Source organism: Kitasatospora sp. NPDC049285, from assembly GCF_040678815.1.
In the GTDB taxonomy this organism is placed as follows: Bacteria; Actinomycetota; Actinomycetes; order Streptomycetales; family Streptomycetaceae; genus Kitasatospora.
The window spans coordinates 57,672-111,203 of sequence record NZ_JBFAQR010000022.1 but is presented as its reverse complement, the minus strand read 5'-3'; the positions used below and the strand labels follow the sequence as shown (position 1 = coordinate 111,203).

The window sequence follows — 53,532 nt, the reverse complement described above, 5'->3', positions numbered from 1 at the left end:
CGAACACCTCGATGGTGGCCTCGCCCTTGGCGGTCAGCGGGTCGTACTCGCCGGATTCCAGGTAGAGCCGCAGGTGGTCGGCGGGAGGTTGTCGACCACGTAGTCGATGGCGCCGGTGAGCTTCTCGACGTCCGCCGGGTCGACGGCCGGGAACATCGCGATGCGCAGCTGGTTGCGGCCGAGCTTGCGGTACGGCTCGGTGTCGACGATGCCGTTGGCACGCAGTGCCTTGGCGACCGCAGCGGCGTCGACCGAGTCGTCGAAGTCGATGGTGCCGACGACCTGCGAGCGCTCCTCCGGCTTGGCGACGAAGGGCTGCGCGTAGGAGGACTTCTCGGCCCAGGAGTACAGGATCGAGGAGGACTCCGCGGTGCGGGCGACCGCCCAGTCCAGTCCGCCCTGGCCGTTCAGCCACTCCAGCTGGTCGGCCAGCAGGAAGAGGGTGGAGATGGCCGGGGTGTTGTACGTCTGGTCCTTCGACGAGTTGTCGATCGCGGTCGGCAGGTCGAAGAACGGCGGGATGTACCGGCCGGAGCCGGCGATCTCCGCGGCGCGCTCCAGCGCGGCCGGGGAGAAGGTGGCCAGCCACAGGCCGCCCTCGGAGGCGAAGGACTTCTGCGGGGCGAAGTAGTAGACGTCCGTCTCGCGGATGTCGACCGGCAGGCCGCCCGCGCCGGAGGTGGCGTCCACCAGGACCAGCGAGCCGGCGTCCGCGCCCTCGGGGCGGCGGATCGGCATCGCGACACCGGTGGAGGTCTCGTTGTGGGTGAGCGCGTAGACGTCCACGCCCGCCTCGGCGACCGGGAGCGGGTGGGTGCCCGGCTCGGTCTTGATCACGGTCGGCTCGGCCAGCCACGGCGCGGCCTTCACGGAGGACGCGAACTTGGAGGAGAACTCACCGAAGTTCAGGTGCTGCGACTTCTCGCGCACCAGGCCGAACGCGGCGATGTCCCAGAACGCGGTGGAGCCGCCGTTTCCGAGGACCACCTCGTAGCCCTCCGGCAGCGAGAACAGCTCGGCGACGCCTTGGCGGACGCGCTTCACGATGTTCTTGACCGGGGCCTGGCGGTGGGAGGTACCCAGCAGGGAGGTTCCGGTGGCGGCGAGGGCACTCAGGGCCTCGGGGCGCACCTTGGAGGGGCCGCAGCCGAAGCGGCCATCGTTGGGCAGATTGTCGGCGGGGATCTGAATCTGAGCCACGGCCGCAGCCTATCGCCCTGGATTGCGGAGATGTTACGGCCGTCCGGCCGCTGAGACGTGATCTTTGCGGCACCGGACAGCCTTCACCGGGGTGCGCGGCGGCCCTGGTCAGGGGCCGGACGCGCACCCGGTGGCGGCGTTGACGAGGTGACGGCCCGTCAGGCTTTCACCTGAACGGGGGTCAGCGGGCGATCTGGTCCCAGCCCTCGATCTCCTGCGGGCCGCGGGCGGCCGGGCCGATGTAGCGGGCGGCCGGACGGACCAGGCGGCCGGTGCGCTTCTGCTCCAGGATGTGCGCGGACCAGCCGGCGGTGCGGGCGCAGGTGAACATCGAGGTGAACATGTGCGCCGGGACCTCGGCGAAGTCCAGCATGATCGCGGCCCAGAACTCGACGTTGGTGGCGAGCACCCGGTCCGGGCGGCGGTTGTGCAGCTCCTCCAGGGCGGCCTTCTCCAGCGCCTCCGCGATCTCGAAGCGCGGCGCGCCGAGCTCCTTGGCGGTGCGGCGCAGCACCCGGGCGCGCGGGTCCTCGGCGCGGTACACGCGGTGGCCGAAGCCCATCAGGCGCTCGCCCTTGTCGAGGGCCTTCCTGACGTAGCCGGCCGCGTCGCCGGTGCGCTCGATCTCCTCGATCATGCCGAGCACCCGGGACGGGGCGCCGCCGTGCAGCGGGCCGGACATCGCGCCCACCGCGCCGGAGAGCGCGGCGGCGACGTCGGCGCCGGTGGAGGCGATGACCCGGGCGGTGAAGGTGGAGGCGTTCATGCCGTGCTCGGCGGCGGACGTCCAGTACGCGTCGACGGCCTTGACGTGCTTCGGGTCCGGCTCGCCGCGCCAGCGGATCATGAACCGCTCGACGATGGTCTCGGCTTTGTCGATCTCGCGCTGCGGGACCATCGGCAGGCCCTGGCCGCGGGCCGACTGGGCCACGTACGACAGCGCCATCACGGCGGCCCGGGCGAGGTCGTCGCGGGCCTCCTCGGCGGTGATGTCCAGCAGCGGCTTGAGGCCCCAGACCGGGGCGAGCATCGCCAGCGCGGACTGCACGTCGACCCGGATGTCGCCCGAGTGCACCGGGATCGGGAACGGCTCGGCGGCGGGCAGGCCCGGGGCGAACTTGCCGTCCACCAGCAGGCCCCAGACGTGCCCGAAGGAGACCTGGCCGACCAGGTCCTCGATGTCCACCCCGCGGTAGCGGAGCGCGCCGCCCTCGCGGTCCGGCTCGGCGATCTCGCTCTCGAAGGCGACTACTCCCTCAAGGCCGGGTACGAAATCCGACATCAGAACGGCTCCTTCAGTGATCCGACGCGACATGCCGCCGTGGTGGGGCGGCATGCCGGTGGCCGATGGTGGTTGGCACTCGGTGTCAGAGTGGCAGGCACGGAGTGCATTGCGCCATACACCACGACGGTGATGTTTCCCCCACGGGCCGCGCGATCGCCGTTGAGGGCGCGGTGGCGAGACACCATATCGCCAGGTGTTTGCGTGGACGTAGCAGTGTCCGGCGCTTGTCGTACGGGATGATGTTGGCGTGCCTACCGCGGAACGTCACCCGAGCGCCCTCTCCACGCCCACCGAGGACCGGCCAGGGCCGGACCTCACCGTGATGCGCAAGCATTACCAGCACGAGGGCCTGCTGGAGGCGCAGCTCGCCGACGATCCCTTCAGCCAGTTCACCCGCTGGTTCCACGAGGTCGACGAGGCCGGCGTGGTCGAGCCCAACGCGATGGTGCTCTCCACCGCCGACGCCGACGGGATCCCCAGCTCGCGCACCGTCCTGCTGAAGGGCTTCGACCGGCGCGGCTTCGTCTTCTACACCAACTACGGCTCGCGCAAGGGCGCCGACCTGGCCGCCAACCCGAACGCCTCGCTGCTCTTCCCCTGGATCGCGCTGGCCCGCCAGGTGGTGGTCTCCGGCCGGGTGGAGAAGGTCGGCCGCGACGAGACCGCCGCGTACTTCCGCACCCGGCCGCACGGCTCCCAGCTCGGCGCCTGGGCCTCCGAGCAGTCCAGCCCGGTCGCCGACCGCGAGGTCCTGGAACGCCGCTACGCCGACCTCGCCGCCCGCTACCCCGAAGGCGAAGGCGTCCCCGTCCCCCCGTTCTGGGGCGGCTACCGCGTCATCCCCCACACCGTCGAGTTCTGGCAGGGCCGCGAGAACCGCCTCCACGACCGCCTCCGCTTCCTCGCCGAAGCCGACGGCTGGCGCGTGGAGCGGCTCTGCCCCTGACCGGAAGTCGCGCGGCGGGTGCAGGCGTTCGACCGTTGGCACGAGGAGACGAACCGTCGGTACCGATGTACGGGTGAAGTCCGGGCTGGCGTAGACCGCTAGCGCTACGCTGCGGGTGTGCTGCTCCAGGGTGGGGTGCGGGCGCGATGGCCAGGTGGCCGGACCGCCACCGTGCGGGGTCTACCCGCTGGAGCAGAGGAAGGAGTCCCACCATGGGCGTTCGGAAAGGCGAGCGCGGTCGTGCGGACTCGCTCGTCCGGGCCACGTGGGCGCTCACGGCAGGCACCTGGTGCCTGGCGGTCGTCACGGCGGTGGAGCTGCTGCTGAAGTAGCCCGGACATGCGAAAGGCCCGGTGGCAGCCGGGCCCTCGCGGGAAGTGGTGCACACACGGAGACGGGTCGCGACTGCCGAGGTGGTGGGCGCGGCCCCTCTTCGTTCTCCCGCGCCGGGCGCGGGTGCGGTCACTGTACGAGGTGGGCAGGTGGCACGGCCAGTGTGGCGGCGTGTCGGGGGCCGGGTGTTCGGGGGGGTAGCACGAGCGGTCGAATCGCTGGTACCGCTGAACGGGTGGTCTTTTGAGCTGCGTAAACATCTGGTGGGGCGTCAACTCCCTTTGGTGTCAACGGAGACGCGAAGAGATCGGGGTCGATCGGCCTTCGACTGCGGAGTCGGGAGTCCCATATGCTTCTCCGAGGTGTGCCGCAGTGTGACGCTGTGGCTTCAGGCTGCGGCGCCGAGTTTCGCTTCCCCATTCGCACGCCTCACCTGAAGAGGGCAACGCCATGACGACTGCACTCGCCGCGAACCCGGCCGAAGACCTGACCGGGGCTCAGGTCGCTTTCGATCGGCCTTCGCTGGCCGATCTCGCCGCACTGGACTCCGACGAGCTGGCCGCCCAGATCGAGCGGGTGCTGCCGGATGCCGCCGCCAGGCAGGTGGCGGTGGCCGCGTTCCAGTCCTCGATCTGACCCCCCGGGCCCCGCTGAATCGGTTCGCCCCATGACGCACGACCCCGTCCCCTTCAGCCAGTTCGTGGTGAAGGTGCACAGCCGCTGCGACCTCGCATGCGACCACTGCTACGTGTACGAGCACGCCGACACCACCTGGAAACGCCTGCCCAAGGCCGCCGGGGACGACGTGCTGGTACGGACGGCCGAGCGGATCGGGGACCATGCCCGGGCCCACCGGCTCCCCGCCGTGCACGTCGTGCTGCACGGCGGGGAGCCGCTGCTCGCCGGGAAGCCGCGGCTGCGGCGGGCCGCCGAGCTGCTGCGGGCCGCGCTGCCGGAGGGCTGCGCGCTCGACCTGCGGATCCACACCAACGCGGTGCTGCTCGACGAGGAGTTCTGCGAGCTCTTCGCCGAGCACGGCGTCAAGGTCGGCGTCTCGCTGGACGGCGACCGGCTCGCCAACGACCGGCACCGCCGCTTCGCCGACGGCCGCAGCAGCCACGGCAAGGTGCTGGCCGCACTGGAGCTGCTGCGCCGCCCCGCGTACCGGCACCTGTACGCCGGACTGCTGTGCACCATCGACGTCGAGAACGACCCGGTCGCGGTCTACGAGGCGCTGCTCGCCGAGCAGCCGCCCCGGATCGACTTCCTGCTGCCGCACGCCACCTGGGACCAGCCGCCGAAGCGGCCGGACGGCGCGGGTCCGACCCCGTACGCCGACTGGCTGCTGGCGGTCTACCGGCGCTGGGAGGAGCAGGGGCGGCCGGTGCCGGTGCGGATCTTCGACTCGGTCCACCGGACGCTGCGCGGACGCTCCAGCCTGACCGAGTCGCTCGGCCTGGACCCCGCCGACCTGGTGGTGGTGGAGACCGACGGCAGCCTCGAGCAGGCCGACAGCCTGAAGACCGCCTACGACGGCGCGCCCGCGACCGGGTTCGACGTGTTCGCGCACTCGCTGGACGAGGTCGCCCGGCACCCGGGGATGCTCCAGCGGCAGTCCGGGCTGGCGGGGCTGGCCGAGGAGTGCCGCGGCTGCCCGGTGGTCCGCTCCTGCGGCGGCGGCCTCTACGCCCACCGTTACCGATCCGGCCGGGGATTCGACAACCCGTCGGTGTTCTGCGGGGACCTCATGAAGCTCATCACCACCATCCGCGACCGGGTCGGCGCGAGCGCCGCGGTGCCCGCCCAGGGGCGGCAGCCGCTCACCGACGCGCACCTGGACGAACTGGCCCGCGGGCTCGGCGGCGCGGACGCCGTCGGCGCTCTCGCCAAGGCCCAACTGGAGCTCTCCCGGCGGCTGGTGGCCGCCGTCGGGGCGGGCGGCTCGCCCGCCTGGCAGCTGCTCACCGAGGCCGACCGGAAGGCCCCCGGCGCGCTCGACGCGGTGCTCGCCCACCCGTACACCCGGGCCTGGGCGGTGCGCTGCCTCGGCGGCGAGCCGGACGGCGACCTGGGCGGACTGGCCGAGCTGGCGGCCGCCGCGGCGGCCCGCGCCCGGCTGGACTTCGAACTGCCGCTGCCGGTCCGCGCCGGCTGGCTGCACCTGCCGACGCTCGGCCGGCTGCGGCTGGACGGCCGCACCGAGGCGGTGCTCGCCGGCGGCCCGGACGGGCTGCGCTGCGGCGAGCACACGATCGGCTGGGACCGGGCCGGCGACCACCTGTGGCAGCCCGTACGCCGCCTCGCGCTGCCCGGTTGGACGCTCGCCCTGGAGGACACCGACCCGCAGCGCGACAGCCACCAGTGGCCCGCCGCCGAGCGGCTCGGCGACGGCGAACTGCTGGACTGGACCGGCGCGCTGCGCGAGGCCTGGGAACTGCTCGGCCGCGACCTGCCCGACTACGCCGCGGGGATCGCCGCGGGCCTGGGCACCGTCACCCCGCTCGCGCCGGGACCGGACGGACGGGACGTCAGCGCCGCCGCCCGGCAGGCGTTCGGCGCGGTCGGCATCGCCCGCCCGGCCACCGCACCGGTCCTGGCGCTGCTGCTCGCCCACGAGTTCCAGCACGTCAAGCTGGGCGCGGTGCTCGACCTGCACGACCTGTACGACCGGGCGGACGACCGGCGGTACTACGCGCCGTGGCGGCCCGACCCGCGGCCGCTGGAGGGCCTGCTGCAGGGCACCTACGCGCACCTGGCGGTCAGCGACTTCTGGGCCGCCCGGGTGCGGTCCTTCGACGGCATCGGCGGGGCCGCCGCCGACGCCGCGCGGCTGCACCTGGCCACCTGGCGGGCGCACACCGCGGAGGCGGTCGAGACGCTGGCCGACTCCGGGTCGCTCACCCCGCTGGGACAGCGCTTCGCCGCGGGGATGCGGGCCGCGCTCGCCCCGGCGCTCGCGGTGCCGGTCGGCGCGCCGGCCGAAGACGCCGCCCGCCGGGCCGCCGCCGACAACCTCGCCGCCTGGCGGGCCACCGCCGCCCGAGCCTGACCGGAGGACAGAGGTGTACTCGCAGTCCGAGCTGGCCGGCGACCTGCGCGCGCTGGGGATCACGGAGGGCGAGACGCTGCTGGTGCAGTCCTCGCTGCGCGCGCTCGGACCGGTCGCACAGGGCGCACCCGGGGTGGTGGGGGCGCTCAGGGAGGCGCTCGGGGCGGACGGCACGCTGGTCGTGTACACCGCTACACCCGAGAACTCCCGGACCTCGCCGTACTACCGCCGGGCCACCGCCGCGATGACCCCCGACCAGCTGCGGGAATACCACGCGGCGATGCCCGCGTGGGACGCCGCGGCCACCCCCGCCTCGCCGACCATGGGCCGGCTCGCCGAAGAGGTGCGGCTGCTGCCGGGGGCGCTGCGCAGCGGCCATCCGCAGACCTCGTTCAGCGCGGTCGGCCCGGCCGCCGCGCACCTGACGCAGGGTCACCCGCTGCCCAGCCACCTGGGCGAGGGCTCGCCGGTGGAGCGGCTGTACCTGTCCGGCGCCCGGGCGCTGATGATCGGGGTGCCGGTGTGGTGCTGCACCCCGCTGCACCTGCTGGAGTACTGGCAGCCGGACCGCCGGCCGCAGCAGTACAGCTGCGTGGTGCGGGAACCCGACGGCGGGCGCCGCTGGGAGTCCTTCACCGGGGTGCGGCTGGAGGACGAGCACTTCCCGGACATGGGCGAGGCGCTCTCCGCGGGGCTGGAATCGCTGGTCGCCGGGCGGGTCGGGGACGCCGACTGCTTCCTGATGCCGATCCGTGACGCGGTCGACCTCGCCGACAAGTGGTTCAGAAACCGCCGGATTTGAGCACACGTCAGATCAAGGCCCTATTCCATTCGGGCTCCGAACCTTCCTACACTTGAGACCCTTTCGGGGGAACAGGTGACAGGCGGGCTCGGGGGAGGCGCGTGTGAACAGCCCAGCGGGCCGGGCGAAGGACGCACCGAGGCCGTACTTCTTCCTCAGCTACGCGCACACCCCGAAGGTCAACTCGCGCGGCGCCGCGGACCCCAACCTCTGGGTGGCCAAGCTCTACCAGGACCTGTGCGAGGCGATCTTCCAGATCACCGACGCCCCGGCCGGGCACCCGATCGGGTTCATGGACCGCTCGATGCACCAGGGCCAGAAGTGGGCCGAGCGGCTCTCCCGGGAGCTGGCCACCTGCCGGGTGTTCGTGCCGCTGTACTCGCCGAGGTACTTCAAGTCCGAGGCGTGCGGCCGGGAGTGGCACCTGTTCACCCGGCGCTCGGTCTACCAGCGCCGGCCCAGCGCGGACCGGATGACCGGCATCGTCCCGGCGCTGTGGGTGCCGATGGACCACTACACGCTGCCCCGGGTGGCCGGCGAGCTCCAGTTCAACCACGACAGCTTCGGCGCCGACTACGCCGCCGAGGGCCTGTACGCGCTGATGAAGATCGCGTCCTACAGCTCGCAGTACCACACCGCCGTGTGGCGCCTCGCCCAGCGGATCGTCGACGTCGCCGACCAGACCGTCATCCCGGTCGGCCAGACCCACGACTTCGAGACCCAGCCGTCCGCGTTCGACCCGCCGGAGGTCGCCGACCGGGTGCGGATCTCGGTCTACTCCTACCGGCAGCCCGAACTGCCGCCCAACCGCAGCGCCACCTGGTACGGGGAGCGCCGCACCGACTGGCAGCCGTTCCGCCCCGACTCCACCCGGCCGCTCGCCCAGGACGCCGCCGACGTCGCCCGCAACATGGGCTTCCAGCCCACCGTGCGGGAGTTCGAGGAGGAGTCCGACCACCTGCTGACCAGCGAGCGACCGGCCGCCCCGTGCGTGCTGCTGGTCGACCGCTGGGCCTTCCTGGACGGCCAACGGGCCGAGGCGATCCGGCGGTTGGACCGGCGCAACCTCGGATCGGTGGCGATCCTGGAGCCCTGGAACCGGGACGACCAGCAGAGCCGCGACAACGAACGCATGCTCAACGAGATCGGCGACAGCGTGCTGACCGTCAGCCGCGGCGCCCGGCCCAAGCCCACCCTGCGGGACGACGGGGCCAGCGGCGCCCCGGGCAGCCTGGAGGAGTTCCGCGGCGAGATGGAACGCGCGGTGATGCGCGCCTGCACCGCCCACGACCAGCACAACCGCGACCGCACGGACCGTGACGACGACGGACCGCGGTACCGGAAACCCAGTATCGGCCCATGAGTTGAGACAACGTCGGACGGTCGGGATCCCGTCCGGCGGCACGGCGTGCGGGACTACGGGCACCAGCGGCCCCAGGGAGGGAACGTCATGACCGAGAGGCCGGCCAAGGGCCCGCAGATCCAGGCACGCCGCCGCGACGCGACCGGCGAGGACCGGCACGGCCGGATCGTCACCTTCTACTCCTACAAGGGCGGCACCGGGCGCACCATGGCGCTGGCCAACACCGCCTGGATCCTGGCCGCCAACGGCTACCGGGTGCTCACCGTCGACTGGGACCTGGAGGCCCCGGGCCTCGGCCAGTTCTTCCGGCCCTTCCTCAACCCCGAGGTGGTCGCCGCCACCACCGGGATCATGGACCTGTTCGCGGACTACCTGGAGGAGGCCCGCCGCCCGGTCGACCGCGACCCGGAGTGGATCGAGGACTTCGCCCGGATCCACCCGCACGCCCTCTCGCTGGCCTGGCCGCACTTCCCCGGCGGCGGCCGGATCGACCTGGTCCCGGCGGGGCAGCAGAACCGCGACTACTCGGTGGCCCGGCTCGACTGGGACCTGCTGTACGAGCGCTACGACGGCCAGCGCTTCATCCAGTCGCTGCGCGTCGACATGAAGCGCCGCTACGACTACGTGCTGATCGACAGCCGTACCGGCCTCACCGACACCGCCGACATCTGCACCGTCGAGATGCCGGACGACCTGGTGGTCTGCTTCACCCTCAGCGACCAGTCGATCGACGGCGCCTCGCGGATCGCCCGGGTCATCGAGGACCGCTACGGCGACCGCGAGATCCGCATCCTGCCGGTGCCGATGCGCATCGACGAGGGCGAGAAGGAGAAGGCCGACGCGGGCCGGGCGCTGGCCCGGATCAAGTTCGCCGGCCTGCCGGCCGCCCTCGGCGACCAGGAGCTGAACCGCTACTGGGCCGGCGTGGAGATCCCCTACCGGCCGTTCTACGCCTACGAGGAGATCCTCGCCCCGTTCGGCGACCAGCCCGGCCTGCCCGGCTCGATGCTCGCCGCCAACGAGCGCCTCACCCGGGAGATCACCCAGGGCCGGGTCGCCGGACTCCCGCCGATGGCCGAGGACCTGAGGCTGCGTCACCTCGACGGCTTCGCCCGCCGCCGCCCCACCGCCCCCGCCGACCTGTACCTCAGCTACGTCCCCGAGGACCGGGCCTGGGCCGACTGGATCTCCGCCCTGCTCGCCGACGCCGGCTACCGCGTCGTCCCGCGCGACCTCGGCGCCGGCGCCAACCCGCGCGAGGCCACCGGCCGCGGCATCGACTCCGCGTACCGCACCGTCGCGCTGCTCTCCGCCGCCTACCTGCAGTCGCCGCAGGCCCAGGCGCTGTGGGACCGCACCGTGCTCGCCGACCCGGCCGGAGCCCGCCGCCAGCTGATCCCGGTCCGGGTCTCCGACGTCCGCCTCAACGCGCCGTACAACAGCCGCAACCCGGTCGACCTGATCGGCCGCGACGAGCAGGCCGCCGCGCTGGCCCTGCTGCGCGCCCTCGGCCGCAGCGAGACCGAACTGCCCGACCGAACCCCCGGCGCGCCGCGCTTCCCCGGTACCAAGCCCACCTTCTGGCAGGTTCCGCAGCGCAACCACTCCTTCACCGGCCGGGTCAAGGTCCTCGACGACCTGCGCGCCCAGCTGGCCGGCGGCACCACCGCCGTCCTCCCGCCGCCGCAGACCCTGTACGGCCTCGGCGGCGTCGGCAAGACCCAGGTCGCGCTGGAGTACGCCCACCGCTACATGTCGCACTACGACCTGGTGTGGTGGATCGACGCCGAGCAGAGCGAGAACGTCGTCGTCGACCTCGCCGAACTGGCCGGCCGGCTCGGCCTGCGGGTCGGCGACAACGTCAACGAGGCCGCCCAGGCCGCCCGCGACGCGCTCCGCCAGGGCCTCCCCACCGCCAACTGGCTGCTGATCTTCGACAACGCCGACGAGCCCGCCGACATCCGCCGGTTCTTCCCCGACGGGCCCGGCCACATCCTCGTCACCTCCCGCAACCAGGGCTGGTCCGGGCAGGCCGGGGTGCTCAACGTCGACGTCTTCGACCGCACCGAGTCGGTCGACCACCTCACCCGCCGGGTCCGCGGCCTGACCCGCGAGGACGCCGGCCGGGTCGCCGAGGCCGTCGGCGACCTCCCGCTGGCCGTCGAGGTCGCCGCCGCCTGGCTGGAGACCACCCGCACCCCCGTCGACAGCTACGTCAACCAGCTCAAGGCCGAGGCCACCAAGGTGCTCGCCGCCGGCGAGACCCCGGTCGACTACCCGACCCCGGTCGGCCTCACCTGGAACGTCTCCATCGCCCGGCTGCGCGAGCAGTCCCCGGCCGCGGTGCGGCTGCTGGAACTGTGCGCCTTCTTCGCGCCCGAGCCGATCTCGCTCAACCAGTTCTTCTTCTCCGAGCAGATGCGCCTCGCCCTCTACCCGTACGACGAGGAGCTCACCGACACCTTCCTGCTCGGCAAGGTGCTCCGCTCGGTCAGCCGCTACGCGCTCGCCAAGACCGACGCCGGCTCCGACTCCTTCCAGGTCCACCGGCTCGTCCAGGCCGTCGTGCGCAGCGGCATGACCGAGGCCGAGCGCAACACCGCCATGCACCAGGTCCACCGCATCCTGGTGAACGCCCGGCCGCCCCGCGGCGACACCGACGACCCCGCCAACTGGCCCACCCTGGAGAAGATCTGGCCGCACCTCACGCCCTCCAGGGCGCAGGACTGCGACGAGCGCGAGGTCCGCGAACTGCTGATCGACCGGGTCCGCTACCTGTGGAAGCGCGTCGACCTCGAACAGGCCCTGCAACTCGGCCGCCAGCTCGACACCACCTGGACCGAGCGCTCCGACGTCGAACCCGACCTCGCCGAGCAGAAGGTCTGGCGCCGGCAGATCCTCAGCCTGCGGCTGCAGATCGCCAACGTGCTGCGCTCCCAGGGCTCCTACACCGAGGCGCTGGCGCTCAACCAGGCCACTCTGGTCGGCCAGCGCGAACTCCTCGGGGAGCACCACCCGTACACCCTGATGACCGCCAACTCGATGGCCGCCGACCTGCGGTACCTCAACCGGTTCCAGGAAGCGCTCGCCCTCGACCAGGACACCTTCAACCAGTTCACCGAACTGTTCGGCGAGGACGACCCGCGCACCCTCACCGTCGCCAACAACCTCGCCATCGACCACCGCCTGGTCGGCAACAGCGAGGCCGCCCGCGACCTCGACCAGGACACCCTCGAACGCAACGCGGCGGTCCGCGGCCCGCGCCACCCGTACACCCTCGGCACCAAGTCCAACCTCGCCCGCGACCTGCGCGAACTCGGCCACTACAAGGCGTCGGTGGAACTCCTGCGGGAGGTCACCGAGGCCTTCGCCGACCTCCCGCAGTCCGACCTGCCCGAGGAGCTGCGCAACGCCAAGTCGCTGGCCGTCTCGCTGCGCCGGGCCGGCCAGTTCTCCGAGGCGCGCGAACTCACCGAGCGCACCTACGAGCGGTACGTCGACCTGTTCGGCCCCGACTTCGCCGACGCCCTCGCCTGCCGGCTCAACCTGGCCGCCGACCTCAGCGCGGCCGGCGACAAGGAGACCGCCCGCGACATCGCCGCCGACGCCTACGAGGGCCACCGCCGGCTGTTCGGCGAGGACCACCCGTTCTCCTTCGCCTGCGAGAACAACCTCGGCATCTACCTGCGCGGCTCCGGTGACCTGGCCGGCGCCATCCGGCACGGCCAGGCCGCCGCGGAGGGCCTCACCCGGGTCCTCGGCGAGGACCACCCGTTCACCCTCAACGCGGTGATCAACCTCTCCAACTCGCTCGCCGAGAACCGCCAGCTCGCCGAGGCCGAGGAGCTCGGCCGGACCGCGTACGACGGCCTCGCCGCGCGGTACGGCGCCACCCACCCCGACGCCCTGGTCTGCCAGGCCAACCTCGCGGTGACCCTCCGCGCGGCCGGCCGTCGCAGCGAGGCCGAGGCCCTGCGACTGCACGCCGTCGCGGCCCTGGTCGAACTCTTCGGCGAGGAGCACCCCACGGTGATCGCCGCCCGCAGCTGGCAGCGCTCCAACCGAGACCTGGAGCCGCAACCGCTCTGACGCTCCGCGAGGCTGCGCCCCGCAAGGGGCGCGGGGAACTGCGCGAAGCGGAAGGCACCCACCAGCAAGATCGCGACGCGGGCAGTGACTTGCACCGTGGCGCGATCTTGCGGCGGGGGATCGGTTGCTCGCGCAGTTCCCCGCGCCCGTCTCGGGGCGCAGCCTGGCGGGGCGCAGCCGTTAGTCGGCGAAGCCTCTGGCGGCCCAGCGGATGGCGTCGGTCATCTCCTTCAGCGAGCCGAAGTGGGCCGCGCCGGGTTCCAGGTAGAGCTGGGCGCCGGGGATGTGGTCGGCGAGCCAGGCGGAGTGGCCGACCGGGGAGAACTTGTCGTCCGCGCCGTGCCAGAGGCGGACCGGGGCGCGGATCGCGTCGACGGAGAAGCCCCAGTCGGCGATGAAGGCGAGGACGTCGTCGATCCAGCCGTCCGCGCCGACCCGGAACGCCTGGCGGTAGGTGGAGTGGAGCATCCGGCGGATGCCGAGATCGGCGACCACGGTGCGGTCCGGCGGCGGGAGTTCGGGGACCAGGTCGCGGATCAGCCGGGCCGGGTCGCGGCGGATCACCCGCGACCGGACCTGGAACGGCCCGGCGATCCGCGGCTGCCCCAACTCGGCCTGGCGGTAGGCGCGTTCGTTGGAGGCGGTCATCCCGGCGAACCAGTCCAGGCCCTCCGCGTCGCGCGGGGCGAGCGAGACCTGGGTGGCGGCCCGCACCACCCGGTCGGGCAGCAGCGCCGCGCAGGCGAGCGCGTGCGGGCCGCCGCCCGAGCGGCCCAGCACGGCGAACCGGCCGAGCCCGAGGGCGTCCGCGATGGTCCGCACGTCCTCGGCCGCGGCGGCGACCTGCCGTCCGGGCAACCGGGTGGAGTCGCCGTAGCCGGGGCGGTCGAAGGAGATCAGCCGGACCCGCATCCGGGACAGCACGGCCGAGCGCGGGGCGGGTCCGACCCGGCTGCCGGGGGTGCCGTGGAGCAGGAACACCGGTCTGCCGGACGGGTCCCCGGATGTTTCGACCGCGAGGACGCGTCCGCCCTCCGCCTCGATCCTCCGTGTCACCACTCGGCGCCTCCTGCTCAGTTGGGTATGTCCAGGCTGCGCACCTCGCGGCGCGCCTGCCAGGTGGTGTGCTCCCGGGAGATGGCGTCCTCGGCGTCCCGGGCGAGCCGGGCCCAGATCTCCTCGGCGTCCTCGGACGTCACGTTCAGCGACGCCAACTGGGCTTCCACCTTGGAGAGTTCGGCCGCGGCGAGGGTGTAGGCGGCGGCCTGCGGGCGGTACTGGCGCAGCTGGGCCCAGGCCGCGATCGAGGCGGCCACCGCGGAGATCGCGCCGAGCGCGTCGAAGCTGAACTGGCCGAGCGCGCGCAGCACCGCGAGCAGCAGGCCCGCCGCGGGCAGCACGATGGCCAGCCGGCCCACCCGGCGGGTGGCGTTGCGGCACTGGATCGCCTTGGCCTGGTACCAGTCGCGCTGGCTGCGCACCCGCTCGCGCAGGTAGGTCTCGCGGCGCACCGAGAGCGGCTGGTCGCGCAGCTTCTCCATGGTCTCGGTGATCTGCGGGTGCCGGGCCGGGGCGCGCCACACCCGCAGCTCCTCGGACACCCCGGGGGTGACCCGGTCGCTGTCGAACTCGCTGAGGATTCCGGCGAGTTGGATGTCGTACAGGCGCTCGGCGTCGGGTAGCTTGCGGGGCGGCGGCTGGTAGGAGTCGGCCCGCACGGCGTACTTCCACACCAGGGTCTTCACCGACTCGGCGACCGCCCGGCCGTCGTACCAGAGCCGCTGCGGGTTCTGCCAGGCCACCATGACGGCCATGAACAGCGCGCCGAGGTAGGCCAGGGCGGCGGCCCAGGCCCACAGCGCGCCGTCGGCCGAGCCCGCGAAGGCGGCGACCACCAGCATCAGCAGCTCCCAGCGGGCGAGCGCCACCGCCCGGGCCTGGCCCTGCAGGGACGCCCCGTCGGCGGCCCAGAACAGCCCGGGCAGCAGGTCCTGCTCCCGCACGAAGCCGATCGAACGCCCCGCCCCAGCCTGCATCCCCGACCCCCGCCGCCCGTCTCACCGGTCTCGGGAGTCCTTCCCTGTTGCGGATGAACTTACGCGGCGATCAAAGGAGTTGGCCGATTAACGGTCCCCCGGCCACGGCCGCCCGCAGTCGGTTCACCAGGCGTAGTAGATCCGGTCGGCGTTGTCGGCGATCACCTTGTTGTTCCACGCGGTGCCGCCGTCCACGTTGCCGGAGCGGAACAGCGGAGGGGTGATGCCCCGGTCGGCGAGCTTGCCGATCGCGGAGGACATCACCGACTGCATGAGCGCGCTGGTGACGATGGTCGAGACCGAGCCGAACGGGGCGCCCGCGGCGGGGTGGGAGAGCTCGCCGTCCCCGAGGGCGATCTTGCTGTCCAGCACCACGTCGCAGTTGTCCTTGAGGTAGGTGCCGGAGGGGTGGTTGGAGGAGACCGCGCCGGGATAGGCGAGCGAGGTCACGCCGATCACCTTCATCCCGCGGTCGCGGGCGTGCCGGGCCAGCTCGACCGGCATCACCTGGCGGCCGGAGAGCGAGATCAGGAACAGCAGGTCGCCGCTGCGCGCCGGGGTGAGGTCCAGGGTGGTGGTGGCCAGCCCGGAGACCCGCTCGAGGGCGCTGCCCAGGTGCGCGGGCATCACGTTGACCCCGGTCATCCCGGGCACGTTCAGCAGGTTCATCACCACCAGGCCGCCGGCCCGGTAGACCACGTCCTGCGCGGCCAGCGAGGAGTGCCCGGCGCCGAAGGTGAAGATCCGCCGGCCGTGCTCGACCGCCTCGGCCAGCAACTCGGCGGCGGCGTCGATGTTGGCGCCCTCCTCGGCCCGGATCCGCTCCAGGTGGGCCACCGCGGCGTCCAGGTACCGGCCGACCAGCTCGGTCATCACAACTCCGTCCAGCTCGTGGGCGGTCAGGTGGTCCAGACCGCGGCATGGAGAAAGATACGGCGTGCACGGTGCTGCCTGGGGTGGCGCGCTGTCAACAGGAACGAAAAGGCCCGGGCATAGGCTCCGGGCGCATCCGGTTGTCATCGCGGTACGTCAGAATTGGCGGTGAGGACACCGAAGAACGGAGCCAGGGGCGATGTCAGGGCTGATCGACACCACTGAGATGTACCTCCGCACCATCCTGGAGCTGGAGGAGGAGGGCATCACCCCGATGCGCGCCCGGATCGCCGAGCGGCTGGAGCAGTCCGGTCCGACGGTGAGCCAGACGGTGGGCCGGATGGAGCGCGACGGCCTGCTCCAGGTCGCCGAGGACCGGCACCTCGAACTCACCGAGGAGGGCCGCCGGTTGGCGGTCCGGGTGATGCGCAAGCACCGGATCGCCGAGTGCCTGCTGGTCGACGTGATCGGCCTGGAGTGGGAGCAGGTCCACGAGGAGGCCTGTCGCTGGGAGCACGTGATGAGCGAGACCGTCGAGCGCAAGGTCCTCGCCATGCTCGGCCACCCCACCCAGTCCCCGTACGGCAACCCGATCCCCGGGCTGGACGAGCTCGGCGACACCAAGGCCGAGGGCGAGGGCTACGACGCGGGGCTGGTCACCCTGGAGCACATCGTGGTCGCCGCGGACGGCGCCGACGTCGTGGTGCGCCGGATCGGCGAGCCGATCCAGACCGACGGTGAGCTGATGCGCACGCTGCGTCGCGCCGGGGTCCGCCCGGGCGCCACGGTGCGGGTCTCGCCCGCCTCCGGCGGGGTGCTGGTGGGCAGCGGCGAGAGCGCGGCCGAGCTCGGCAAGGAGATCGCCGCGCACGTCTTCGTCGCCCAGCCGTAGCCGGTCGCCGGTAGCCCACAGCCCGTAGTTCCCGCCCGTCGTCGCGGCGCCAGCGCGCTGCGTTCCGCGGTCGTCCCGCGTGCGGCACGCCTCGGGGCCCGGTGTGTCCCCGCACCGGGCCCCGCGCGTTCCCTCCCGTCCCTCCCGCTCCTCCCCGTTCCCCCGCCGGTTCCCCTCCGGTGTCCCCCGCCGATCCCCTCCCGCTGTGGCCGGGAGGCGGCTCCCCGCGCCGCCGCCCCGGCCTCCCTCCCGCTGCCGCATTCGGCTTCCCCGTCCGAACGCCCTCCCGGCAGCCCCTCGGGCACTGCGTCCCTCACTCCCTCGGGCCTCACTCCCTTCGCTCCGTCCGCCCCGTGCTGACGCTGGAGATGATCCCCTCGGCAGCTGCGGCCAATCCTTGAGCGCTGTCACCCGATCGGTGGGCTTGCCCCGTTGACCTGCGGGTACACCGTTCCTTTCCGGAGGATCGGCGTCCGGACGTGCGAACGACGGGCCCCGCCTCCGGTTGGGAGGCCGGGCCCGTCGCTGCCGCGCAGGGTGTCGCGCGGTGCGCCCTCACCGGATCGGCGGAGGGCAAACTCGGGGCGTCAGCGCACGGCGGCGGCCGCGCGCTCCACGGGGCGTGCGGACGACGGCTCCCGCCCGCAGGCGTACGCGAGCGGGCTGACCAGCTCGGCCGCGTCCGGCAGCCAGCGGTTCAGCGCGGACGGCGGACGGGCCCACTGCGCGGAGGCGTAGCCGCCGACCCGGGACGGCGGGGCGACCACCCAGTCGCCCTCACCGCGGGCCACCAGGTCCAGCCGGTCCGGGGACCAGCCGATCGCCCGCAGCATGTCGGGCAGCTTGTCCACCACCCCCGGCAGCACCAGGAAGTGCAGCCGCCGCCCAGTGCGCCCCGGCGCGGCCGGCACCGCGACCACCGGGCCGAGCTGCAACCCCATCCGCTCCATCCGGGCCAGCGCCAGGCAGCCGGCCACCTCCGGCGCGTCCAGCACGTCGAACGCCCGGCCGGTGGGCAGCAGGATCGAGGCGTCGGGGTTCTCCGTCCACCACTTGCGGACCACGCCGGGGCCGGCGCTGGCCCGGCGCCGCCAGTCCTGGCCGGTCGGGTGCGCCCCGGGGAGCGCGCACTGCGGCTCGCCGCACGAGCAGCGGGTCGGCCCGTCGCCGTCGATCAGCCAGGTGCCGGGGGCCACCTCCCAGTGGCGGTCCTCGGCGTAGCGGACGGCTTCGAGCAGCAGCGGGGGCAGGTTCTGTTCGGGGGCTCCTGGGGTGTTGTCCACGTGCTGCACAACTACCGTCCGTGAGTGCGGGTTACGGCCCCCGGCCGAGCGGTTCGAACGGGATCCGCGTTGTCACCCGGGACGGTGATCCTGGTCGAGGGGCCCCGGGCGAACAGGGGCGGTAACGGGCGCAGTGGGGGCGCACAGAGGCATTCACCCGGGCGCGTGGGGAGTGGGTACGTCACCGTGGGTATTCCGCATGGTGTTGCACAGTCGTCGCCCTCCGGTCGGGTCCGGACGGCGTTGGGGAGGCGAGAAAATCCCATGGCCGCGAGACCACTCGTCGCACGAGAGCCGAACGAGCGTCTACAGCAGCTGATCCAGGAAGCGGGCTGCTCCAACGCGGGCCTCGCCCGCCGGGTCAACCTCTGCGGCGCCGAACACGGCCTTGACCTGCGATACGACAAGACCTCGGTCGCCCGGTGGCTGCGCGGGCAGCAGCCCCGCGGGCAGGCCCCCGCGGTGATCGCCGAGGCGCTCGGCCGCAAACTCGGCCGCGGCGTGACCGTGGACGAGATCGGCATGGCCGACGGGAAGAGCCTGAGCTCCGCCGTCGGCCTGCAGTTCGCGCCGAGCCTGACCACCGCGCTCGAACAGATCTGCGAACTCTGGCGCAGTGACGTCGGCAAGCGCGACTTCCTGGCCGGAACCACGGTCGCCGCCTCCGCGCTGGTCGAACCCAGCCGGGACTGGCTGATCACCCCGCCCGACCCGGTGGTCGCGCGGGCCGGCGGCACCCGGGTCGGCCTGGCCGACGTGGCCGCGATCCGCGCCACCACGCAGATGCTGGTCGACCTCGACCACCGCTTCGGCAGCGGCCACGTGCGCCCCGTGGTGGTGCACTACCTCAACAGCGTGGTCTCCGGCTTCCTCGGCGGCTCCTACCGCGAGGAGACGGGCCGTCAACTCTTCGGCGCGGTCGCCCGGCTGACCGAGCTGGCCGGCTACATGGCGGTCGACACCGGCCAACCCGGCCTGGCCCAGCGCTACTACATCCAGGCGCTGCGCCTCGCCCAGGCCGCCGACGACCGCGGCTACGGCGGCTACGTGCTCGCCGCCTCGATGAGCCACCTCGCCGCGACCCTCGGCAACCCCCGGGAGATCGCCCAACTCGCCCGCGCCGCCCAGGAAGGCGCCCGCACGGTCGCCACCCCCACCGCGATGGCGATGTTCTACGCCGCCGAGGCCCGGGGCCACGCCCTGCTCGGCGACGCCCACGCCTGCGAGCACGTTGCGGCCAAGGCGCTCGCCGCGATGGAGCGGCGCAACCCGGCCGACGACCCCGACTGGATCGTCCACTTCGACGAGGCCTACCTGGCCGACGAGTTGGCGCACTGTCACCGCGACCTGCAGCAGGGCGAGCGGGCGGAGCAGTACGCCCGCACCGCACTGGAGTTGCACCCGGCGCACCGGGTCCGCCGCCGCGCCGTCGACCTGGTGCTGCTCGCCACCGCCCAACTCCAGCAGCGCGACCTGGAACGCGCCTGCGAGACCGGCACCGAGGCGGTCCGGCTGCTCAGCGGACTGCGCTCCAACCGCGGCGTCGAGTACCTGGACGACTTCCGCATCCGGCTGGAGCCGTACCGCGGACACCGCGCGGTACGGGAGTTCCACGCCCGGATGGACGGGGAGGCCGCCTGACGGACGGCCGGAACGCCGGCTCCGCCGGGGTGTGACGTGAAGCCCTAGCACAGAACACCCCGGCCCACGTAGTCACCTGTGCCGGTGAACCGGTAGCGTGGGCACGCAGTTGTGGCCTGTCGTCAGCAAATCGGCGGGCGACCGAAAGGCCCGGGATCCCGGTGCCGTGCACAGGTGAGGAATCGCGTTGAGCCAGCGCCGCTCGTATCCCAATTCCGGCGAGTTCAATCTGGACGACCTGTTCCGACCGGAACCCGCCGGAGACGGCCAGGGCAACCCGGCGGGCGCCGCCGCCCAGCAGCAGCCCGCGGTCCCGCAGCAGCAGAGCGCGCCGCCGCTCGGGCAGAGCGGCGCCCCCGAGTACTGGGGCGCGCCGCAGCAGCCCGCCGCGGCCCCCGCCGCCGACCCGGCGCCGGCCACCCAGTACCTGCCGCCGTACCCGAACGCCGACCCCGCGGTCGGCGGAGCCCCGCAGGCCTACCCGGCCGCCGGGCAGGCCCCCACCCCGCCGCAGGGCTACGGCGGCACCTTCGGCGGCCAGCAGCAGCCCCAGCAGTACCAGGCCGCCCCGCAGCAGCCCCAGCAGTACCCGTCGTACGGTGGCCAGCAGCCCGGCTACCCGCCGCAGCCCGAGGCCCCGGCCGCACCGTCCTGGGCGTCCGCGGAGGAGCGCCGCAAGGTCGACCCGAAGATCCTGATCGGGGCGGGCGTCGCCGGTGTGGCGCTGATCGCGGTCCTGATCGGCGTGCTCTCCAGCGGCGGCGACTCCGGCAAGGACAAGGGCACCACGGTCGCGCAGAAGTCCTCGGCCCCCTCGACCGGCGCCAGCTCCGGCGCCGTCACCCCCGAGATGAAGGCCCAGGCGCAGGCGATGTCCGACCTGCTCGGCACCGCCAGCTCCAGCCGCTCCTCGGTGGTCAACGCGGTCACCGCCGTCGGCAAGTGCCAGGGCCTGCCCGACGCCCAGGCCGCGCTGACCGCCGCCGCCTCCCAGCGGCAGGACCTGCTGAAGAAGCTCGGCGACCTGAAGGTCGATCAACTCCCCGACGGCGCGAAGCTGGTGGAGCAGCTGCAGAAGGCCTGGCAGGCCTCCTCCGGCGCGGACTCCGAGTACGCCCTGTGGGCCGGTGACCTGGTCGCCGGCTGCGACGCGGGCAAGGCGAAGGACAACGACCACTACCGCAACGGCAACACCGCGAGTGGCTCCGCCACGACGGCGAAGGAGCAGGCGGCGGGGCTGTGGGGGGCGATCGCCACGAAGACGGGGCTGCCGAACAAGGGTGCGAGCGAGCTGTAACGCACGAGATCCGCCCGGGGAGGGAGTTCCCTCGCCGGGCGGATCTTGCCGTCTATGCCTTCCGCTTCGCGCAGTTCCTCGCGCCCCTGGTGGTAGCCCCTGCGCTGCGAGTTGCTTACGCCGGGGGCTTGCCGTTGGTGAGGACCCAGCGGACGTCGGTGAAGCCCTGGCGCTGCTCGACCAGGCGGCCGCCCTGGACCTGCTGGAAGGTCACCGAGGTGTTGACCAGGCGGGGGGAGTCGGCGCTGGGGAGCATGTTGGTCATGCCCCAGCCGAGCGGCGGGGTCGCGCCGGCGGTGTCGATCGGCTCGCCGCTGTCCAGCACGGCGCGCAGGGCCTTGGCGGTGAGCGGCTTGCTCTTGTCGATCCGGCCGACCGCCTGCCGGAGCACCTCGTAGGCGACCCAGGTGGTCTGCACGCCGGGGTCGGCGACGTCGATGGTGGCGCCGCCGCCGAAGGTGTGGGCGGTGTTGCGCAGCGCGTCCCAGACCCTGGAGCTCTCGGCCGGGAACCAGCCGGTGGCGTACGCGCCGCGCAGCGGGCCGTTGTCGCCGCCGGTGGAGTCGACCACGGACTGCTGGAAGGAGCCGATCACCGAGGCGAGCTGGGTGTTCTTCGGGTTGGCGCGGCGGTACGGGTCGAGCAGGTTGGAGGTGGGCTCGGAACCGAGCGCGCTGAGCACGCAGTTGCCGGACTTGTCGTCGCCGATCGCCTTGCGGGCGTAGGAGGAGTAGTCGTTGGACTTCTCCGGCGCCTTGACGTCGGTGAGCTTGATGTTGGTCTGCTTGACCGCGCCGGTGAGGTAGCCGACCAGCGCGTCGCCGGCCCGGGTGTCGGGGCGGATCAGCGAGATCTGCTTGCAGCCGGCGTCGACCAGCTGGCGTCCGCTGCCGGCGATCAGGGCGGGCATGCCGCCGGCCACCGGGTAGGACAGCGGGCTGGTGAACTCCGGGCTGGAGAGGCCGTATCCGCCGAGGTAGGGGATGCCGGCGTCATCGAGGACGGGCATGAAGTTGGTGCCGAACTGGCTGGCGGAGCCGACCACGGCGACCACCTTCGCGTCCACGGCCTGGCGGGTGCAGGCGGTGGCGCCGTCGGCGCTGTCGTGCTCGTTGCAGGTGAGGACGCGGACCTTGCGTCCGTCGAGGCCGCCGTGCGAGTTGAGCTCGCGGCCGATGGCGTCGGCGAGCGCGGTCATGCCGGGACGGTCGGAGGCTCCGGTGCCGGACGGGGCCCAGGTCATCACGGTGACCTCCTGGCCGGTCGCGTCGGCGACGGCCGGGCCGCCGCAGGCGGCGGTGGACAGGAGTGCGGGGAGGAGCGCGGCGCTGGCCGCGAGGGCTGCCACGGTGCGGCGGCGGCCGGTGGTGACGGCGGGTAGCGGGTGGGGGGATCCGGTCCGCGTCATGCTGCTCTGTTCCTCCCTGGACGTGCTGGGTGTCCCGTGCTCCATTGCGCAGGTTCGGCTGACCAAGACTGGTCGGGGCCGGGCAAGCCGAGAGGGACGCAATGTGAACTGATCGCCAACGGGGGAGGAACACGGGGAGGTGACGATCGGTGACGCGTGTAGAAGTCGTACGGATCGGGAACGTACGATCGTTTCCCGTGTCAGACAGCATGGATTCTCGGTATCGGTCTGCCCGAACCTCTTCTCGAACCGGCGGCCGCTCAAGCACGATGGGCGGCATGCCCCTGACTGACCTGCCCTGGTGGCGCTGGCGCGCGCGGATCCGCTCGGCGCTGCACATGCTCTCCGACCCCGGCTTCCAGCAGGCGGCCTGGCTGCACGGCCAGGTCGCCGGGTACGGCGACCTCGCCGACGCGGTGTACCGCCTGGTCGAGGACAGCTGGCTGGACCGCTGGTCGGCGGAGAAGTACGTCGGCTCGATCTTCCGGGACTCCGCGGAGGCGGTCGCGGTGGACGCGGCGGTGCTGCGGGTGCTGCGGATCGTCCACCAGGTCGGCCCGGACTCCCCGGCGGCGCTCTTCCTCGGCCACCAGGACTGGCCGGAGGCGGTGCAGGCGGCCCGCGAGGCGCACTTCCGGCTGGCGGTCAACGACGGCGACGACCCGGACCTGCCGCCGGTGGGCCTGGACGCCTTGCGGGAGCTGACCGCGACCCTCTGAACCCCGGCGGTCTCGGGTGGCGGGCAGCCGAACACGGCCGGGCCGATCTGTGCCAGGCTGGTCCCCCGCTGTCAAGACCCGAGCCGAGAAACGGGGCCCCCGCACGATGGAAGAGACCGCCAGCTCCCAGTACGTCCTCACGCTGTCCTGCCCAGACAAGCAGGGCATCGTGCACGCGGTCTCCAGCTACCTGTTCATGACGGGTTGCAACATCATCGACAGCCAGCAGTTCGGCGACTCCGGGACCGGGCTGTTCTTCATGCGGGTGCACTTCTCCGCCGAGGAGCCGGTGACGGCGGAGAAGCTGCGGGCCAGCTTCGCGGCGATCGGCGCCTCGTTCCGGATGGACTGGCAGATCCACGAGTCCGCGGAGCGGATGCGGGTGCTGCTGATGGTCTCCAAGTTCGGGCACTGCCTGAACGACCTGCTGTTCCGCACCCGGATCGGCGCGCTGCAGGTGGAGATCGTCGGAGTGGTCTCCAACCACACCGACTTCCGCGAGCTGACCGAGTCGTACGGCATCCCGTTCCACCACATCGCGGTCACCCGGGACACCAAGCCGGAGGCGGAGCAGGCGCTGCTCGACCTGGTCGCCGAGGAACGGGTGGACCTGGTGGTGCTGGCCCGCTACATGCAGGTGCTCTCGGACGACCTGTGCAAGGCGCTGTCCGGCCGCGTGATCAACATCCACCACTCCTTCCTGCCGAGCTTCAAGGGCGCCAAGCCGTACCACCAGGCGCACGCCCGTGGCGTCAAGCTGATCGGCGCCACCGCGCACTACGTCACCGCCGACCTGGACGAGGGCCCGATCATCGAGCAGGAGGTCGCCCGGGTCACCCACGACGTCACCCCCGACCAGCTGGTGGCGATCGGCCGCGACGTCGAGTGCCAGGCGCTGGCCCGCGCGGTGAAGTGGCACAGCGAGCGCCGGGTGCTGCTGAACGGTTCGCGGACGGTGGTCTTCGCCTGACGGCGGCTCAGGTCTGACGAGCGGTCACGACGCGCGCGCCGGGTGGCGCGCGCGTCCGGCGTTCGAGGCGCGCTGGACATATGTAGGAGGGGTTGTTCGCTCGTGGCGCGCCAGGGGCGAACGCCCTTTGGCGGTACGGTCTTAGCACCCGCGGGGTAGCGGCACCGACCGGTCGTGCGAAGCCCGGCAAGGTGAGCGGGACAGTATGCACCGCGCCGTCCCCCGAACGCTGGAATATGCCCGAAGCTCTTGCTCCGCCCCCGCGACGGAATCATCCTGAGGCGTATTCGTGTCGATGCCATGGCGGGCCGAATACCGAGTGCGGGTGGTGGAACGGTGCAGGTACTTCAGGTACAGCTGGCGGTCCAGGCGGACCCGGCGGAGGTCGGACGCGCGAGGCGCTGGGTGCGCGCCAGACTGCAGGGCAACGGGATCTCCCCGGACGCGCCGGTGGCCGAGACCCTGGTGCTGGTGGTCTCCGAACTGGTCACCAACGCCGTGGTGCACACCGGCTGTCCGGCCGTGCTGCGGCTGATCCTGCCGGTCGGGGCGGACGCCCCGTCGGCGGCGCTGCGGGTGGAGGTGGCCGACGCGAGCCACGACGCGCCCGCCCCCCGGCACGCCGGCCCGGACGCCGACGCCACCAACGGCCGGGGCCTGGAACTGGTGGAGCTGCTGTGCGAGCGCTGGGGCTGGTACCCGGACGGCTCCGGCAAGCGGGTCTGGTGCGAGATCGACCGCTCCGGCCCGGCGCTCTGCGCGGACGCGTTGGAGCCGGTGGCCGCGGCCGAGCCGATGGCCTCGGCGCGCTGATCCGCTCGGCCGCGCCGGTCGCGCGCCGCCCGCGCCTCCGTTGATCCTTCCGAATTTCCGACAACCCATTGACGTGACGTATCCGACTGATCACTCTTGGGTGCGGCGCTCCGTTGCGAGGGGACGCCGAGGGAGACCGGGCGGTGCCGACACAGGGGGTCGTTGGCTGCCGCCGCCCGGAACCTCGGCGAACACGGGGCGCGGCGTCGCTGCTTCAGGGCACGGACGCCACCCTGGACGGCGGTCCGCCGTGCCGTGCTCGGGGTGCGCACGGCGGGCTGCCGTCCGGGCTCCGCGGGGAAGCCGCATCGTGACCCAAAATCACTGGAAAACGGTGGTGGTCTACACCAAAACTGAGGCCGTGACCGCACCCGAACTGCACCCCGCCGTCTCCGCCCCACCGCTCGGCACCCCCGTCGGCCCGGCCATCTGGTCCGGCAACTTCCGGCTCTACTTCACCGCCCGCTCGGCCGGCCTGCTGAGCGACGCGATGCTCCCGGTGGCCGTCACCACCGGCCTGCTGACCTCCGGCCACTCCGCCTCCACGGTCGGCTACGCGATGGCCTTCCTGCTCGCCCCGTTCGCCGGTCTGGTGCTGGTCGGCGGGGTGCTCGCCGACCGGTTCACCGCCCGGCGGCTGATGATCTTCGCCGACCTGCTCAACCTGACCACCCGGGTGCTGCTCGCGGTGCTGTTCTTCCGCGGCGTCGACCAGCTCTGGCAGCTCTACCTGCTGCTCGCTCTGGCCGGCACCGCCGCCGCCATGTTCCAGCCCGGCGCGGCCTCCACCGTCCCGCTGGTCGCCCGCGACGTGCAGGGCGCCAACGGCGTGCTGCGGATCTCCGAGGCGCTCACCACCCTGGCCGGCCCCCCGCTGGCCGGCGTGCTGGCCGCCGCCTCCAGCGGCTGGGTGATGGTGATCGCCGCCGTGATGTACGCGGTCAGCGCCGCCTGCCTGCTCGCGCTGCGGCTCGGCCCGGTCCCCGCCCCGCCGCCCGGCGACAGCCTGTGGCGCAACCTGGTGGTCGGCTGGCACGAGTTCCGCGCCCGCAGCTGGATGTGGGGCGTGATCGTGATCTGGATGGCCTTCACCGTGCTGTCCTGGGGCCCGCTCAACCCGATCGTGGCCGGCCTGGTGATCCCGCAGCACGGCGCCACCGTCTACGGCGTCCTCTACGGCATGTTCGGCGCCGGCACCGTGGTCGGCGGCCTGATCGCGATCCGGATCAAGCCGGCCCGCCCGCTCGCGGCCGGCGCGGTCGCCGTCCTCGCCTTCCCCGTCCAGCAGTTCGCCTTCGCCCTCGACCTGCCCTGGCCGGTGCTCGGCGCCGCCCAGCTGGTCTCCGGAATCGGCATCAGCTTCTGGGGCGTCATGTGGGCCACCAGCGTGCAGACCCAGGTGCCCGGCGAGGTGCTCAACCGCATCCACGCCTACGAGGTGGCCGGCTCGGTCTGCATGTTCCCGCTCGGCTCCGCGCTCGCCGGACCCGCCATGAACGCCTTCGGTGCCCACCAGGTGCTGGCCCTCGGCGGCCTGGTCACCGTGGGCACCGCCGCGGCGCTGCTGCTCAGCCCGCCGATCCGCAACCTGCGCCGGGTCCCCGACGGCCTCCCGGTGGCCGGCGGACACTGAACCGCCGGCCCGGCGTCAGGATCTGTGCGTTCTTTGGCAGCAAACCCCGTCGCGCGGGCGGGGCCCCGGCCGGGAGACTCGGGCAGGTGACAGAACTGACCACCACCGCCGAGCAGGCCGACCGCCCCGCCCCGCCCCGCCGCACCCCCCGGCTGCACTACGGCTGGGTGGTCGCCGCCGTCTCGCTGGTCGTCCTGGTCGGCTCGGCCGGATTCCGCTCCGCGCCGGGCCTGATGATGGACGCCCTGCACAACGAGTTCGGCTGGTCGCACGCCACCATCTCCAGCGCCGTCTCGGTCAACCTCACCCTCTACGGCCTCACCGCCCCGTTCGCCGCCGCCCTGATGGACCGCTTCGGGGTGCGCCTGGTGGTGGTCTGCGCGCTGCTGACCATAGCCACCGGCTCCGGCCTCACCATCCTGATGACGCAGCCCTGGCAGCTGATCCTGTGCTGGGGAGTGCTGGTCGGACTCGGCAGCGGCTCGATGGCCGGCGCGTTCGCCACCACCATCTCCGGCCGCTGGTTCCAGGCCCGGCAGGGACTGGTCACCGGCGTGCTGACCGCCGCCGGCGCGGCCGGCAACCTGGTCTTCATGCCGGTGCTCGCCGCGCTGGTCGAGCACCAGGGCTGGCGCACCGCCGTCGTGGTGATCTCGCTCGCCGCCACCGCCGTCGCCGTCCCCGTCCTGGTGCTGATGCGCGAACGCCCCGCCGACCTCGGACTGCTGCCCTACGGCGCCACCGAGGAACCGCCGCCCCCGCGGACCGACGGCTCCGCGCTGGTCCGCTCGCTGCGGGTGCTGCGCGAGGCCTCCCGCACCACCCCGTTCTGGCTGCTGGCCGGCTCGTTCGCGATCTGCGGTGCCACCACCGCCGGACTGGTCGGCACCCACTTCATCCCCGCCGCGCACGACCACGGCATGCCCGTCACCACCGGCGCCTCGCTGCTCGCCCTGGTCGGCGTCTTCGACGTGGTCGGCACCATCGCCAGCGGCTGGTTCACCGACCGCTTCGACTCCACCCGCCTGCTCATCACGTACTACGCGCTGCGCGGCCTCTCGCTGCTCTTCCTGCCGCAGCTGTTCGGCGACGCGCTGCGCCCGCCGCTGCTCGCCTTCGTGATCTTCTACGGCCTGGACTGGGTCGCCACCGTCCCGCCCACCGTCGCGCTCTGCCGCCGCTACTTCGGGCAGGACGCCCCGATCGTCTTCGGCTGGGTGCTCGCCGCCCACCAGATCGGCGCCGCCGCGGTGGCGGGCCTGGCCGGCCTGGCCCGCGACCGGTTCGGCGACTACGACGCCACCTGGTACGCGGCCGGCGCCCTGTGCGTGATCGCGGTCGGGTGCTGCGTGGCCCTGCGCCGGGTGAAGCAGACCGCGGTAATGACCGCGTAGCCTGGACGACCATGACGCTGCGCTTCGTTCTCGACCCCGAGCCCACCCCCGACCTGCAGGCCTCGGTGGTCGCGCTGTGGACCGACGTGTCCAACGCCGGCGGCGCCGTCGGCTTCGTCCCGCCGGTGACCGTCGAGGACGTCGGCCCGACCGCGAAGAAGCAGTTCGACGGCCTCGGCCCGGACCGACTGCTGGTCGGCTACGCGCCGGACGGGCGGCTGGCCGCGGTGGTCTTCTTCGAGTCCATGCGCTTCGACCTGATGGACCACTGGCGGCTGCTGAAGCGCGTCATGGTGCACCCCGACTTCCAGGGCCTCGGCTACGGCGCCGAACTGCTCGCCGAGGCCGAGCGGGTGGCCCGCGGCTGGGGCCTGTCCGGGCTGCGGCTGACCCTGCGCGGCGGCCACGGGCTGGAGACCTTCTACGGCCGCAGCGGCTACGTCGAGGTCGGCCGGGTGCCGGGCGGGATCCGGGTCGCGCCCGGCGACGAGCGCGACGACGTGACGATGTGGCTCGACCTGCGCGACCGACGGGTGTGAGGTCGTGCTTCACTGGGAGGGCCATTACCCCCGCGCGCACCGTCGCGCCACCCGGCAGTGAAGGACGAAGCCCCGTGAGCAGCAAGAACCACGCGACGCTCCGCTACACCTCCCTGCGGGTGAGCATCTTCCTGGGCTGCCTGCTGGTCGCGCTGCTGCTCGGCCACTTCGGCGTCATCCCGGTGGTCGGCTCGCTCGGCGTGCTGATCCTCTTCGCGCTGGCCGCCGTGGCCTCCTCGGCGATCAGCTACGTGGTCCTCAGCAAGCAGCGTGACGAGATGTCCGCGCAGATCGCGGAGCGCGTCGAGTCCCGCAAGGCCCGCGCCGCCGACCGGGACGCCGCCGAGGACGCGGCGGACGACGCCGCCCGCGCCGCCGCCCAGCAGGCGCAGGCCGGCTGACGACGTGTCGGACCACCCGTCCGGCGACGCGGCGCGCCGCCGCCCGACCGGCCGGGACGTGGCCCGGCTGGCCGGCGTCTCCCAGGCCACCGTCTCCCTGGTGTTCTCCGGCACCACCGGCCACCGGGTCTCCGACGCCACCCGCGAGCGCATCCACCGGGCCGCCCGCGAACTCGGCTACCGCCCGCAGGCGGCCGGCCGCCAACTGCGGCTCGGCCGCAGCGGCATGGTGCTGCTCGCCGTCCCCAACCTGCTCGGCCCGTTCTTCGGCCGGGTGCTGACCGGCGTCCACCAGGAGGCCGCCCGGCACGGCCTCGCCGTCGTCGTCAGCAGCGGCTGGGACGCCGCCACCCTCGCCGAGGCCGCCGGCGCCGGCCGCTTCGACGGCCTGCTGATCTGCTCCCCGGACGACCGCCAGCTCGGCGAGCTGCCCGCCGACACCGCCGCCGTCTACCTGGACGCCGACCCCGCCGCCAACCCCGGCCGCCCCACCGTCGAACTCGACCTCGCCACCGGCATGCGGGCCGCCGTCGACCACCTCGCCGCGCTCGGCCACCGCCGCATCGGCCGCCTGCGCTCGGTGCACTCCGCGTACACCTTCCGGGTGCGGCAGGCCGCGTTCGAGGCGGCCGGCGCGGACCTCGACGTCCTGGAGGTCGGCGTCAGCCTGAACGAGGGCAGCAAGGCCGCCGAGCAGGCCGCCCGCGAGCTGCTGGCCGGCCCCGACCGCCCCCGCGCGGTGGTCTGCGACGACGACGTGGTCGCCTCCGGCGTCTACCGGGCCGCCGCCGACCTCGGGCTGCGGATCCCCGCCGACCTCTCGGTGGTCGGCATGGACAACATCCCGGTCGCCGAACTGCTCAGCCCGCCGCTCACCACCGTCGACCTGCCCGGCGAAGAGCTCGGCCGCACCGGACTCGCCACCCTGGTCGCGCTGCTGGACGGCGCCCCGCCGACGGCGACCGCGCCGCTCGCCACCACGCTGCTGGTGCGCCGCTCCACGTCCGCCTGACGGTGCGTCACTGCGCGCCGATGATCATCCACTTCTCCGGCGCCGCCATCGGCTCGAACCCGACCTTCGCGTACACCTCGTGCGCGTCCCGGGTCGCCAGCATCAGCCGCCGCAGCCCCATCCCCGCCAGGTGGTCCCGCACCGCGGCGGCGAGCGCCGTGCCCAGCCCCCGCCCCCGCGCCTCCTCCGCCACGAACACGTCGCACAGCCACCCGAAGGTCGCCCCGTCCGTCACCACCCGCGCGTACCCCACCTGCGCCCCGCTCCCCACCTCGTACACCCCGAAGTTGAGCGAGTTCCCGATCGCGGTCTCCTGCGTCTCCCGAGCCCGCCCCGCCGCCCAGTACGACTCCTCGGCCAACCACCGATGCACCGCCCCCCGGTCAAGCCGCGCCGCATCGGTGGACACCTCGTAGCCCGCAGGCAGTTCGATCCTCGTCGTCATGCGGCGCATCCAAGCAGGTGGCAGCGGCGACACGCGAGTCGATTCGCAGGAGTCGGGACCGGGCGGTGCGCTCCGCCGACCTGGACCGTCAGACGATCGGTGTATCCCCGATCCGTAGACCCGCCGTCAGGCGGTGGCGGTGGCCGGGGTGAGGCGGAGGCGGGTGCGGGTGGTGAGGAGGAGGATGCCGCCGAGGGTGATGCCGGCGGTGGCGCAGAGGGCGACGGCGTGGAGGGAGGTGGTGACCAGGCTGCCGGAGACGGCGTAGCCCGCGGCGTTGCCGGTGGCGAAGAGGGTGACCAGCCAGGCGAAGGCTTCGGTGACGGTGCCGGTGGGGGCGAGTTCGGCGACCAGGACGAAGGCGGCGGCGAGCAGCGGGGCCAGGCCGAGGCCGGACAGGAAGGCGAGGGCGGCCATCGGCAGCGGTCCGGGCAGCAGCAACAGCGGCAGGTAGCCGACGGCCATGCCGAGCGCCAGCACCCAGGTACGGGTGGCGGTGTCGGCCTTCCAGGTCGCGGTGCCGTAGGCGAGCGCGCCGAGCAGCCCGGCGAGGGCGGCGAGGGCGAGCAGGGTGCCGGCCCCGCCCGGCAGGCCGCCGGGGTGCTGTTCGGCGTAGGCGATGAAGAGCACGTTCTGCGCGCCGACCGTCCAGCCGGCCCCGGCCAGGCCGAGCAGCAGCAGGACCAGTCCGGGGGAGCGGAGCGGTCCGAGCAGCCCGGCGGAGGCGGCCCGCTTCGGTGCCCGCCAGGCCCTGGCGGGGGCGGAGGTGGCGACCACCAGCGCGCCGAGCAGGCCGAGCGCGGCGGCCGTCCACAGGGCTGTGGACGGGCCGAACGCGGCGGCGATCCCGGCGACGGCGAGCGGCCCGGCGACGTACAGCACCTGCTGCGAGGCGGAGTCGAAGGCGTACGCGGTGTCCAGCTGCTCCTCGTCGACCACGTCCGGCCACAGCGAGCGCAGGCAGGGTTCGAGCGGGGGCATGCAGAGGCCGGCGATCGCCGCGCCGAGCGGGGCGGCGACGGGGGAGCCGGGGGCGAGGGCGAGCAGCGCGTAGCCGCCGCCGGCCGCGACGGCGGAGGCGAGCAGGACGCGGGGCTGCCCGGTCAGGTCGACGATCCGGCCGAGCACCGGCCCGCCGATCGCGGCGGCGATCGCGTACGCGGCGGTGGCCAGGCCGATCCGGCTGTACGGGGTGCCGGCCTCGCGCAGGGCGAGGGCGATCACCAGGGCGGTCATCCCGGCGGGCAGCCGGCCGACCAGGGTGCCCACCAGGAGCCGGGTGACGTGCGGGGCGCGGAGCAGCGCGGCGTAGCCCATGGGGCGTCCTTCTCGGCAGGCGGTGTGTGCCCTCAAGTTATACGTATAACTGATGAGCGTCAAAGCTCGTCCTCAAACAAGTACTTTGAACATCTCAAAGGTTTGTTGCTAATCTTCCGGCCATGACCGCCGCAGACGCCGCTGACCAGCCCGGGATGAGCACCTCGCTCATGCCGCGCTGCCCGCGTCTGTCCGGCGCCGTGGACGGCCCGTGTCGCTGTCGCTCCGGCGGCTGTATGCGGGCGGCACGCCTCTCCTGACGCCCCGACACCTCCCCTGTCGGAACTCCGGGCCCGTGAGCCCGGCTTCCGCGTCCGCCGTGCCGCCGCCCCGCCTCCTCCCCCCCGTCACCGCCCTTCCCCCCGGAGTCGCACACCCATGTCCACCGCGCCCGCGCCCACCCTGCTGGGACGCCTCCGACGCACCCCGTTCTGGGCCCAGATCGTCGGCGGCCTGGTCCTCGGCCTGCTGCTCGGCTGGATCGCCCGGTCCGGCGACGTGTCCTGGCTGAAGACCACCCTGGACACCATCGGCAAGACCTTCGTCCAACTGCTCAAGCTGGCCGTGCCGCCGCTCGTCTTCACCGCGATCATCGTCTCGGTCGCCAACCTGCGGAACGTCACCAACGCCGCCCGGCTGGCCGCCCGCACCCTGTTCTGGTTCCTCGCCACCTCGCTGATCGCGGTCGCCGTCGGCCTCGGCCTCGGCCTGCTCACCGACCCCGGCAAGGGCGCCCACCTCTCCACCCAGGGCGTCAAGGGCGTCGACAAGGCCGGCAGCTGGGTCGACTTCCTGACCGGCATCATCCCGACCAACATCGCCGACGCCTTCCTGAAGGTGAACGTCCTCCAGATCGTCTTCCTCGGCGTGGTGGTCGGCGCGGCCCTCCTCAAGCTCGGCGAGAAGGCCGCCCCCGTGGCCAAGCTCTCCGAGGCCGTCCTGGAGCTCACCCAGACCGCCCTGTGGTGGGTCATCCGGCTCGCCCCGCTCGGCACCCTCGGCCTGATCGGCAAGTCCGTCGCCGTCTACGGCTGGGACCTGCTCAAGCCGTTCACCACCCTCACCGTCGACGTCTACGTCGGCTGCGCGATCGTCCTGTTCGGCGTCTACTCGCTGCTGCTGCGCTTCGTCGGCGGCCTCAACCCGCTGAACTTCTTCAAGGGCGCCTGGCCCGCGATCCAGCTGGCCTTCGTCTCCCGCTCCTCGGTCGGCACCCTGCCGGTTACCCGCCGCGTCACCGAGCGCCTGGGCGTTCCGTCCGAATACGCGAGCTTTGCCGTCCCGTTCGGGGCGACCACCAAGATGGACGGCTGCGCCGCGATCTACCCGTCGCTCGCCGCGATCTTCGTGGCCCAGGTGTACGGCATCGACCTCGGCATCGGCGACTACCTGCTGATCGCGTTCGTCTCGGTGATCGGCTCCGCCGCGACGGCCGGCCTCACCGGCGCGATCGTCATGCTCACCCTGACCCTCTCCACCCTGGGCCTGCCCCTGGAGGGCGTCGGCCTGCTGCTCGCCATCGACCCGATCCTCGACATGATCCGCACCGCCACCAACGTGGCCGGGCAGGTCGTGGTGCCGATCCTGGTCTCCGCCCGCGAGAAGACCCTCGACCTCGCCGCCTACAACGCCCCCACCGGCGACCTCCTCACCGAGGACCGCCCCACCACCCCCATCCCGGCCCAGACCGCGAGCGACCCCGTCGCCGCCTGACCGCCCCACCCGCCGCGACGGCCCGCACCCTCCCACGGTGCGGGCCGTCGCTCGTTGGGGTGAGGATCCTGGGAGTTGAGGATTCGGGTCGATAGCGTGGAGGCGGCGAAGGAGGGGCCGATGACCGCACTGCCGAGCGAGCGGCACTACGACCGCGTCGATCCGGAGCTGGCGCTGAAGTACGCGATCCAGCACCACGCGGGCGACCGCGTCCAGATCATCGAGGGAGTCATCACGCCCATGACGCCGGGATGGGACCACGAGGCGGTCGCCGACGACGTTCGGGACCAACTCCGACTGAAGGTGCGGGAACTCGAGTGCATCATGGGCTCCGGCGACCTCGATCTGCCAGGGTCGAGCAACTGGTTCATCCCCGACGTCGCCGTGGTTCCGCGCACCTTGGCCAAGGACGGCGGCGCGCTGCTGCCGGACCAGACGCTGCTGGTGGTCGAGGTGACCTCGAACTCGAACGGTGACACCGACCGGCTCGTGAAGCCGCGGCGGTACGCCGAGTACGGAGCGCCGCTGTACTTGCTGATCGACCGGCGGGACCGGGCCTGGACGCTCTTCTCGGAGCCGGGCGAACTCGGATACACGCGGGCGATCGGCCCGCTTCCGTTCGGTGAACCGATCGCGTTGCCGGAGCCGTTCGGGCTGCGGGTGGATACGGCGGGGTTCTGACCTCGGGCGGGCGGTCAGTGCTTGGCGTGGCGGATCTTGAGGCGGCCGAAGCCGATGACTCCGGTGAGGCGGATGACCGGGGCGTCGGGGGTGGGGCGGTGGCGTGGGGGCCGGTAGCGCAGGTCCTTCCAGGTGGTGCGGACGCCCTCGAAGTCGACCACGGCGTTGCGGGGGAGGGTGATCCTCGCGCGGCCGGTGCCGATGTTGATCTCGATGTCGGTGACGGGGTGGTCGATCACCGCCCGCGAGAGGTCGAGGCGGACCCGGCCGAACGCGGAGTCGACCTTGAGGGTGCGGGGGACGCGCCACGCGCCGCGGCGGGTGATCCGGCCGGTGGCGGCGGTGATGGTGGAGACCGGGGCGGGTTCCTCGGCCGGGAGGGCGGCGGTGGCCGCGGCGAGGTCGGCGGGGGTGGTGGCGGTGAGCGCCCGGTGGAGGCGCTCGTCCATCTCCTGGTGGGTGAGCTGCCCTTCGACGTAGGCGTTCTGAAGGCGGGTCACGGCGGCTTCGCGCTCGAGGTCGCGGACGGGGCGCTGCGGACTGTCCGGCAGAGAAGTCACGCGGACACCTTAGCGGGAGGGATTCTGGACAGTCGTCCATGTATGCTGGACGCCTGTCCATGATGAGGAGGCGGTTGTAGTGGGGATCACGGCTGCGGTGCTGGTGGGCCTGGTGGCCGCGTTGCACGCGTACATCCTGGTGCTGGAGATGTTCCTGTGGGAGCGCCGGCCGGGGCGTGAACTGTCGGGGTTCGATGCGGAGTTGGCCCGGAAGACGGCGCCGCTGGCGGCCAACCAGGGGCTGTACAACGGCTTCCTGGCGGCGGGCCTGGTGTGGGGCCTGGTCGCGGACGACCCGACCGGCTTCGCGGTGCGGGTGTTCTTCCTGGTGTGCGTGGTGGTCGCGGGTGTGTACGGCGCGGTGACCGCGAACCGGCGGATCCTGTTCGCGCAGGCAGTGCCGGGGGCGCTGGCGCTCACCGCGGTGCTCATCGCCGGATGAGCGATGATGACCGGATGAGTACGGACGGACGGCCGGAGGGGCGCACCGCGGCGGGGGACCCGCGGGCCGAGCGGACCAGGGCGAAACTGCGGGCGGCGCTGCTCGCGGAGTGCGCGGACCGTCCGCTGGCGGAGGTGAGCGTGGCGTCGGTGGTCCGCCGGGCCGGCGTCGGCCGGGCCACGTACTACCTGCACTACGCGGACCTGTCGGGGCTGGCCGTGGACGCCTGCGCGGACGTGGTCCGCGCGGCGGTGGACGCGCTGCACGCCTGGCGCGGGGTGCCGGACCCGGCCGTCCCGCCGCCCGCGCTGGGGGAGTTCTTCACTGAGGTGGCCCCGCACGCCGGGCTCTACCGGGAGTTGATGACCCCGGGCGGCGGCGGCCCGCTGGGGCAGGTGCTCCACCGCGACCTGCGCGAACACAGCCGCCGCGAGCGCGAGTTGGCGGGCGCACCGGAACCCGGGCTGGTGGCGTCCGCGGTCGCCGCGGCATTCGCCGGCGTCTTCGCCGACTGGCTGCACGGCCTGGTCGAGGCCACCCCGGACGAACTGGCCGGCCGCGTCTGGCGCCTGCTGATCAGCCTGCACCGCACCCCGCTGGGCTGAGCGCGTGGCTTACCGCGCCTGCCGGGCCCAGCGTTGGGCGAGGACGGTGCAGACCATCAGTTGGAGCTGGTGGAAGAGCATCAGCGGGAGGACGGTCAGGCCGACCGTGGTGGCGGGGAAGAGGATGGTGGCCAGCGGGAGGCCGTTGGCCAGGCTCTTCTTGGAGCCGCAGAACTGGATGGTGATCCGGTCGGGGCGGGCGAAGCCGAGGCGGTGCGAGGCGAGGTGGGTGAAGGCGAGGACGGCGGCCAGCAGGGCCAGGGAGATGACGGCCAGCCAGGCCAGCTGGGCGACGGTGACCCGGCTCCAGATGCCCTCGCGGACGCCCTCGCTGAAGGCGACGTAGACGATCAGCAGGATCGAACCGCGGTCCACCACCAGGGTGACCAGCCGGTGGCGGGCGATCCACGGGCCGACCCAGCGGCGCAGCAGCTGGCCGAGGGCGAACGGGACCAGCAGCTGGAGCACGATGTCCAGCACCTGGCCGCCGTCGACCGCGACCCCGGTGGCGCCGGAGAGCAGCCAGGCGGCGAGCAGCGGGGTGAGCACGATGCCCAGCAGGCTGGAGAAGGTGGCGGCGCAGATCGCGGCGGCGACGTTGCCGCCCGCCATCGAGGTGAAGGCGATCGAGGACTGCACGGTCGACGGCAGCAGGGTGAGGAACAGCACGCCGGTGAACAGCTGCGGGGGCAGCACCGCGTCGGGCAGCAGCCGGGTGGCCTCGGCGAGCAGCGGGAACAGCACGAAGGTGCAGCCGAGGATCAGCAGGTGCAGCTTCCAGTGCCGGGCGCCGGCCAGCGCCTCCTGCGGGGAGAGCCGGGCGCCGTACAGGAAGAAGAGCAGGGCGACGGCGAGCTTGACCGCGTCACCGGCGGCGGTGGCGGCTGCGCCGCGGGCGGGCAGCAGGGTGGCCAGGGCGACGGTGCACAGCAGCAGCACGAGGTAGGTGTCGATACCGATCCGGCGCAGGGCGCGGTCGAGGGCGCGGTGGGCGGCGCGGATTCGGTCCATGGCTCGATGATCTCCCGGGGGCCCTCGGGCCGATCGACCGGGTCGGGAGGCCGGCATCGCACCCGCAGAACGAGCCGGGAGAACAGGCCGGGAGACCGAGCCCGCAGAACGGGCCGGGAGAACGAGCCGGGATCGGGGGATGGCATCGGGGGCGGGATCGGGCCGGAGAACGGCCGGGGAAAGCCCTGCCGGGAAAGGCCTGCCGGGAAAGCCCGAAGGGAAAGGCGTGGTGCGGGCGGGAAAAGGGCAGGGGGCCCGCCGCCGGCGAGGCCCCCTTGGGAACTGCAACTCGTTACGGACCCGAGGGGCCGTGAGCGATCAGATGTGAAGAGATGTCAGATCGCGACGACGTTCTCCGCCTGCGGGCCCTTCGGGCCCTGGGTGACGTCGAAGCTGACCGCCTGGTTCTCCTCCAGCGAGCGGAAACCGGTCGCGTTGATGGCGGAGTAGTGGACGAAGACGTCGGGGCCGCCGCCCTCCTGGGCGATGAAGCCGAAGCCCTTCTCGGCGTTGAACCACTTGACGGTTCCGGTCGCCATACCGTTCTCCTTGCGAGGGACGTTGTGGACGCCACACCTTGTGGCGCCCGGGTCCGCTGCGCTGATCGCCCCGCCTCCGGACGAGTCCGGAGTTTTTTCGCACAGTGCTCAATCAATGCTCAATTGATGCGGATACTGCTGAAAAATTACAAAAAGCCTGCGGTTACATGCTCCGCAGGCTCCAAGTACTGCAAGGGGAATCAAACTGCAACTGACGTGAACGGTAGCACGCAGGCGCGGCCCCGACCAGGGGCTAACGACGGTGCGGGACGGTGTGTCGGGCACCGGATGCGAGCCGTCCCAATCAGCGGGCATACCCTGCCGGTGGAGCACTAACGGCAAGGGAGCACACGGTGAGCAGTCGGGATGCCGACCACCCGGCGGCGGCGGTCAGGCCGCGGGTCGGGCATATTCAGTTCCTCAACTGTCTACCCCTCTACTGGGGCCTCGCGCGGACCGGGAACCTGCTCGATCTGGACCTCAGCAAGGACACCCCGGAGAAGCTGAGCGACCGGCTGGTCGCCGGCGAACTCGACATCGGCCCGATCACCTGCGTGGAGTACCTGCGCAACGCCGACCGCCTGATGGTGCTTCCGGACATCGCGGTCGGCAGCGACGGCCCGGTGATGTCCTGCGTGATCGTCAGCAAGCGCCCGCTGGCCGAGCTGGACGGCCGGCGGGTGGCGCTCGGCTCGACCAGTCGGACGTCCGTGCGGCTGGCCCGGCTGCTGCTGGAGGAGCGCGAGGGGGTGCGGCCGGAGTACTTCAGCTGCCCGCCCGACCTGGACGCGATGCTGGCCGACGCCGACGCCGCGGTGCTGATCGGCGACCCGGCGCTGCGCGCCTCGCTCGAGCAGGCGCCCCGGCAGGGGCTGGCGGTGCACGACCTGGGCGCGATGTGGAAGGAGTGGACGGGACTGCCGTTCGTCTTCGCGGTCTGGGCGGCCCGCCGCGACTACGCCGAGCAGCACCCCCAGCTGACCGCCGCCGTTCACCGGGCGTTCCTGGAGTCCCGGGACCTCTCGCTGACCGAGGCCGCCATGGTGGCGGAGCAGGCGGCGCGCTGGGAGGCCTTCGACGCGCCGCTGCTGGAGCGGTACTTCAGCGAGGCGCTGGACTTCTCGCTGGGGGAGCGGCAGCTCGCCGGGATCGCCGAGTTCGCGCGCCGGGTCGCGCATGACAGCGGCTTCCCGGGGGATGTGGAGATCCGGCTGTGGGAGCCCGTGCCCGCGGCGGTGGTCTGAACGGCTGCGACCGGTGACCCGGTGATCATTATGGGTCTGATGATCATTATGGGAAGGTCGAGGGAAATGACTGATCTGACGATCACTTTGTGATTGTCGGGCCATTGGGGGGCCATTGGTCCGGTCGGGGAGGAAGTGGCGTGGAGCGGCTGGGAACTGACGATCCGTCGTGGATCGGGGAGTACCGGCTGCTGCGGCGGCTCGGGGCCGGCGGCATGGGGCGGGTGTACCTCGGCCGGACGGCGGGCGGGCGGACCGTGGCGGTCAAGGCGGTGCGCTCGGAGCTCGCCGACGACCCGGAGTTCCGGGCGAGGTTCCGTCAGGAGGTGGCCGCCGCCCGGCAGGTCGGCGGACGCTGGACCGCCCCCGTGCTGGACGCCGACACCGAGGGCCCCCGCCCGTGGGTCGCCACCGGGTACGTCGCCGGACCCTCGCTCGGCACGGCGGTGCGCGGCGGCGGCCCGCTGCCCACTCCCGCGGTGCACGCGCTCGGGGCCTGGCTGGCCGAGGCGCTGGAACAGGTGCACACGCTCGGACTGGTGCACCGGGACGTCAAGCCGTCCAACGTGCTGCTCACCCTGGACGGGCCGCGGCTGATCGACTTCGGGGTGGCCCGGGCGCTGGACGCCGCCACCGCGCTCACCCACAGCGGGTACGTGGTCGGCTCGCCCGGGTTCATGTCGCCGGAACAGGCCGGCGGGCGGCCGGTCGGCCCCGCCGGTGACGTCTTCTCGCTCGGTGCGCTGCTGGCCTTCGCCGCCACCGGCAAGGCCCCGTTCGGCGAGGGCGTCAGCGCCGCCGTCCTGCTCTACCGGGTGATCCACGAGGAGCCCGAACTCACCGGGCTGCACGGCGAGCTGGCCGCCGTGGTGGCCGACTGCCTGGCCAAGGACCCGGCCCGCCGTCCCACCCCCGCCGAGCTGCGCGCCCGGCTCGCCCCGGGCGCGGCCGGAGCCGTCGGTCCCGGCGGCTGGCTGCCGCCCGCCCTGGCCGCCGCCGTGGGCCGCGCCGCCGTCGAACTGCTGGACCTGGAGGCGGAACCGCCGCTCGGCACCCCCGCGGCTGGGACCCCTGCGACCGGCATCGGTGCGAACGGCCCGTCAACCGACCTGCCGTCAGCCCGCGTGCCGTCAGCCGACCCGGTGGGCAGTGGCGTCGGGGGGCCGACCGGTCCGGGCGGGTTCGCCGACCGGATGCCGACGGTGCTGGACGGCGGCCCGGGCGGGGCGCCGGACGCGGTCACCTCGACCGGGCGGGCGCGGCGGAACCGGATCTGGGGCGCGGTGGCGGCCGTCGCGGTGCTGGTGGCCACGGTGTTCGGGACGCTCGCGGCGACCGACAACCTGCCCTGGCAGGCCGAGGCCTCGTCCTCCCACTCGCCCGGCCAGGACCAGGCGGACGGCGGTTCGAACGGCGCGGACGCCTCGGACGACCCGAGCGCCTCGGCGTCCGACGAACCGAGCGGCACCGCCGACCCCTCGCCGCGGACCGGCAGCTCCGCCGCCCCGGTCGGCAGCACCGGGTCGCCGGCCGTGAGCGGCAACGGGAAATCGCTTCCCGACTCCTTCCTGGGCACCTGGAAGGGCCCGATCACCACCAAGATCGTGCCGCTGGAGTCCAACTTCACCGTCACCTTCACCGGCGGCAAGGTCGGCGAGCAGGTCGGCCGCACCAGCAACGCCTCGGAGCTCAGCGACACGGTCTGCGCGGGCGTGCTGACCCTGCTGTCCGCGGAGCCCGGGAAGGTGGTGCTGCAGGAGCGGTCGGACGGCGACGGGGCCGGGTGCACCGGCGCCCCGGAGAAGCAGACGTACACCGCGGCGAGTGACGGGACCTCGATCCATCTGCAGGTCAGCGAGGCGCCGTTGGGCAGCGACCCGGCCGGGGACTTGCGGAAGCAGGGGTGAGCGGGCCCGGAAATACGCTGGCGTAGGCTGGTTCGGTCGCCCTTCCGATGAAGAAAGCAGGCCCGCAAGGTGTCCGAGCAGAACCTTTCCGCCGCCGAGCTGCAGGCCGTTCTGGACCGTGCGGCCGAGGGCGGCCGGATCACCCCCGACGAGGCGCTGGAGCTGTACCGTTCGGCGCCGCTGCACGCGCTGGGCGCGGCGGCCGACGCGGTGCGCCGGCGGCGGTACGCAGGCGTGGAGCACATCGCCACGTACATCATCGAACGGAACATCAACTACACCAACGTCTGCGTGACGGCGTGCAAGTTCTGCGCCTTCTACGTGCCGCCGAAGAGCGACAAGGGCTGGTCGCGGGAGCTGGACGAGGTCCTGCGGCGGTGCGCGGAGACGGTGGAGCTGGGCGGCACCCAGATCATGTTCCAGGGCGGGCACCACCCGGACTACGGCGTCGAGTACTACGAGAAGAACTTCGCGGCGATCAAGGCGGAGTTCCCGCAGCTGGTGATCCACTCGCTGGGCGCCTCCGAGGTCGAGCACATGGCGAAGATCTCCGGCGTCTCCATCGAGGAGGCGATCACCCGGATCCACGCCGCGGGCCTGGACTCCTTCGCGGGCGCCGGCGCCGAGCTGCTGCCGGAGCGTCCGCGGAAGGCGATCGCCCCGCTGAAGGAGTCCGGCGAGCGCTGGCTGGAGATCATGGAGACCGCGCACCGGCTCGGCGTGGAGTCCACCTCCACCATGCTGATGGGCACCGGCGAGACCAACGCCGAGCGGATCGAGCACCTGCGGATGATCCGCGACGTGCAGGACCGCACCGGCGGCTTCCGGGCGTTCATCCCCTACACCTACCAGCCGCAGAACAACCACCTGAAGGGCTCGACCCAGGCCACCGTCTTCGAGTACCTGCGCATGATCGCCATCGCGCGGCTCTTCCTCGACAACGTGGCGCACATCCAGGGCTCCTGGCTCACCACGGGCAAGGAGGCCGGGCAGCTGTCGCTGCACTACGGCGCGGACGACCTCGGCTCGGTGATGCTGGAGGAGAACGTGGTCTCCGCGGCCGGCGCCAAGCACCGCTCCAACCTGCACGAGCTGATCCACCTGATCCGCACCGCCGGCCGGGTGCCCGCGCAGCGCTCCACCACCTACGAGCACCTGCGGGTGCTGGACGACCCGGCGAACGACCCGGTCGACCCGCGGGTGGCCTCGCACATCGCCTCCACCGCGATCGAGGGCGGCACCGCGCACCCCGAGCTGAAGATCCTCGCCACCTCCTGACGACCCTCACCATGCTGACGCTGCACCGGGCCGCGCTGCTGCTGCCCGATCCGGCCGACCCCACCGCCTCGCCGATCGTCGACGGGGCGGTGCTGGTCGACGGCGCGACGATCGCGCGGCTCGGGCCCTTCGCGGACGTGGCCGGCGCGCGGGTGCGGGAGTGGCCCGGGCTGCTGGTGCCGGGGCTGGTCAACCGGCACGGTGCCTGGCTGCTGGAGCACGCCTACCACCCGGACCCGCGCGAGGAGGCGGGGGAGCGGCCGCTGCCGCCCCCCGCGGAGCTGACCGACGAGCGCTGGGGCGCCAGTGCCCGGCGCGGCCTGCAGCGGATGCTCGGCCACGGCGCGACCGCGGTCACCGGCCCCTTCGAACGGGCGGCGGTGCGCACGGCCGTGGCGCGATCCGGACTGCACCCGCTGGGCGGTGACGGCACGTCGGCTCCCGGCGAGCTCGACCCGCTGGCGGACGCGACGCCGGCGTCCGCCGTGCACCGGCCGCTGACGGTCGGCGGACCGGCCGACTTCGCGGTCTTCGCGGTCGGGTCGGTAGCGGAGTGGGAGCAGCGCGGCGGAGCGTGTCTGGCGACGGTGCTGGGCGGACGCCTGCTGTACCGCGGGCGGTAGTCCCTGCGTCCCCGGGCAGCGGTAGTCCCGCGCCCCGGACGGTGGTGGTCCCGCGCCCCGCACGGTGGTTCTGTGTCCCGGACGCTGGCCGAAAGCAGGCGGGGCGTGGTGATGGTCATACCGGCGGGTTCTGACTCCCCGTGACCTGAGGACCCGCCAGCGGATAACATCCCGGTTCAGCCCCCGTTGCCGAGCCAGGACAGGACGCATGCGAGCCGCCACCCCCGACCGCCCGCCCGGGTACCCGGCTTCGGCGGCGGCTCGGCCGAGACTGGGCCGCGGCTGGTACATCGGCGCGGTGCTGAGCGCGGTGGTCGCGCTCGGGATGTGCCTGCTGGGCTGGCGGCAGGCCGACCAGGCGGACCGGATCAACGCGCACCCGGTGCGGGTGCAGGGCACGATCACCCAACTCCCGGGCGGCAGCGGCACCTACAGCCAGGTCAGCTACCTGGCGGACGGCCGCAAGCTGGCCGCCGCGGACCTGTGGGTGCCGGAGAACGCCCAGGTCGGCGACGCGATCTGCCTGGAGCACGCGGCGGACGACCCGGGCGCGGTGCGGGTGTGCGGAAAGCGGTATCCGCAGCCGGTGGGCGTCGGGTTGGCGCAGACCAGCGTGCCGGTGGCGGTGCTGCTGTGCGTGCTCTGCCTGTACCGGATCCGACGGTTCAAGCGGGCCCACCCGGCGGACGGGACGATCGGACGGGGCGGCTTCGCGGTGGCGTTCGCCGCCGAGGGGATGCCCGCGATCACGCACGGGAAGCGGTCCCGCCGGCGCCGCAAGGGGGGCCGCCGCGCTCTGCGGTGAGCCCTGGTGACGGGTGACGGGCCCGCAAGGTGAACAATGGGGTCGTGACCCGAGCCCATCTGGACAAGCAGCCGCAGGACGTCGCCGCCATGTTCGACGACGTCGCGGCCAAGTACGACCGCACCAACGACGTGCTCTCGCTGGGCCAGGCCCGGCTGTGGCGCCGGGCGGTGGCCGATGCGGTGGGTGCCGTCGCGGGCCAGCGCATCCTGGACCTCGGCGCGGGCACCGGCACCTCCTCGCTGCCGTTCCTGGAGGCCGGTGCCGACGTGGTCCCGTGCGACTTCTCGCTCGGCATGCTCACCGAGGGCAAGGCCCGCCACCCCGAACTCGCCCTCACCGCGGGCGATGCCACCAGGCTCCCGTTCGCCGACGACTCCTTCGACGCGGTGACCATCTCCTTCGCGCTGCGCAACGTGCAGGAGTACGAGACCGCGCTGCGCGAGCTGCTCCGGGTCACCAAGCCCGGCGGCAAGCTGGTGATCTGCGAGTTCTCCACCCCGACCTGGACGCCGCTGCGCACCGTCTACACCGAGTACCTGATGCGCGCGCTGCCGCCGGTGGCCACCGCGGTCTCCTCCAACCCGGAGGCGTACGTCTACCTCGCCGAGTCGATCCGGGCCTGGCCCGACCAGCCGGCGCTCGCCGCCGAACTGCAGCGCGCCGGTTGGAGCAAGGTCGCCTGGCGCAACCTCACCGGCGGCATCGTCGCCCTCCACCGCGGCTTCAAGGCCCCGTAGACTGCCGGGGTTCGGCATCCGTCGCCGAAGGTGACGGAGTGTCGGGCCGACCTCCATGACCCCCGACGCGCTCAGGAGAAAGCCCACATGACCGAGACCGCCGTCGAGTCCACCGCCGACGTCATCGTGGTCGGCGCCGGTCCGGCCGGCGCGACGACCGCGTACTGGCTGGCCCAGGCGGGCCTGGACGTGCTGCTGCTGGAGAAGACCGAGTTCCCCCGCGAGAAGGTGTGCGGTGACGGCCTGACCCCGCGCGCCGTCAAGCAACTGGTGGACATGGGCATCGACGTCTCCACCGAGAACGGCTGGCTGCACAACAAGGGCCTGCGGATCATCGGCGGCGGCGTCCGGCTGGAGCTGGACTGGCCGGAGCTGTCCGCCTTCCCGGACTACGGACTGGTCCGCAAGCGCGCCGACTTCGACGAGCTGCTGGCCCGTCAGGCGCAGAAGGCCGGCGCCCGGCTGTACGAGAACTGCAACGTCAGCGGCCCGGTCCAGGACCGCACCGGCCGGATCACGGGCGTCACCGCCAAGCTCGGCGCGGACAAGCGCGAGGTGGAGTTCCACGCCCCGCTGGTGGTCGCCGCGGACGGCAACTCGACCCGGCTGTCGCTGGCCATGGGCCTGCACCGGATCGAGTCCCGGCCGATGGGCGTGGCCTACCGCACCTACTTCACCTCGCCCCGGCACGACGACGACTACCTCGAGTCCTGGTTGGAGCTGTGGGACACCCGCGGCGGGCAGAAGAAGCTGCTGCCCGGCTACGGCTGGATCTTCGGCATGGGCGACGGCACCTCCAACGTCGGCCTCGGCATCCTGAACTCCTCGCCCGCCTTCGGTGACCTGAACTGGCGCGAGGTGCTGAAGAGCTGGTGCGCCGGCATGCCCGAGGAGTGGGGCTACACGCCGGAGAACATGACCGAGCCGATCCGCGGCGCCGCGCTGCCGATGGCCTTCAACCGGCAGCCGCACTACACCCGCGGCCTGCTGCTGGTCGGCGACGCGGGCGGCATGGTCAACCCGTTCAACGGCGAGGGCATCGCCTATGCGATGGAATCCGGCCAGATCGCGGCGGGCGTCATCATTCAGGCCATGGCCCGGATCACCCCCGAGGGCCGGGAGCGCGCGCTGGCCCGCTACCCGCAGATCCTCAAGGACGTCTACGGCGGCTACTACACGCTCGGCCGGGCCTTCGTGAAGCTGATCGGCAACGACCGGGTGATGCGGATCGCCGCCGAACGCGGACTGACCCACCCGGTGCTGATGAAGTTCGTCCTCAAGCTGCTCGCCAACCTGACCGACCCGAGCGGCGGCGACGTCGCCGACCGCGTCATCAACGGCCTGGCCAAGGTGGCCCCGCGGGCCTGAGCCCGAGCAGCCGCAGAAAAGCGCGGCGAGCGAGCAGGCGGCGAGCAGGCGGAAAACGCTTGCCCGCCGCCTTTCGCGTACGAGAGGGTGTGCGCCGACCAGTCCGTTCGACGCTGCACGGGCCCCCGCCGTCCCCCGGGAGCCGTGCCATGAGCGCCGAGCCGTCCGCCACCCGTCCCCCGCTCCTGCGCGACCTGCCGCTGCTCGCGGTGGCGGTGGTGTGGGGGTCGAGCTTCCTGGTGGTGAAGCGGGTCGCCGAACCGGACACCGTGGTGGCCGTGCTGGCGCTGCGCTTCGGGCTGGTGCTGCCGCTGCTCGGCGCGGTGGCGTGGCGGCGGCTGCGCGGGCTGACGGCGCGTCAGTGGGGCGGCGGGGCGCTGCTCGGACTGGTGCTGGGCGTGATCTTCCTGCTGGAGACCTACGGCGCGGTGCACACCTCGGCGACCAACGCGGGGCTGGTGATCAGCCTGACGATGGTGTTCACGCCGCTCGCCGAGGCCGCGCTGCGCCGGGTCGCGCCCTCGGGGGCGTTCCTGGCCGCGGCGGCGCTGTCGGTGCTGGGGGTGGCGCTGCTGACCGGTGGCGGCGGGCTGAAGCCGCCGTCCGCGGGCGACCTGCTGGTGCTGGGCGCGGCGGTGGCCCGGACCGTCAACGTGCTGGCGACGGCCCGCCTGCGTTCCGTCCGTGGGGTGGACTCGCTGGCCCTGACCTGGGTCCAACTGGCCTTCGCCACCGCGGTGTTCGCCGTGGCCGCGCCGTTCGCCGGCCCGTCCCCGCTGAGTGTGGCGGCGTCCTTCGACGGGGCCCGGTGGAGCCTGCTGCTCTACCTGTCGCTGCTGTGCACCCTGTTCGCCTTCTTCGTCCAGCTGTGGGCGGTCCGGGCCACCTCGCCGTCCCGGGTCAGCCTGCTGCTGGGCACCGAGCCGCTGTGGGCCGCGGTCTTCGGCATCGCGCTGGCCGGCGACCGCCCCGGCCCGCTCGCCCTGCTGGGCGCGCTGGCGGTCCTCGCCGGCACCGAGTGGGGCCGCCGCGCGGTGGACCGCACCCCGCCGTCGCCCCGCACCGCTGCGGCGCCCGGCACCGCTGCCCTGTGAGCTTGTGAACGAAGGGTCAAGCGACCGCCCTCGGGTGTCCACCTGGCGAGTGAGATCCCCTATCACGGGGTGCCGGATCGTCCGAAATTTGCCTCGACAGCGGCGTGATTGATATAGGCCGGGCCTCATGACGGGTCGATTCAGGGTGGTTTGCCACAGCATGTGATCAAGTGCCTGCACTGGGTGGATAAGTGGGGTCTGACCACGGTCTATGGTGGTTTGCGAGGTGGCGCATATCACAAAGATCGTCGGGAACCGCGTGGTGCAAGTCACAAGCCGACAGGCATAAGATGCGCTCGATCCGGGCTTTGTGAACTGCCTCACATGAGGCCGGATCTCACGAAGTGGATCACGGGTTCACCACTCGGTGACCTGTCGGTTCCGATCTGCAGTCAAGGACGACTGGACGGAGGGAGCGGAGGCTATGAATGCCTACGCGCCGATCCTCGTACTCGGTGCCATCGCGGCGGCGTTCGCGGTCGGCTCCGTCACGATGGCCTCGCTGACCGGCCCGAAGCGCTACAACCGGGCCAAGTTGGAGGCGTACGAGTGCGGCATCGAGCCGACCCCGCAGCCCGTGGGCGGCGGTCGGTTCCCGATCAAGTACTACCTGACGGCGATGCTCTTCATCGTCTTCGACATCGAGATCGTCTTCCTCTACCCGTGGGCGGTCAGCTTCGACGCCCTGGGGATCTTCGGGCTGGTCGAGATGCTGCTGTTCATCGCCACCGTGTTCGTCGCCTACGCCTACGTCTGGCGCCGCGGCGGTCTGGAGTGGGACTGACATCCCGCCGTTTGTGAACGGGCGGACAAGCCACCGGACTTGAGGGCATTGAGAGGGAACTGATGGGTATCGAGGAGAAGCTGCCGAGCGGCTTTCTGCTCACCAGCGTGGAGGCCGCCGCGGGGTGGGTGCGGAAGGCGTCGCTCTTCCCCGCCACCTTCGGACTGGCCTGCTGCGCGATCGAGATGATGACCACCGGCGCCGGTCGCTACGACCTGGCGCGGTTCGGCATGGAGGTCTTCCGCGGCTCGCCGCGGCAGGCCGACCTGATGATCGTGGCGGGCCGGGTGAGCCAGAAGATGGCCCCCGTGTTGCGGCAGGTCTACGACCAGATGCCGAATCCGAAGTGGGTCATCTCGATGGGCGTGTGCGCCTCCTCCGGCGGCATGTTCAACAACTACGCGATCGTGCAGGGCGTCGACCACATCGTCCCGGTCGACATCTACCTGCCGGGCTGCCCGCCCCGCCCGGAGATGCTGCTGGACGCGATCATCAAGCTGCACGAGAAGATCCAGCACGAGAAGCTCGGCGTGAACCGCCGCCGGGCCGAGGAGGAGGCCGAGCAGTTCGCGCTGCGGGCCACTCCGATCAGCGAGATGCGGGGGCTGCTGCGATGACCGAGCCCGAGAAGCCCGAAGTCCCCGCCACCCGGCGGGAGATCCCGGTCGAGGTGGTCGGCACCCGGCAGGGCATGTTCGGCGCCCAGGACACCGGCGACACCTCCGGTTTCGGCGGCCTGACCGCCCCGATCGTGCTGCCCGGCCCGAGCGAGCGTCCGTACGGCGGCTACTTCGACGAGGTGGCCGACGAGCTGGAGGGCGCGCTGGAGGAGCAGGGCCTGGACGTCGCGGAGGTGGTCGAGAAGACCGTGGTCGACCGCGGCGAGGTCACCTTCCACATCGCCCGCGAGCACCTGCTGAAGACCGTCCGCACGCTGCGCGACGACCCGGCGCTGCGCTTCGAGCTCTGCCTCGGCGTCAGCGGCGTGCACTACCCGCACGACAAGGGCCGCGAGCTGCACGCCGTCTACCACCTGCGCTCGATCACCCACGGCCGGCTGATCCGGCTGGAGGTGACCGCGCCCGACGCGGACCCGCGGATCCCGTCCGTGGTCAGCGTCTACCCGACCAACGACTGGCACGAGCGGGAGACCTACGACTTCTTCGGCCTGGTCTTCGAGGGCCACCCGGCGCTGACCCGGATCATGATGCCGGACGACTGGCTGGGGCACCCGCAGCGGAAGGACTACCCGCTCGGCGGCATCCCCGTCGAGTACAAGGGCGCGCAGATCCCGGCGCCCGACCAGCGGAGGTCGTACACCTGATGAGCAGCACCCATTACGAAGCAGGCTCCAGGGAGACCACCGAAGGACGGGTCTTCACCGTCACCGGCGGCGACTGGGGCGAGGTCGCCGAGGCGGTGGCCCGGGCCGACGACGAGCGGATCATCGTCAACATGGGCCCGCAGCACCCGTCCACCCACGGTGTGCTCCGGCTGATCCTGGAGATCGACGGCGAGACGGTCACCGAGGCCCGCTGCGGCATCGGCTACCTGCACACCGGCATCGAGAAGAACATGGAGTTCCGCAACTGGGTGCAGGGCACCACGTTCGTGACGCGGATGGACTACCTGACCCCGCTGTACAACGAGACCGCCTACTGCCTGGCCGTCGAGAAGCTCCTCGGGATCACCGCCGACGTCCCCGAACGGGCGTCCGTGATCCGGGTGTTGATGATGGAGCTGAACCGGATCTCGTCGCACCTGGTGGCGCTCGCCACCGGCGGCATGGAGATCGGCTCCACCACCCTGATGATCTACGGCTTCCGTGACCGCGAGGTCGTCCTCGACATCTTCGAGCTGGTCACCGGCCTGCGGATGAACCACGCGTACGTCCGCCCCGGCGGCCTGGCCCAGGACCTGCCGCCCGGCGCCGTCGACCAGATCCGCGAGGGCGTCAAGCTGCTCCGCTCCCGGATGCACGAGTACGACAAACTCGCCACCGACAACCCGGTGTTCAAGGCCCGGCTGGTCGACGTCGGCTTCCTCGACCTGCCCGGCTGCCTGGCGCTCGGCGCCACCGGGCCGATCCTGCGCTCCACCGGCCTGCCGCACGACCTGCGCAAGAGCGACCCGTACTGCGGCTACGAGAACTACGAGTTCGACGTCGCGGTGGCCGACACCTGCGACTCCTACGGGCGGTTCCTGATCCGCCTGGAGGAGATGAAGCAGTCGCTGCGGATCGTCGAGCAGTGCCTGGAGCGGCTGAAGCCCGGACCGGTGATGGTGGCCGACAAGAAGATCGCCTGGCCGGCCCAACTGGCCGTCGGCCCGGACGGCATGGGCAACTCGCTCGACCACATCCGGAAGATCATGGGCACCTCGATGGAGGCTCTGATCCACCACTTCAAGCTGGTCACCGAGGGCTTCCACGTCCCGGTCGGCCAGGCGTACGCCGCCGTCGAGTCGCCCAAGGGCGAGCTCGGGGTGCACGTGGTCAGCGACGGCGGCACCCGGCCGTACCGGGTGCACTTCCGCGACCCGTCGTTCACCAACCTGCAGACGATGGCGGCGATGTGCGAGGGCGGCCAGGTGGCCGACGTGATCGTTGCGGTGGCCGGGATCGACCCGGTGATGGGAGGCGTGGACCGGTGAGCAGCACAGAACTCGGCCTGCCGGCGATGCCGGCCAAGCCCTACCCGCCGGAGGTGGAGCAGCGACTGGCCGCCGACGCCGCCGAACTGATCGGCCGTTACCCGCACTCCCGCTCGGCGCTGCTGCCGCTGCTGCACCTGGTGCAGGCCGAGGAGGGGTACGTCTCCAGCACCGGGATCCGGTTCTGCGCCGAGCAGTTGGAGCTGACCACCGCCGAGGTCACCGCGGTCGCCACCTTCTACACGATGTACCGGCGGCGCCCGGCCGGCGAGTACCACGTCGGCGTGTGCACCAACACGCTGTGCGCGGTGCTCGGCGGGGACCAGATCTTCGGCGAGCTGAAGCAGCACCTCGGGATCGAGAACAACCAGACCACCGAGGACGGCTCGATCTCGATCGAGCACATCGAGTGCAACGCGGCCTGCGACTACGCGCCCGTGGTGATGGTCAACTGGGAGTTCTTCGACAACCAGACCCCGGAGAGCGCCAAGCAGCTGGTCGACCAGCTGCGGGCCGGCACCGAGGTGCACCCCACCCGCGGCGCCAAGCTCTGCTCGTTCAAGGAGACCTCTCGGATGCTGGCCGGCTTCGCCGACCAGCGGCCCGGCGCGGTCGACGAGTCCGGGGCCGGCGGTGCCCCCTCGCTGGCCGGACTGCGGCTGGCCAGGGGCGAGGCGCTGCCCGGCACCCCGGGCGCCAAGGTGGTCTCCCCCCGGCACGAAGGGACGGAAGCGTGATGACCTCCGCCGAGCCGGCCGAGAAGCTGCTCTCCCCGGTGCTCTCCGCCTCCTGGGACGACCAGCGTCCCTGGACCCTGGCCACCTACCGCCGGCACGGCGGCTACGACGGCCTGCGCAGCGCCCTCGCGATGGCCCCCGACGAGGTGATCGCGCTGGTGAAGGACTCCGGACTGCGCGGCCGCGGCGGCGCCGGCTTCCCGACCGGCATGAAGTGGCAGTTCATCCCGCAGAACGACGGCAAGCCGCACTACCTGGTGGTGAACGCCGACGAGTCCGAGCCGGGCACCTGCAAGGACATCCCGCTGCTGTTCGCCAACCCGCACTCGCTGATCGAGGGCATGATCATCGCCTCGTACGCGATCCGCTGCGAGCACGCCTTCATCTACCTGCGCGGCGAGGTCGTCCCGGTGCTGCGCCGCCTGCAGGCGGCGGTCGCCGAGGCGTACGAGGCCGGGCTGCTCGGCAAGGACATCCAGGGCTCCGGCATCAACCTGGACATCACCGTGCACGCCGGCGCGGGCGCGTACATCTGCGGTGAGGAGACCGCGCTGCTGGACTCCCTGGAGGGCCGCCGCGGCCAGCCCCGGCTGCGCCCGCCGTTCCCCGCCATCGCCGGCCTGTACGCCTGCCCGACGGTGGTCAACAACGTGGAGTCGATCGCCTCGGTGCCGCCGATCCTGGCCCGCGGCAAGGACTGGTTCAAGTCGCTGGGCACCGAGAAGTCCCCCGGCTTCACGCTGTACTCGCTCTCCGGGCACGTCACCAACCCCGGCCAGTACGAGGCCCCGCTCGGCATCACGCTCCGCCAGCTGCTGGAGATCTCCGGCGGCGTCCGGGCCGGGCACCGCCTCAAGTTCTGGACCCCGGGCGGCTCGTCTACCCCGATGTTCACCGACCAGCACCTGGACGTCCCGCTCGACTACGAGGGCGTCGGCGCGGCCGGCTCCATGCTCGGCACCAAGGCGCTGCAGGTCTTCGACGAGACCACCTGCGTGGTGCGCGCGGTCACCCGGTGGACCGAGTTCTACGCCCACGAGTCCTGCGGCAAGTGCACCCCCTGCCGCGAGGGCACGTACTGGCTGGTCCAGCTGCTGGAGCGGATCGAGGCCGGCCAGGGCGAGGCGGGCGACCTGGAGAAGCTGCTGGACATCGCCGACAACATCAACGGCAAGTCCTTCTGCGCGCTCGGCGACGGCGCGGCCAGCCCGATCGTCTCCTCGCTGCAGCACTTCCGCGACGAGTACGAGCAGCACATCAACGAACACCGCTGCCCGTTCGACCCGGCGGCGTCCACCGTCTGGGCCGGCCGGGCCTCCGTCCACGAGTCCACCACCGAGAGGGAGGTGCACGCGTGACGGTCACGGAGCCTTCCACCCAGACCGAGCTGGTCACGCTCACCATCGACGGCGTCGAGGTCAGCGTCCCCAAGGGCACGCTGGTGATCCGCGCCGCCGAGCAGATCGGCACCCAGATCCCGCGCTTCTGCGACCACCCGCTGCTCGACCCCGCCGGGGCGTGCCGCCAGTGCATCGTGGAGGTCGAGGGGCAGCGCAAGCCGGTCGCCTCCTGCACCATCCCGGTCGCCGAAGGCATGGTGGTGCGCACCCAGCTCTCCTCGCCCGTCGCCGAGAAGGCGCAGCGCGGCGTGATGGAGCTGCTGCTGATCAACCACCCGCTGGACTGCCCGGTCTGCGACAAGGGCGGCGAGTGCCCGCTGCAGAACCAGGCGATGTCCACCGGCGACGCGGAGTCCCGGTTCGAGGGGCACAAGCGCACCTACGAGAAGCCGATCCCGCTCTCCACCCAGGTCCTGCTGGACCGCGAGCGCTGCGTGCTGTGCGCCCGCTGCACCCGCTTCTCCCAGCAGATCGCCGGCGACCCGTTCATCGACCTGGTCGAGCGCGGCGCGCTGCAGCAGGTCGGCACCGGCGACGACCAGCCGCTGGACTCGTACTTCTCCGGCAACACCATCCAGATCTGCCCGGTCGGCGCGCTCACCTCCGCCGCCTACCGGTTCCGCTCCCGCCCGTTCGACCTGGTCTCCTCGCCGAGCGTGTGCGAGCACTGCTCGGCCGGCTGCGGGCAGCGCACCGACCACCGGCGCGGCAAGGTGATGCGACGCCTGGCCGGCAACGAGCCGGAGGTCAACGAGGAGTGGAACTGCGACAAGGGCCGGTTCGCGTTCCGCTACGCCCAGCAGCGCGACCGGTTCACCTCCCCGATGGTCCGGCAGGACGGTGAACTCGTCGCGGTCTCCTGGCCGGAGGCGCTCACCCGGGCCGCCGAGGGCCTGCGCGGCGCCCGCGCCGCGGTGCTCGCCGGCGGCCGGGTCACCGTCGAGGACGCCTACGGCTACGGCAAGTTCGCCCGCGTCGCGCTCGGCACCAACGACGTCGACTTCCGCAGCCGCCCGCACAGCGGTGAGGAGGCCGACTTCCTGGCCGCCGCGGTCGCCGGACACGGCACCGACCTGGACGGCACCGGGGTGACCTACCGTCAGCTCGAAGCCGCCCCGGCCGTGCTGCTGGTCGGACTGGAGGCCGAGGAGGAGGCGCCGATCGTCTTCCTGCGGCTGCGCAAGGCCAACCGGGCGAGCGGGCTGCGGGTCTTCGCGATCGCCTCGCACGCCACCCGCGGCCTGGCCAAGCTGCACGGCGCGCTGCTGCCCGCCGCCCCCGGCACCGAGGCCGAGTGGCTCGGCGCGCTGGCCGGCGACGAGGTGCTCGCCGACGACGCCGGACGCTGCGCGGACGCGCTGCGCTCGCCCGGCGCGGTGATCCTGGTCGGCGAGCGCCTGGCGCAGACCACCGGCGGCCTGACCGCCGCGCTCCGGCTGGCCCACGCCACCGGCGCCCGGCTCGCCTGGGTGCCCCGCCGGGCCGGCGAGCGCGGCGCGGTCGAGGCCGGCACGCTGCCCGGGCTGCTGCCCGGCGGCCGCGCGGTCGCGGTGCCCGCGGCCCGCGCCGAGGCCGCCGCCCACTGGGGCGTCGCCGAGCTGCCCGCCCG

48 protein-coding genes (1 of these 48 cut by a window edge) are annotated in these 53,532 nt (G+C 72.6%); 36 read left to right on the top strand and 12 right to left on the bottom strand.

What is annotated here, in order from left to right; genetic code table 11:
* Positions 1-33 precede the first annotated feature (33 nt).
* Positions 34-1,200 (bottom strand): phosphoserine transaminase, encoded by a 1,167-nt coding sequence (serC, locus tag AB0K51_RS16945; RefSeq protein ID WP_363455374.1) that lies wholly within the window; start codon positions 1,198-1,200, stop codon positions 34-36.
* A gap of 181 nt (positions 1,201-1,381) precedes the next feature.
* Positions 1,382-2,482, bottom strand: a complete 1,101-nt coding sequence (locus AB0K51_RS16940; protein ID WP_363455371.1) for a citrate synthase 2 — start codon at positions 2,480-2,482, stop codon at positions 1,382-1,384.
* 325 nt (positions 2,483-2,807) lie between these two features.
* Here AB0K51_RS16940 and pdxH point away from each other — a divergent pair, with 325 nt between their 5' ends.
* The 6 genes from pdxH to fxsT all read left to right on the top strand — a co-directional run bounded on the left by pdxH (position 2,808) and on the right by fxsT (position 13,067).
* Positions 2,808-3,431, top strand: a complete 624-nt coding sequence (gene pdxH / locus AB0K51_RS16935; protein WP_363455387.1) for a pyridoxamine 5'-phosphate oxidase — start codon at positions 2,808-2,810, stop codon at positions 3,429-3,431.
* 783 nt (positions 3,432-4,214) lie between these two features.
* Positions 4,215-4,400 carry an FxSxx-COOH cyclophane-containing RiPP peptide gene (fxsA, locus tag AB0K51_RS16930; protein ID WP_363455368.1) on the top strand — a complete coding sequence of 62 codons (186 nt, stop codon included), beginning with the start codon at positions 4,215-4,217 and terminating at the stop codon, positions 4,398-4,400.
* 31 nt (positions 4,401-4,431) lie between these two features.
* Positions 4,432-6,813 carry an FxsB family cyclophane-forming radical SAM/SPASM peptide maturase gene (locus tag AB0K51_RS16925; protein ID WP_363455365.1) on the top strand — a complete coding sequence of 794 codons (2,382 nt, stop codon included), beginning with the start codon at positions 4,432-4,434 and terminating at the stop codon, positions 6,811-6,813.
* Positions 6,814-6,826: 13 nt separating this feature from the next.
* Positions 6,827-7,615 (top strand): AAC(3) family N-acetyltransferase, encoded by a 789-nt coding sequence (locus AB0K51_RS16920; RefSeq protein ID WP_363455362.1) that lies wholly within the window; start codon positions 6,827-6,829, stop codon positions 7,613-7,615.
* Positions 7,616-7,718: 103 nt separating this feature from the next.
* Positions 7,719-8,978 carry a TIR-like protein FxsC gene (locus AB0K51_RS16915; RefSeq protein WP_363455359.1) on the top strand — a complete coding sequence of 420 codons (1,260 nt, stop codon included), beginning with the start codon at positions 7,719-7,721 and terminating at the stop codon, positions 8,976-8,978.
* 87 nt (positions 8,979-9,065) lie between these two features.
* A complete protein-coding gene (gene fxsT, locus AB0K51_RS16910) occupies positions 9,066-13,067 on the top strand; it encodes an FxSxx-COOH system tetratricopeptide repeat protein (RefSeq protein ID WP_363455356.1) in 4,002 nt (1,333 codons plus the stop codon).
* 180 nt (positions 13,068-13,247) lie between these two features.
* Here the strand turns inward: fxsT and AB0K51_RS16905 are convergent, their stop codons facing one another.
* The 3 genes from AB0K51_RS16905 to AB0K51_RS16895 form a co-directional block, all read right to left on the bottom strand.
* Positions 13,248-14,123 carry an alpha/beta fold hydrolase gene (locus AB0K51_RS16905; RefSeq protein WP_363455353.1) on the bottom strand — a complete coding sequence of 292 codons (876 nt, stop codon included), beginning with the start codon at positions 14,121-14,123 and terminating at the stop codon, positions 13,248-13,250.
* A gap of 17 nt (positions 14,124-14,140) precedes the next feature.
* Complete coding sequence (locus AB0K51_RS16900) at positions 14,141-15,070, bottom strand: DUF4231 domain-containing protein (RefSeq protein ID WP_363455350.1); 930 nt, start codon at positions 15,068-15,070, stop codon at positions 14,141-14,143.
* 156 nt (positions 15,071-15,226) lie between these two features.
* Entirely contained in the window at positions 15,227-15,976 is a 750-nt protein-coding gene (locus AB0K51_RS16895) for an SIS domain-containing protein (protein ID WP_363455347.1), read from the bottom strand.
* A gap of 199 nt (positions 15,977-16,175) precedes the next feature.
* Here AB0K51_RS16895 and AB0K51_RS16890 point away from each other — a divergent pair, with 199 nt between their 5' ends.
* Positions 16,176-16,868, top strand: coding sequence for a metal-dependent transcriptional regulator (locus AB0K51_RS16890; RefSeq protein ID WP_363455344.1), 693 nt, complete (start codon positions 16,176-16,178; stop codon positions 16,866-16,868).
* A 587-nt stretch (positions 16,869-17,455) separates the two neighbouring features.
* Here AB0K51_RS16890 and AB0K51_RS16885 read toward each other — a convergent pair.
* On the bottom strand, positions 17,456-18,160 hold the full coding sequence (locus AB0K51_RS16885) for a bifunctional DNA primase/polymerase (protein WP_363455341.1): 705 nt from the start codon (positions 18,158-18,160) through the stop codon (positions 17,456-17,458).
* Between the two features lie 255 nt (positions 18,161-18,415).
* Between AB0K51_RS16885 and AB0K51_RS16880 the strand changes: the two genes are divergently transcribed.
* Together AB0K51_RS16880 and AB0K51_RS16875 are read left to right on the top strand one after the other, a co-directional pair.
* Positions 18,416-19,792, top strand: coding sequence for a transcriptional regulator (locus tag AB0K51_RS16880; protein WP_363455339.1), 1,377 nt, complete (start codon positions 18,416-18,418; stop codon positions 19,790-19,792).
* A 187-nt stretch (positions 19,793-19,979) separates the two neighbouring features.
* A complete protein-coding gene (locus AB0K51_RS16875; RefSeq protein WP_363455336.1) occupies positions 19,980-21,089 on the top strand; it encodes a hypothetical protein in 1,110 nt (369 codons plus the stop codon).
* Positions 21,090-21,204: 115 nt separating this feature from the next.
* Here AB0K51_RS16875 and AB0K51_RS16870 read toward each other — a convergent pair whose 3' ends face one another.
* Positions 21,205-22,497: an ABC transporter substrate-binding protein gene (locus tag AB0K51_RS16870; RefSeq protein ID WP_363455333.1), complete on the bottom strand. Its 1,293-nt coding sequence runs from the start codon at positions 22,495-22,497 to the stop codon at positions 21,205-21,207.
* Between the two features lie 278 nt (positions 22,498-22,775).
* Here AB0K51_RS16870 and AB0K51_RS16865 point away from each other — a divergent pair, with 278 nt between their 5' ends.
* The 8 genes from AB0K51_RS16865 (at position 22,776) to AB0K51_RS16830 (ending at position 29,978) form a co-directional block, all read left to right on the top strand.
* Positions 22,776-23,216 carry a hypothetical protein gene (locus AB0K51_RS16865; RefSeq protein ID WP_363455330.1) on the top strand — a complete coding sequence of 147 codons (441 nt, stop codon included), beginning with the start codon at positions 22,776-22,778 and terminating at the stop codon, positions 23,214-23,216.
* 106 nt (positions 23,217-23,322) lie between these two features.
* Positions 23,323-24,186, top strand: coding sequence for a formyltetrahydrofolate deformylase (purU, locus tag AB0K51_RS16860; RefSeq protein WP_363455327.1), 864 nt, complete (start codon positions 23,323-23,325; stop codon positions 24,184-24,186).
* A gap of 336 nt (positions 24,187-24,522) precedes the next feature.
* Positions 24,523-24,999 (top strand): ATP-binding protein, encoded by a 477-nt coding sequence (locus tag AB0K51_RS16855; RefSeq protein WP_363455324.1) that lies wholly within the window; start codon positions 24,523-24,525, stop codon positions 24,997-24,999.
* A 361-nt stretch (positions 25,000-25,360) separates the two neighbouring features.
* Positions 25,361-26,632 (top strand): MFS transporter, encoded by a 1,272-nt coding sequence (locus AB0K51_RS16850; protein WP_363455321.1) that lies wholly within the window; start codon positions 25,361-25,363, stop codon positions 26,630-26,632.
* Between the two features lie 95 nt (positions 26,633-26,727).
* Complete coding sequence (locus AB0K51_RS16845; RefSeq protein ID WP_363455384.1) at positions 26,728-28,026, top strand: MFS transporter; 1,299 nt, start codon at positions 26,728-26,730, stop codon at positions 28,024-28,026.
* Between the two features lie 11 nt (positions 28,027-28,037).
* On the top strand, positions 28,038-28,565 hold the full coding sequence (locus tag AB0K51_RS16840) for a GNAT family N-acetyltransferase (RefSeq protein WP_363455318.1): 528 nt from the start codon (positions 28,038-28,040) through the stop codon (positions 28,563-28,565).
* 74 nt (positions 28,566-28,639) lie between these two features.
* The gene (locus AB0K51_RS16835) at positions 28,640-28,966 is read left to right on the top strand and encodes a DUF4229 domain-containing protein (protein ID WP_363455315.1); all 327 of its coding nucleotides are present in this window, start codon (positions 28,640-28,642) and stop codon (positions 28,964-28,966) included.
* Positions 28,967-28,970: 4 nt separating this feature from the next.
* A complete protein-coding gene (locus AB0K51_RS16830; protein ID WP_363455312.1) occupies positions 28,971-29,978 on the top strand; it encodes a LacI family DNA-binding transcriptional regulator in 1,008 nt (335 codons plus the stop codon).
* Positions 29,979-29,985: 7 nt separating this feature from the next.
* Here the strand turns inward: AB0K51_RS16830 and AB0K51_RS16825 are convergent, their stop codons facing one another.
* Entirely contained in the window at positions 29,986-30,423 is a 438-nt protein-coding gene (locus AB0K51_RS16825; RefSeq protein WP_363455309.1) for a GNAT family N-acetyltransferase, read from the bottom strand.
* A gap of 126 nt (positions 30,424-30,549) precedes the next feature.
* Positions 30,550-31,740: an MFS transporter gene (locus AB0K51_RS16820; RefSeq protein ID WP_363455306.1), complete on the bottom strand. Its 1,191-nt coding sequence runs from the start codon at positions 31,738-31,740 to the stop codon at positions 30,550-30,552.
* Positions 31,741-32,118: 378 nt separating this feature from the next.
* On the opposite strand from AB0K51_RS16820, the gene AB0K51_RS16815 reads away from it, so the two are divergent.
* Positions 32,119-33,453 carry a dicarboxylate/amino acid:cation symporter gene (locus AB0K51_RS16815; protein ID WP_363455305.1) on the top strand — a complete coding sequence of 445 codons (1,335 nt, stop codon included), beginning with the start codon at positions 32,119-32,121 and terminating at the stop codon, positions 33,451-33,453.
* A gap of 120 nt (positions 33,454-33,573) precedes the next feature.
* On the top strand, positions 33,574-34,134 hold the full coding sequence (locus tag AB0K51_RS16810; RefSeq protein WP_363455303.1) for a Uma2 family endonuclease: 561 nt from the start codon (positions 33,574-33,576) through the stop codon (positions 34,132-34,134).
* A 14-nt stretch (positions 34,135-34,148) separates the two neighbouring features.
* Here the strand turns inward: AB0K51_RS16810 and AB0K51_RS16805 are convergent, their stop codons facing one another.
* Positions 34,149-34,694 carry a DUF1707 domain-containing protein gene (locus AB0K51_RS16805; RefSeq protein ID WP_363455300.1) on the bottom strand — a complete coding sequence of 182 codons (546 nt, stop codon included), beginning with the start codon at positions 34,692-34,694 and terminating at the stop codon, positions 34,149-34,151.
* Positions 34,695-34,773: 79 nt separating this feature from the next.
* Here AB0K51_RS16805 and AB0K51_RS16800 point away from each other — a divergent pair, with 79 nt between their 5' ends.
* Positions 34,774-35,136, top strand: a complete 363-nt coding sequence (locus AB0K51_RS16800) for a DUF1304 domain-containing protein (RefSeq protein WP_363455298.1) — start codon at positions 34,774-34,776, stop codon at positions 35,134-35,136.
* Between the two features lie 14 nt (positions 35,137-35,150).
* Positions 35,151-35,741: a TetR/AcrR family transcriptional regulator gene (locus tag AB0K51_RS16795; RefSeq protein ID WP_363455295.1), complete on the top strand. Its 591-nt coding sequence runs from the start codon at positions 35,151-35,153 to the stop codon at positions 35,739-35,741.
* 9 nt (positions 35,742-35,750) lie between these two features.
* Here AB0K51_RS16795 and AB0K51_RS16790 read toward each other — a convergent pair whose 3' ends face one another.
* Both AB0K51_RS16790 and AB0K51_RS16785 read right to left on the bottom strand, forming a co-directional pair.
* Complete coding sequence (locus AB0K51_RS16790) at positions 35,751-36,752, bottom strand: bile acid:sodium symporter family protein (protein ID WP_363455292.1); 1,002 nt, start codon at positions 36,750-36,752, stop codon at positions 35,751-35,753.
* A 335-nt stretch (positions 36,753-37,087) separates the two neighbouring features.
* Positions 37,088-37,291, bottom strand: coding sequence for a cold-shock protein (locus tag AB0K51_RS16785; protein ID WP_043915662.1), 204 nt, complete (start codon positions 37,289-37,291; stop codon positions 37,088-37,090).
* A 353-nt stretch (positions 37,292-37,644) separates the two neighbouring features.
* On the opposite strand from AB0K51_RS16785, the gene AB0K51_RS16780 reads away from it, so the two are divergent.
* From AB0K51_RS16780 to AB0K51_RS16710, 15 genes are all read left to right on the top strand, one after another.
* Positions 37,645-38,535, top strand: coding sequence for a menaquinone biosynthesis protein (locus tag AB0K51_RS16780; protein WP_363455289.1), 891 nt, complete (start codon positions 37,645-37,647; stop codon positions 38,533-38,535).
* A 140-nt stretch (positions 38,536-38,675) separates the two neighbouring features.
* Positions 38,676-40,442 (top strand): protein kinase, encoded by a 1,767-nt coding sequence (locus tag AB0K51_RS16775; RefSeq protein WP_363455286.1) that lies wholly within the window; start codon positions 38,676-38,678, stop codon positions 40,440-40,442.
* A 69-nt stretch (positions 40,443-40,511) separates the two neighbouring features.
* Positions 40,512-41,720 carry a cyclic dehypoxanthinyl futalosine synthase gene (gene mqnC / locus AB0K51_RS16770; RefSeq protein WP_363455283.1) on the top strand — a complete coding sequence of 403 codons (1,209 nt, stop codon included), beginning with the start codon at positions 40,512-40,514 and terminating at the stop codon, positions 41,718-41,720.
* An 11-nt stretch (positions 41,721-41,731) separates the two neighbouring features.
* On the top strand, positions 41,732-42,343 hold the full coding sequence (locus tag AB0K51_RS16765; protein ID WP_363455280.1) for a hypothetical protein: 612 nt from the start codon (positions 41,732-41,734) through the stop codon (positions 42,341-42,343).
* 208 nt (positions 42,344-42,551) lie between these two features.
* Entirely contained in the window at positions 42,552-43,148 is a 597-nt protein-coding gene (locus AB0K51_RS16760; RefSeq protein WP_363455277.1) for a hypothetical protein, read from the top strand.
* A gap of 44 nt (positions 43,149-43,192) precedes the next feature.
* Positions 43,193-43,888, top strand: a complete 696-nt coding sequence (locus AB0K51_RS16755; protein ID WP_363455274.1) for a demethylmenaquinone methyltransferase — start codon at positions 43,193-43,195, stop codon at positions 43,886-43,888.
* Between the two features lie 87 nt (positions 43,889-43,975).
* A complete protein-coding gene (locus AB0K51_RS16750; protein ID WP_363455271.1) occupies positions 43,976-45,256 on the top strand; it encodes a geranylgeranyl reductase family protein in 1,281 nt (426 codons plus the stop codon).
* 149 nt (positions 45,257-45,405) lie between these two features.
* A complete protein-coding gene (locus tag AB0K51_RS16745; protein WP_363455268.1) occupies positions 45,406-46,350 on the top strand; it encodes a DMT family transporter in 945 nt (314 codons plus the stop codon).
* 424 nt (positions 46,351-46,774) lie between these two features.
* Positions 46,775-47,134, top strand: a complete 360-nt coding sequence (locus tag AB0K51_RS16740; RefSeq protein ID WP_033822576.1) for an NADH-quinone oxidoreductase subunit A — start codon at positions 46,775-46,777, stop codon at positions 47,132-47,134.
* A gap of 62 nt (positions 47,135-47,196) precedes the next feature.
* Positions 47,197-47,751 (top strand): NADH-quinone oxidoreductase subunit B family protein, encoded by a 555-nt coding sequence (locus tag AB0K51_RS16735; RefSeq protein ID WP_363455265.1) that lies wholly within the window; start codon positions 47,197-47,199, stop codon positions 47,749-47,751.
* Positions 47,748-48,458: an NADH-quinone oxidoreductase subunit C gene (locus tag AB0K51_RS16730; protein WP_363455263.1), complete on the top strand. Its 711-nt coding sequence runs from the start codon at positions 47,748-47,750 to the stop codon at positions 48,456-48,458. The genes AB0K51_RS16735 and AB0K51_RS16730 overlap by 4 nt, the downstream gene beginning before the upstream one ends.
* Entirely contained in the window at positions 48,458-49,786 is a 1,329-nt protein-coding gene (locus AB0K51_RS16725) for an NADH-quinone oxidoreductase subunit D (protein WP_363455260.1), read from the top strand. The genes AB0K51_RS16730 and AB0K51_RS16725 overlap by 1 nt, the downstream gene beginning before the upstream one ends.
* Positions 49,787-49,812: 26 nt before the next feature.
* On the top strand, positions 49,813-50,523 hold the full coding sequence (gene nuoE / locus AB0K51_RS16720) for an NADH-quinone oxidoreductase subunit NuoE (protein WP_363455382.1): 711 nt from the start codon (positions 49,813-49,815) through the stop codon (positions 50,521-50,523).
* On the top strand, positions 50,523-51,881 hold the full coding sequence (gene nuoF / locus AB0K51_RS16715) for an NADH-quinone oxidoreductase subunit NuoF (protein WP_363455258.1): 1,359 nt from the start codon (positions 50,523-50,525) through the stop codon (positions 51,879-51,881). The genes nuoE and nuoF overlap by 1 nt, the downstream gene beginning before the upstream one ends.
* Positions 51,878-53,532, top strand: partial view of an NADH-quinone oxidoreductase subunit G gene (locus AB0K51_RS16710; protein WP_363455255.1) — the 5' portion only. It continues 787 nt past the right edge of the window; 1,655 of the gene's 2,442 nt are visible here — the first part of the coding sequence; its start codon is at positions 51,878-51,880; its stop codon lies beyond the right edge, outside the window. The genes nuoF and AB0K51_RS16710 overlap by 4 nt, the downstream gene beginning before the upstream one ends.

Bases quoted from the DNA above. Each gene is read 5' to 3' on its own strand.
- AB0K51_RS16940 (WP_363455371.1), bottom strand. From the start codon at position 2,482: ATGTCGGATTTCGTACCCGGCCTTGAGGGAGTAGTCGCCTTCGAGAGC.
- pdxH (WP_363455387.1), top strand. From the start codon at position 2,808: ATGCGCAAGCATTACCAGCACGAGGGCCTGCTGGAGGCGCAGCTCGCC.
- fxsA (WP_363455368.1), top strand. From the start codon at position 4,215: ATGACGACTGCACTCGCCGCGAACCCGGCCGAAGACCTGACCGGGGCT.
- AB0K51_RS16925 (WP_363455365.1), top strand. From the start codon at position 4,432: ATGACGCACGACCCCGTCCCCTTCAGCCAGTTCGTGGTGAAGGTGCAC.
- fxsT (WP_363455356.1), top strand. From the start codon at position 9,066: ATGACCGAGAGGCCGGCCAAGGGCCCGCAGATCCAGGCACGCCGCCGC.
- AB0K51_RS16895 (WP_363455347.1), bottom strand. From the start codon at position 15,976: ATGACCGAGCTGGTCGGCCGGTACCTGGACGCCGCGGTGGCCCACCTG.
- AB0K51_RS16890 (WP_363455344.1), top strand. From the start codon at position 16,176: ATGTCAGGGCTGATCGACACCACTGAGATGTACCTCCGCACCATCCTG.
- AB0K51_RS16880 (WP_363455339.1), top strand. From the start codon at position 18,416: ATGGCCGCGAGACCACTCGTCGCACGAGAGCCGAACGAGCGTCTACAG.
- AB0K51_RS16870 (WP_363455333.1), bottom strand. From the start codon at position 22,497: ATGACGCGGACCGGATCCCCCCACCCGCTACCCGCCGTCACCACCGGC.
- AB0K51_RS16865 (WP_363455330.1), top strand. From the start codon at position 22,776: ATGCCCCTGACTGACCTGCCCTGGTGGCGCTGGCGCGCGCGGATCCGC.
- purU (WP_363455327.1), top strand. From the start codon at position 23,323: ATGGAAGAGACCGCCAGCTCCCAGTACGTCCTCACGCTGTCCTGCCCA.
- AB0K51_RS16840 (WP_363455318.1), top strand. From the start codon at position 28,038: ATGACGCTGCGCTTCGTTCTCGACCCCGAGCCCACCCCCGACCTGCAG.
- AB0K51_RS16825 (WP_363455309.1), bottom strand. From the start codon at position 30,423: ATGACGACGAGGATCGAACTGCCTGCGGGCTACGAGGTGTCCACCGAT.
- AB0K51_RS16820 (WP_363455306.1), bottom strand. From the start codon at position 31,740: ATGGGCTACGCCGCGCTGCTCCGCGCCCCGCACGTCACCCGGCTCCTG.
- AB0K51_RS16815 (WP_363455305.1), top strand. From the start codon at position 32,119: ATGTCCACCGCGCCCGCGCCCACCCTGCTGGGACGCCTCCGACGCACC.
- AB0K51_RS16810 (WP_363455303.1), top strand. From the start codon at position 33,574: ATGACCGCACTGCCGAGCGAGCGGCACTACGACCGCGTCGATCCGGAG.
- AB0K51_RS16795 (WP_363455295.1), top strand. From the start codon at position 35,151: ATGAGTACGGACGGACGGCCGGAGGGGCGCACCGCGGCGGGGGACCCG.
- AB0K51_RS16790 (WP_363455292.1), bottom strand. From the start codon at position 36,752: ATGGACCGAATCCGCGCCGCCCACCGCGCCCTCGACCGCGCCCTGCGC.
- AB0K51_RS16785 (WP_043915662.1), bottom strand. From the start codon at position 37,291: ATGGCGACCGGAACCGTCAAGTGGTTCAACGCCGAGAAGGGCTTCGGC.
- AB0K51_RS16765 (WP_363455280.1), top strand. From the start codon at position 41,732: ATGCTGACGCTGCACCGGGCCGCGCTGCTGCTGCCCGATCCGGCCGAC.
- AB0K51_RS16760 (WP_363455277.1), top strand. From the start codon at position 42,552: ATGCGAGCCGCCACCCCCGACCGCCCGCCCGGGTACCCGGCTTCGGCG.
- AB0K51_RS16750 (WP_363455271.1), top strand. From the start codon at position 43,976: ATGACCGAGACCGCCGTCGAGTCCACCGCCGACGTCATCGTGGTCGGC.
- AB0K51_RS16745 (WP_363455268.1), top strand. From the start codon at position 45,406: ATGAGCGCCGAGCCGTCCGCCACCCGTCCCCCGCTCCTGCGCGACCTG.
- AB0K51_RS16740 (WP_033822576.1), top strand. From the start codon at position 46,775: ATGAATGCCTACGCGCCGATCCTCGTACTCGGTGCCATCGCGGCGGCG.
- AB0K51_RS16735 (WP_363455265.1), top strand. From the start codon at position 47,197: ATGGGTATCGAGGAGAAGCTGCCGAGCGGCTTTCTGCTCACCAGCGTG.
- AB0K51_RS16730 (WP_363455263.1), top strand. From the start codon at position 47,748: ATGACCGAGCCCGAGAAGCCCGAAGTCCCCGCCACCCGGCGGGAGATC.
- AB0K51_RS16725 (WP_363455260.1), top strand. From the start codon at position 48,458: ATGAGCAGCACCCATTACGAAGCAGGCTCCAGGGAGACCACCGAAGGA.
- nuoE (WP_363455382.1), top strand. From the start codon at position 49,813: ATGCCGGCCAAGCCCTACCCGCCGGAGGTGGAGCAGCGACTGGCCGCC.
- nuoF (WP_363455258.1), top strand. From the start codon at position 50,523: ATGACCTCCGCCGAGCCGGCCGAGAAGCTGCTCTCCCCGGTGCTCTCC.